Here is a 57671-nt window from a genome sequence, read left to right as displayed (position 1 = left end):
TAAAGGCTACGGCGATAACGAGCAGCGAGAAAAAGACCGAAGGCCCCACCTCCTTCAGCGCATTGAGCCGCACCTCATGGTAGTCGCCGACCCTTCCCGTCGATTGCCAATGTTCCAGCTTTTTGTAGGCATTCTCCACCTCCACGATGGCGCCATCCACCAGAACACCGATGGAAATGGCAATGCCGGCCAGCGACATGATATTCGAGGTCAGGCCCGAATAGTACATCGGAATAAAAGAGAGGATTACCGCAATCGGAATCGTCACGATCGGAATCATGGCGCTGGGGATATGCCAAAGGAAGATCAGAATGACCCCGCTGACAATGAGCAGCTCCTCTGTTAAGGTATGTTTAAGCGTGTCGATTGCCCGTTCGATCAGATCGGATCGATCATAGGTGGGGACAATTTTGACCCCTTCCGGCAACGAGGGTCCGATCGCCTTGATCTTTTCCTTCACCCGGTTGATCACGTTCAGCGCATTTTCGCCGTAACGCATGACGACGACCCCGCCGACCACCTCTCCTTTTCCATCCAACTCCGCCACCCCCCGCCGAATGTCGGGACCAATCGTCACATTCGCGACATCTTCCACTCGGATCGGTGTACCCTTCTCGTCGGTTCCGATCGGGATGATGCGAATATCCTCGGTCGACTGGATATAGCCCTGCCCCCGGATGACATATTCCCGGCCTGCCTGCTCGATAACCCGCCCTCCGACGTCGTTGTTGCTCGCGCGGATCGCCATGACGACATGATTGAGCGGGATAGGGTAGGCCGCCAGCTTATTCGGATCGATATTGACCTGGTACTGCTTAACGAAGCCGCCGACCGAGGCGACCTCCGCGACCCCGGGCACCGATTGAAGCCAGTAGCGCAGAGACCAGTCCTGAAGGGTCCGAAGCTCCGCCAGATCGTGCTTTCCCGATTCATCCACCAAGGCGTACTGATAAACCCATCCGACGCCGGTCGCATCCGGACCGAGCGTGGGGGTCACTCCTTCCGGCAATTTTTGAGAGACCCCTTGCATGTATTCCAGGACCCGGCTTCGAGCCCAGTAGATATCGGTGCCGTCTTCGAATATGACGTAGACGTAGGAGAGCCCCAGCATCGACTGGCCACGGACATACTTTACCTTCGGCGCGGAGATGAGCGAGGTGATCACCGGATAAGTGATCTGATCTTCAATGAGGGTCGGGCTTCGGCCCGGCCATTCTGTGAAGACGATGACCTGCGCATCCGAAAGATCCGGAATGGCGTCGAGGGGAACATTCCGCATCGCCCAGACCGCCCAGGCGACCAGAAAAAAGGTGATTGTGATGATTAAAAATTTATTCCGGGCAGAATAATCGATGATTTTTTCAATCATGTGAAACTCCAATCAGTTTCGTAATCGGGGCGGGTCTACCCCGCCCCGATTAGCATTACATTCCCGGCATTCCTTCCATTCCATCGCCCGCTTCCAAGGTGAATTTTTCCTGAAGTTCCGGTTTGCCAGGTGGGGTAATAAGGGCGGTCACCTCCCACGTTCCTGCCATACCGAATTTGACCTTCCCCTCATACTGACCGTTCTTGAATGAGGCCGGAACTTTCACCGACTTCATTCCAGGCATGGCCATCGTGTAGGAAAAGACGACCTTGGCGTTTTCAACCGGTTTTCCGGAAGCATCGACGATTTTCAGCCGGACGAGGTTCTCGCCGTCTTTCGGGGGCGCCGGCTCCGTTGACAGGGTCAGAGAGAGACCTCCCGCTTTCTTAGTCTGCGGTCCTGCAGGGGTTTTCTTCCCCTCCATCCCTTTCATTCCTTCCATCCCTTTCATATCCATCTCACCCATCTGTGCCTGCTCCATCTTGATGCCGGCCATCCCGAGCGCCCCCATCATGTTGGACGAAGCCATCAACTTGCTCTCGGAGTCGATCAAGAAATTGGCCGAGGTGACGATTTTGTCTCTCACCGAGAGTCCCTCCTGAACGAGGTATTGACCGTCGATCCGGCTCGCTTTAATCTCCTTCGGTTCATACGTCTCCATCCCTTTGTCAATGAAGGCGATTTTACGCAGGCCGGAGTCGAGCACCGCCGACTCCGGAATCAAAAGGCCCTTTCCGAGTAAAGCCTTCAGCTCCACCTGGGCGAACATCTCCGGCTTGAGTTTAAAACCCGGATTGGGAAGCTCCAGCCGGACCCGAACGGTCCGGGTTTGGGGATTGAGAAAGGGATCGATGTAGGCCACCTTCCCGCGAAACATCTCGCCGGGGTAAGCGTCGACGGTGACGGCGGCTTCCTGGCTTTCTTTCACGTATGCAAGATCGGATTCGTAGACCTCCGCAACGACCCAGACGGTGGACAAATCGGCGATCTCGTAAAGGGTCATCTCCGGTGTGACCCGCATCCCTTGGGTTCCCTCCCTTTTGGTGACAACGCCGTTGATTGGCGAGGTGATCACGATGGCCGTCTGCGGCTCGCCTCGCTTCTCCAATTCCTGAATCTGCCTCTCGGTGATTCCGGACAAAAGAAGCCTTCTTCGCGTCGAAGAAAGGAGGACGTCTCCAGTCTCCCGTACTTCGGCGACCGAACTGGCCACAAGTTTTGCCTGGCTTCTTTTCGCCAACAGGTACTCCTGCTGCGTTGTAAGCAGATCGGGAGAATAAAGGGTCAGGAGCGGTTCTCCCTTTTTCACCACTTGTCCAGTGAAATTAATGAAGAGGTCCTGGATCCAACCGTCTACCTTCAAATTAATCCGAGCGAGCTTCCGTTCATCGTAAGCCACGCGGCCTACGGCCCGGATTCCTTTCTCCACCTCTTTCTCCTGAACTTCGGCCACTTTAACGCCGATCCGTTGCTTCTTCTCCGGCGTAAGCATCGTCGACGCCTGGCCGGTTTCATTGACGCCCATCTTCATCCCTTCCATGCTAGGCATCCCATCCATCTCCTTCATTGCCCGCTCTGTTTCCGTCCCTCCGAGCGCTTGATTCTTCGTCATTTGCGAGACCAATAAAGCTGCGATGGCAATAATCGCCAGCAGGAGCACGATCTTTCTGGTTCTACCCAACTTTTGTAATGCTCTCATTTTTGTATCCTCCTTATTTTGTAAAGTTAAAATCCTCTTCCAACCAGCTCTTCCAGCTCGGCTGCGTTTTTATTCACATCGACCAAGGAGCGAAAGTAGGTCAGCTCCAACTCCTTCAGGTTCTTTTGCGCGTCAATGAGAGTGAGGAAATCGTTCTTCTTCGTCTGATATCCGATCGTGGCCGCCTCCAGCGACTGCTCCGCCAGCGGCAGGATGCCGCTCTCGTAAAGCCGGGCCAGACGCCGCGATGATTGGAACCGGACAAGAACTTCTTTGACTCGAAGGGCGGTCTCATTGATCGCCGCTTGATGGGCGGCTTCGGCGCGGGACTGCTCGGCTTCGTTCTCCCGGATGCGGGCGTCGTATTTTTTCTTGTTGATCCAGGGGAGATTGATTTTGACCGAGGCCATCCAGCGGTTCGGACCGTCATGAACGTCCCAATAGGCCACCTCCGCCATCACATCGGGAAAAAGATCGCGGCGGGCCAATTTGATCGATTCTTCTCCGCGGCGAATCGCCAGCGCGTGCATCCGATTCTCAGGGCGGGCTTCCTCCGCTTCGCGCTGCAGCATCTCCACTGAAGGCTCAACCGCCGGGATCGTCGGGGGTTGAGGGAGACCGAGCGGCGCGTCGGAAGGTCGATTCAGGAGGGTGTTGAGCCGCGCCTCCGCCGTCTCCCGCTCCTGTTCTAACGTGACCAGCGCGTTGGAGAGATCGAGCAATTCAACCTGAGCACGCAGGATGTCTTGCTGGCCGACCGCTCCGACGGCAAACTTCTCCTGGGCGATTTGGGAGAACTTTCGGGCCAGCTCAACCTGAGTATGATGAATTTCAAGCGCCTTGTGAGCGAAGAAGAGATCGTAATACGCCTGCTTTGATTCTCGTAGTATTTTAAGGCGGACGCCGCGCGCCTCTTCGCCCGCCATCGTCCGCTCTAGGCCGGCCACGCTGCCGCGAAGCGCCCGTTTTCCGAAGAAGGGAAAACTTTGAGAGAGGGTGTACCAAGTCTCATCGGCCTTCCCGAGATTGAAATTGGAAGGAATCGACCATTGCATCACGCCGATCTGGGGATCGTCAAAAGCGCGCGCTTGTGGAATGCGCTCTTCGGCTGCGCGCTCCCGCTTTTCCGCTGCCAGGATCTCCGGGTTCTTATCGGCCACTTCCCGGAGGATGTCCTCCAAAACCAGCATCGGGGCACTTTCTATGGCAGCGGGAGCGGCGATTGACGGTTCAATGGCGTTAAAGAAAAAGATAAAGAGCAAGAGAAGTCGTTTCATCGGACCACTCCAGTTATTTTATGTGGCTAAGAAATAGAGACGAGCAATCGCCTTCTTAAGATTTTTTAGAAAGGCAATTACCAGCTAATGTGCTTGGAGTGGATCGATTTAAATCAGAAGGGTGCGGTGGAGGATAATGAGATCCCCATGAGGTTGTTGCAAGGGATGATCCGGGTCAAATATTGATGAAAAAATAGGAGGAGGGTCCTTAAGACATTGGACGATTAAAGCAAGCCCATCTTCCACAAGAATGGCCGGCGCGGGAAGTTGCGGCCCGCCATGCAGTGAGCCTTGCAGCGTCGAGAGCTGACAGAAGCTCTTGGCCAGCTCGGGCGAGGAGACATTCCGGCAAGGAATGGTGCAGCAATCTTCCGCTTTCGGAGCCCAATCCGGGACCATACAGGCGTTGGCTAACGAAAGGGTGAGAAAGGAGGCTGCCAGAGTGATGAGAACCAGCAGTTTTATATTTTTTCTATGGAACATAGGTTCACTCAAGTTCTTATGAGAAGCGTACAGGTTCAACAATTCAATGTCAAGTCCATTGCATCTAAGAAACTTCTTACTTTTAGATTTGGTATAGTCCTCGCTATCTGGAAAAATCACCAGACCTACAGATCTATTGGATTGGTACTGAAGAGGGAGTGCATTTAGCTGACAGCCTTTTTATTTCGTGCTTACGCTGAGGAGCCCGGCCGATATTAACAACTATCGGCCGGGCTCAGGATTAACCTATGCACAGCAGCACGAAGGACCTGATCCGGTAGGCGATACTTTCTCGCCCAATCCCTTCCGATGGGATGCGACGGCATAGTCCTCCTCGGCAAGAATTTCCTTCATCCGCTGAATCGTCGCGCACTCTTCATGAGCCGGTTAGTCACCCGAAGCGTCACCTCTTCCCCCTCTCGCCATCGGAGCGCGGGACCGGGAGCCGTGCCGTTGATCGTCATCGCCATCCGCTCCTGGCCGGTGATGTTGACCCGCGTTTCATCGATGACCAAGCGGTACTCCCCGGCCAGCGCCGTCGCCGAGGCGAATAAGAGCGCGATGAATGCAAGGAGTCCTCTTTTAATTCGCACCCCTTTCTTTTTCCTCATGCCGCTCGGCGCATCTGATGCGTTTTCTCGTGGCTCTTTCCTTCAGTCGATACGGCGGACGATTTTCGAATCCCCGCCAGGCGCGTCCACCTCAGCAACATGGCGTTCATCGCCACCAGGACCGTGCTTCCGGACATCGAGAGCGCCGCCGCCTCCGGGCTGATCGTGATCGGATAGAATACTCCCGCCGCCAGCGGAAAGGCAATCACGTTGTAAGCAACCGCCCAAAAGAGGTTCTGCCGCATCTTGCGTAGCGTTGCGCGGGAGAGCTCAATCGCGCCGACCACATCATACGGATCGCTCTTCATCAACACCACATCGGCGCTCTCCATCGCGACATCGGTCCCGGCGCCGATCGCGAATCCGACATCGGCTTGCGTGAGCGCCGGCGCATCGTTGACCCCGTCCCCCACCATTCCCACCTTCTTCCCCTGCGACTGAAGTTCTTTAATCTTCTCCGCCTTCTGCCCCGGCAGTACGTCGGCCAGGACGATCTCGATCCCCAGCTCCGCGGCGATCCGCTCGGCGGTCGCGCGGTTATCGCCGGTCAGCATGGCGACATGAACTCCCCGATCTCTCAATTTCTTCACCGCCTCGGCGGCGGTGGGACGGGAGGCGTCCGCGATCGCGATCAGACCGATTCCCTTTCGATCCTGAGCGACATGGGTCACCGTTCTTCCGGATCCTTGGAACCGATTCGATTCCGCATCGAGGCCGCTCATGTCGACCCCTTCTTCCTCCATCAGTCGGCGATTCCCGAGAAGCACCGACCGGCCGGAGACCTCGGCCCGCGCTCCTTTTCCCTCGATGGCGGTAAAACCTTTTGCCCGCTCCCGCTGGAGCCCTTCCGCCCGGCGGAGAATCGCCTGGGCCAGCGGGTGTTCCGATCCCTCTTCGACCGCGGCCGCCAAGGAGAGAATTTCGTCTGCGCCTCTTCCGGCGACGGTCGCCACCTCCACCACCTCCGGCTGGCCCATCGTCAAAGTTCCGGTCTTATCGAAGACAACGACATTCAGTTTGGTCGCCTCCTCTAACGCCGCGGCGTTCTTGAAGAGAATCCCGTTCATCGCGCCGAGTCCGGTTCCGACCATGACTGCCATCGGGGTGGCCAATCCCAACGCGTCGGGGCAGGCAATGACGAAGACCGTGATCGTGAGGGTCATTGCAAAGAGGAGGGGGCGGTCCGCCCATCCGTACCAAAACGCAAATGTGATCAGACCGATTCCAATCGCGGAAGCGACGAGCCACTGGGCGGCGCGATCGGCGAGAAGCTGCGCCGGGGCCTTCGAGTTCTGCGCCTCCTGGACCAGCTTCACGATCTGGGCGAGCGCGGTGTCGGCTCCGACCTTGGTGGCGCGATAGCGGAAGGTTCCACTCTTATTGATCGTGGCCCCGATCACCGTGTTGCCCGGCGCCTTACTCACCGGCATCGATTCGCCGGTGAGCATCGATTCATCGACGAGCGACGATCCGTCGACGACTTGACCGTCCACCGGGATCTTGTTCCCGGGACGGATCACGATCAAATCACCGACCTCCACCTCCGCTGTTGGGATCTCTACTTCGCGGTCGTTCCTGAAGACGGTGGCCATCGGGGGGGCAAGGTCCATCAGCGCCCGGATCGCGCTGGACGCCCCGGCGCGGGCCCGCATCTCCAGCCAGTGACCGAGCAGGATAAAGACCAGCAGAACGGAGGCCGCCTCGTAGAACTGCTCCCCTTGAAAGAAGAAGGTCGCGCCGATGCTGAAGAGGTAGCCGGTTCCGACGCTCAACACCACCAGGACCGCCATGTTCAACGCGCCGTTTCGAATCGCCCGGACGGCGGCGACCACAAAAGGCCAGCCGGGGTAGAGGATCGCGGCGCTCGCCAGCAGAAAGAGCCAGACGTTGAGATTCAAACCAAACGGGGGCGTCAGCCGGATGAAATCGATTCCCATCGGCGCATAGAGAAAAATCGGAACCGAAAAGAGTAAAGCAATCCAAAAGCGGTTGCGCATGTCGCGCGCCATCTCCGCCAGATCCATCCCGGGGCCATGCCCCATCTCGTGCGCCATCTCCGCCATCGCGGGAGCGGCTTTTGGAGCCGGCGCATGGGCGGCATGCTCCCGGTGTTCCTCCATCGGAGCCGGCATCGCCGCCTCCATCTCCGGATCTTCCGGCGCGCAGATGTGTTTGGGAACCATCTCGCCGCGGCAGTGATGGCCGCACTCCTCCACCCGTTTCTTGATCGTTTTGAGATCCATCACCGCCTCGTCATACGTCACCGTGGCGGTATCCGAGACTGGATTGACCTCCACCCGCTTCATCCCCGGCAGACGCATCAACTGCTTTTCCACGCCGCGGGCGCTCAGCGGCGAGAGGATCTCCCCGACCTCGATAGTGCTCGTCTTCATCGATGCCCTTTCGAAAGCGCTAGGCCGCCTCCGCCTTTTTCTTTTCAATTTGAAGAAATTCTTTTACCACTCCCAGCGCCCTGTCGGTTTTCTCGATCGACTTCATCGCATCTTTCTCGATCCCGGCCAGCGCTCGGATCGCATCAATCGTCTCGGGAATGACGATCGCCTGATTGTCGACCTGGTAGGTATAGTAAACTTCATTCCCCTCGACAGTAAGGACGTCTTCCCAGAGGCCCACCTCATAGAGGTCGGCCCGGGGGCGCCCCAGATCGGACATCAGCTCCTTGGTGCTGTTGATCGCCGTCACGCCATCCCCCATCCGGACAAACGCAATCCGAGGCGCCGCGCGAAACGCGGCGAGGACCTCCTCCTTTGTGGAAGATCGGGTCAGCTCGACCCACCAGGTATGGAGATGGCTGATGTTTTCCGGGGCCTTGACGGCAATGGTGACGACATTCAGATCGGGGTCGACGGTCCGCGCGTCGGGTCCTTGGTGGCTCGGGATCACCTTCTCCGGAACGATCGTGTTCATGATGCCGTCGAGGTGCGACTCCCAGGGATCGGAGGCCCGGCGGATCAGGGTCCCCCGCGCGCGCTTCAGCAGCCCCGCCTTCTTCAGCGCCGTGAGCGTGCGGACGATGGAGGTGGTGTTGCAGGAGACCACGCGGGTGATCTGCCGTCCGAGCGCTGTTTCGTAGTTCGCCTGTGCCACGAACGAATGGCCGGTCAGCGCGTGCGCCTCGCCTCCCTGAAAGATCGCTTTGACGCCTGCCTTTTCGTAACGCGCTTTGTTTCCGGCGGCGATCTTCTTGGGGGTGCAATCGACCGCCACGTCGACCCGGGAGAGAAGCTCGTCCACCGTCCCCGCGACCGGAATCCCGGAGGATCGCATCTCCGCCGCTTTCTCCGGCGCCGCCGCGAAGACGGGAATCCCCAAGATCGCCGCGGTTTTGATCCGGTAGTCGGTCATGATGTCGGCCACGCCGACCAACTCTAAATCGTCTTGTTTCCGAACCGCGTCGGCCACCCGCTTTCCGATCACGCCATAACCATTCACAGCCACCTTTACTCTGCTCATCGTACGCTCCTTATCTAAAGCCTTCACATGCATTAAATTCCGATTTTCTAGAGGACTCACTTTTCTCCATTCTGGACAAAAGAGACAGCGAACACAACCCCTCAGAAGGAGGTCGGTCCTCGATTCAGGCCTCCGGCCCCTTTCTCAGTCGCATCACAAACCAGATGAACAGGACCGCTGACACGACCATGCCGAGGGCGCTGAACGGAATCCCTCCAAGGGACTCCTTCCCCTCCAGGTGAAGCAGGCCGAACGTTGCGAGGACCACTGCCGTCAGAACCATCCCCAATATTCGTAAATCGTTCTGCCGATCAAACTCCCGCTTCATCCCTTGAATTTCCTGGGTGTCGATTTTAACGCCGATCTCTCCCTTCTCGATTTTAGCGAGCGCGTGTCTGATCTCTTCGGGAAGAGAGGCCAGGAAACCGACATGGTCCAGGAGATCGGCCTGAAGTTTTTGGAAGATCTTCGTCGGGCTGAATTGATCTTTCAAGGCGCCCATCACATAAGGTTCGAGCTCCTTGTTGAAAGCAAACTCCGGGTAGAGTTTTACGCCCATCCCCTCCGTGGTGGCGAGCGCCTTGCCGAAGAGGGCGAGATCGGCGGGAAACCGGATCCCGCTTCTCGCCCCCCGGTTGATTACCCGGAAGAAGGCCCAGGTGATGCTCGGCGGATGCTCCGTGAAGAAGAACTCGCTCAAGATGCCGGCGATGTCTCTCTGAAATCCGGCGAGGTCGCTCTCCTGATCGATCGTCGCGAGATGAAGCAGATGCCGCGTGAACCCTTCAATATCTTTATTGACGAAGGAGATCAAACAGCTCAACAGCTCCCGGCGCGACGCTTCGTCCAGATATCCGACCATCCCGAAATCGTGAAGGCAGAGCCGCCCGTCGGGCATGGCGAAGAAATTTCCTGGATGGGGATCGGCATGGAAGAATCCCGCAACGAAAAATTGTTGAAAAAAGGCGCTCACGCCGATCGCGGCGAGCCGCTTTCGATCGCCGCCGAACGTCTCGATCCGGTCGAGATCGGTGACCTTGACCCCGTGGGAGAACGAAGCGGTCAGGACCCGCTCGGTGGTCCGGTCCCAGAAGACCTTCGGAATAGTGATATCGGGATTGTCTCGGAAGATATAGCGGAACCGCTCCGCGTTGCGCCCCTCCGCCCTGAAATCGAGCTCCCTCAAGGTCCAGTCGGCGAACTCATTAATAACCCGCGTCGGCCGGTAGAGCCGCAGTTCCGGGAGGAAGCGCTCGGCCAAGCCAGCGAGGAAGAAGAGAATGTGAATATCCTGGGTAATGATCTTCTGAATCCCGGGCCGCTGGATTTTGACGGCGACCTCGGTTCCATCTTCCAGGAAAGCCCGATGGACCTGGGCCAGCGAGGCGGCGGCGACCGGTTTCTCTTCAAATGACTTGAACCGCTCCTCGGGAGCGCCGCCCAACTCCTCCCGGAGAATTTTTCTCGCCTCCTCATACGAAAAAGGAGGGGCATGGCTCTGCAACTTGGAGAACTCCTGCGAGAGGGTCTCCCCGACCAGGTCGGCGCGCATGCTCAAGATCTGTCCCAGTTTGATGAAAGTCGGTCCCAACCGCTCCAGAAGGGTTCTCAAGGCGGGGGGCGAGAGAATCGGCTGCGGTCCTTCAATTTGAGCCGGGCTCTCCTCGACGGAAGCGCCTCTGAAGAGATGCGCGATCCGATATCGAAGCGGAAGTAGATACCGGAGCCGGAGCCGATCAATGAGCATTCCTCCGCCCGATTCGACGACGATGACGAGAATCTTGCGCAGACGGTTCAGATCGGCAAGTCTCATCTTGTAAGGTCGAAGTGCCATCCGTTTTACCTTCTCAAAATTTTCTATGCGGGCTTCTTATCTGCCATGCTCCCCATAACATCACGGCCGGGCAGACCAATAAAAGCGCGATCAGAAAAGCGCTCCAGAGGGTCAGGCCAAAGAGGACCAAGACCCCCGTCGCCAACCCGATCATCATGTAAGGACAGAGCCAAGCCCAGTTACGCATGGAGACCTCCTGAAAAAATGATCATCCCTCCAGCCGACGATCTCATTTCCCTGCTCTTCGATATCGATCCTTTGACGAGCAATAAGGCTTCATACCGCATCCTTCATCTCGCGCACCCCTCCCGCCAGCAGGTCGCCGAGATCGATCGCATTGGAGGGGTGCGGAATCGTGTTACAGGTCACCACCCTCAATGCCCCCGCTTCCTGAAGATCCTCCTCAGCCCGATCGGCAAAGATCGCATGAATCCCGATACAGACCGGCTTCGAAAGTCCCGCGCGGCGCAGATGTCCGACTGTCTCAATCATGGTTCGGGCCGTAGAGATGATGTCGTCCACCAGCACCGGCGTGCAGCTTTTCCAGCGGTCGATCTCGGGAACCGAGACCTCCACCTCCCGGTCGCCGCGGCGGATCTTCTCCAAAACCAGATAGGGAGCTCCGGCCCGGGCTGCGATCTCGGAGACCCACTGCTTACTCTCGCTGTCAGGCCCGATCAGGACCGGAGAAACAATGTTGGCGCGAATCCAGGTTGAGATCAAAGGGGCGGCGTGAATCACCCGCGTAGGGATAGTGTAGATCTCCGACAGAGAGGCGCGCCGGTGCAGATGGGGATCGACTGTGACCAGCCAATCGACGGAGCCGGATAGGAGCCGAGCAAAGTAGACGGAGGTGATCCCCTCTCCGGGTTGGAACCGCCGATCCTGACGCATATAGGCAAGATAGGGCACGACCAGCCCGACCTGGGTGGCCCCGAGATCCTTTGCGGTTTGCGCCGCGAAAAAAAGCGGGATCGCCTTGGTGTCGGGCCGGTCGAGCGTACAGCAGAGGATCGCCGGGCGCCCTTTAACGGAGGTCTCGATCCGGAAATAAGATTCGCTATCGGGAAACCGTCGGAAGAGAATCTTTCCGACTTCGGCGTCGATCCGATTCGCAAGGGATGTGGCCAGATCGTCATTGCCCGGCAATGCAAACACCAGCGGTTTCATCGCGCCTCCTCGATGCGAAAGATCTCCTTTTGTCCTTCCACATAGGCCAAGGCATAGGCCATCTCGCCCGGAGACTCCGCGTGAATCGTGAAGAGCGGCTGGCCCTTTTCCACCCGGGCGCCCAGGAGGGCATGCAAATATAACCCAGCCGCGGGGGCCTGCGGCGCGCCGGAGAGCTTGGCGACTCGTGCGAGCCGGCGGTTATCGATTTGAACGACCTCGCCCGCGCGTTCGGCTTCAACCGTCCGGGTATATCCGGCGCGCTGAGGCTCCCGCATTCCACCCTGCGCTCTGCAGATCGCCTGAAATTTGCGCCATGCCCGGCCATCGTCGAGGATAGCGCGAGCTGTATGATATCCCTCTTCCGAGGGCACTCGGGAGGAGAGTTCCAAGATCGCCCCCGCGAGAGTGAGCGCCCTCTCCCGAAGGCTCTGGGGCGCCGTGGCCTCGCCGCGGAGGACGGAGAGCACGTCGCGCGCCTCCAACGCGGGACCGATCCCGCAACCGACCGGCTGGGCGCCGTCGGTGAAAACCGCTCGGATGTTCAGGCCGACCGCCCGGCCCACCACCTCCAGACGGTCGCGGAGAATTTCGGCCGCTTCAACGCTTCGCACTTTGGCCGTCTCTCCGATCGGCATGTCGATCACCACATGGGTCGACCCCGCCGCCGCTTTCTTTGAGAGAATCGAGGCGACGATTTGACCGTCGCTGTCGAGGTCCAGCGGCCGTTCCACCCGGATCAAAACGTCGTCCGCGGGGCTCAGGCGAACGGCTCCCCCCCAGATGATGCATCCCCCTTCCCGCTCCACCACGCGGCGCATGGAGGGAATGTCAAGCGCCACCGGCGCCAACGTTTCCATCGTGTCGGCGGTGCCAGCGGGAGAGGTGATCGCTCGCGAGGAGGTCTTCGGTATCGTCAGGCCGAATGCGGAGACAATCGGAACGATCAGCAGCGTCGTCCGGTTTCCGGGAAGGCCACCGATGGAATGCTTGTCCATCACCGGAGTCTGACTCCAGCTGAGGCGCTCGCCGACGCCGATCATCGCCCGGGTCAGGGCGACCATCTCCGAGGTATCGAGGCGATCCCCCGCGGAGGCGGTGATGAATGAGGCGAGATGAATATCGGAGTATCTCCCCGCAACGATGTCTTGAATGATCTCCTTCATGGCGACTTCGTCCAGCTGCTTTCCGTAAGCCTTGGCGCGGACATGGCTCAGCGATTCGAGCGGCGGCGGGTGAGAAAGGTCAATCCGGTCTCCTTCCTTCGCCCCCAAAAGTTTCCAGGCCGACTCGGACAATGCGGCCTCTCCGGGAGTCAAAAGATCGGTGTTTACGATATTGAGGGTTGCGATGATAGTATGCCCGTTATGGGCCACCTGGACGCGGGAGAGCGCTTCAAATCCTTCCGAGCGGCAGACGTGGCAATCGCGCCTCATGTAGATCACCGGCTGCTGGTATGTGTCGATCCCGATTCTCCGAAGCCGAAGCGCATGAGCGTACTTTCCTTCCTTTGAAGACATCCTTCCCTCCGCTATTTCAGGTCGGTCTTTTGCAGATAGTCCGGGATCTGGCAGCGCCAGCCGAGCTTCTCTTCAATCCGATGTCTTAAGTCATCCGCCGCGGCAGGCTCGCCATGAGTGATAAATGTTTCCCGCGGAGGCGCAGCGAAATGGCCCAGCCAGGTCATGATTTCATCGGCGTCTGCATGGCCGGAGAGATTCTCCAGGGTCGCGACTTCCGCCCTCACCGGAATGTAGGCCCCATGAATCTTCACCCCCTTGGCGCCGTTCACCATCGCCTCGCCGCGTGTCCCACCCGCCTGAAAACCGACAAAGAGAATCGCATTCCGCTCGTCGGGAGCGAAGGTTTTGAGGTGGTGGAGCACCCGTCCTCCGGTGGCCATGCCGCTGGCCGAGATCAGAATCATTGGATCTTTTAAGCCATTGACCCGTTTCGATTCCTCCACGCTATTGACCACCTGCGCGGCGCGGCACATCGCCCGGCACTGATCGGATGTTAGCCGATGTTCCTCCCGGTGATCACAGTAGAGATCGGTCGCCTCGGCCGCCATCGGGCTGTTGAGGAAGACCGGAATGTCGGGGATTTCATGCGCCGCTTTGAGAAGATGGATCAGGTAGAGCACCGCCTGGGCGCGGCCCACTGCAAAAGACGGGATCACGACGATTCCGCCGCGGCTCACGGTTCGGTTGATGATTGCCGCAAGCGCTTTCTTCGGATCGGCGGGATCGTGACGCCGGTTGCCGTAGGTCGATTCGATCACCAGGTAGTCTGTTCGGCCGATCTCCGACGGGGCGGCCATGAGGAGATCATTCGGGCGGCCGAGGTCGCCGGAGAAGAGAAGCGAAGTGTCGCCCTCCCGAAGGGAGATCATCGCGGCGCCGAGAAGATGCCCGGCAGGCTTGAACTGAAAACTAAGACCCCCTCCGAGATCGAAATCCCGTCCGAACTCGACGGTCCAAAAATGGCGGAGCGAACGTTCCGCGTCCTCCTGCGTGTAGAGCGGAAGCGCCGGGGCATGTTTGGAGAACTTTTTCTTGTTCGCGTAGGCCGCGTCCTCCTCTTGGAGAAAGCCGCTGTCCGGCAGGAGAATGCGGCAGAGATCGCGGGTGGCCGGAGTGGAATAGATCTTTCCCGAGAAACCCTTCTTGACCAACAGAGGAATGTAGCCGCTGTGGTCGAGATGGGCGTGGGTCAGGATCACCGCGTCGATCTGCCTCGGCGCGATCGGAAGCGGCTCCCAGTTTCTCAGACGCAGTTGCTTGAACCCCTGGAACAGGCCGCAGTCGATTAAAAGTTTCTTAGAGCCGGCCGCAACCAGATATTTCGAGCCGGTCACCGTCCCCGTCGCCCCCAGAAAGGTGATATCCATGTTCGGCTTTCCTCTCCCTTTAAGAGCCTTGGCTAAACCAGCCTACCTATTGGCGGCCTTCAACAGAATGGCATTGGCGGCGGCCAGCAGCACAAGGGCCAGGCCGAGCAGCCTTTTCCCCTCCGCGATTCGGACCGCACCGCTGAGGCCGAAGGCAACCACTGCGATCCACATCAGAACGGTTCCAATCATCGAACTTCTCCCGAAACACCTCTTTTTCATCTTCCAATGGACGGAAATAAAATGTCAATAAAGAGACACTTTCTCGTCCAAAATCAGCCGCGTGACCTGGTCGATGTTCTCCAGCCACCCGTCCGCGATCGCTGTCACCGACCGTTTCAATTCAACGCTGAGGCCTTCACTTGTGCGAACTTCGATCGCCGCGACCTGCGGCTGGTCCGTCGGCTCTCCAATCGCCGACAATAGCTTGACGCTCACCTCCTCGACCTCCTCGTGGATCTCGCGCGCCATCAGGAGGGCGAGAACATTGTAGATCTTCCCGACATGCGAGACGGGGTTCTTCCCCGCGGCCGCCTCCAGCGACATCTCGCGTCCCGGCGTGATCAAGCTGTTCACTCGGTTACCGCGACCGACCTGGCCGTCATCCCCCATCTCGGCGCTCAATCCCGATACGGTCAGATAGACGCCCCGTTCATCCCGCGCCGCGGGATCATCGAGGGTGTTGATTCGGATCACGGCCGGCGCGCCGAGGTGATCGGCGAGGTAGTCGTGGATTGCCTTCTTGATTATGAAGTAGCGTTCGATCCCTTCGACGTATCGGTCGATGAGGGCAAGCGCGATCGTGAAGGAAAGATCGCCGTTCACGCGATGCCCCATGATCTTGTAGTCGTCTCCTGCGGCGCGGAACGATGTCCTGAACGCGGACGATTGGATCAACTGCGACAGTTTTAGGACCCGCTGCTCCAACCGGGAGTAGGGGGCATAGCCGCACCCGAAGGAGGTATCGTTCGCCAGTGGCGCGCCATCACCGCGCCGGAAGACCTCTTTTAAGTTCGCGCTCCCTTCTTTGATTTCGGTCATGATCTCGAAGTATTTCAGGTCGCACCGGATATTTTCCTCCAAATATCCGCGCGCGGCATCCGAGACGATTTTCTTGATATCCAACTTCGGATCGGAATTGGTGGCCCGGCCGCAGATGAAGATCTTGATCGGATCTATCCAATGTCCGCCGCCGAACCGAGGGGCGCTTTGGCCCGCTACGAGCAACCCTTTGTCCAGATTATGATGCAAAACGGCGCCGTAGGTCCGAATATAAGCCGAGGATACCGCGCGGGATGCGGCCTCACAGACTCCGTCGGCGATCGTGTCGGGATGCCCGATCCCCTTACACTCGCACATCTCGACTTCCTCCTCCTCGATCCGTGGACGAGCCATCGGATTGACGACGATCTTCCGATCAATCATCGCTCACCGGGCTCCTCTTTGAGGCTTGTCCGCTTCCTGTTTAGCGCCGCCCTCTGAGAGACGCGGGAAAAAAGCCGGCGTATTCGCCATATAACGGGCATATGCCTCGCCGAACTCCGCCAGGACCTCCCGCTCTTCCCGCCGAGCGAGACGGACATACATGAAGACCAGAATCGGAAACATGACCAGTGTCAAAATCGTCGGCCATTGCAGCAGGAATCCGAACAGGATCAGGACAAACCCTGCGTACTGCGGATGACGAATCTTCGCGTAGGGGCCTGAGGTCGCCAGGGTGTGGCTGCTTTGGGCTTCATAGAGGACCTTCCAGGCGGCGGAGAGGAGAATAAACCCACCGAAGATCAGAAAATTGCTGAGCAGATGAAATGGCCCGAAATGCGGATTGGCGCGCCAGCCGAAAAGGATCTCGAGTAGGTGCCCGGAATCATGCGAGAGCCAGTTCACACCGGGGTAGCGGCTTTGCAGCCAACCGGAAAGGAGATAAATCGTCAAAGGAAAGCCGTACATCTCCGTGAAGAGCGCGACGATGAACGCCGAGAAAGCGCCGAAGGAGCGCCAGTCCCGCTTCGTGCGGGGATGCGTGAAGCTAAAGGCAAAAATGATGAAGATCAGCGAGTTGATAATTACCAGCGGCCAGAGGCCGTATGCGGATGATTCGTTCATGGCTTATCTCCTTTCGTGTGATCGGTTGAAGCGGCTCCGTCATGTCCTCCATGCATAAACAAGTGAAGAAACGGGCAGGCGAGCAACAACAGATAGGGGAGAATCCCAAAGAAGTGGGCTCGGTGCTCCGACAGCAGGAAGAAAGCGGCAATCAGTAGAAAGGCGATCAGCGCCAGATTAAACCGACTGCTCTTACGGTCTTGTGAAGGATGTTGCGTCTCCATTTCTTTCCCCCTGTTTCAAGATTTTAAGTTCTGTTCAATCGACGGAAATCTTTGCCCGCTTCAACATCGCCGAGTTTACAATGACCGAAAGCGAGCTGAGCGCCATCGCCGCCCCGGCGATGATCGGGTTAAGATAGCCAAACGCCGCCACCGGAACACCGATGGTGTTATAGATGAACGCCCAGAAAAGGTTCTGTTTGATCTTCCGCATGGTCGCTCGGGAAAGCCGAATCCCCGCCACGACATCCCGGACATCGTTCTTGACCAGGATGATCCCGCCGGTCTCCTTCGCCACGTCGGAGCCGGAGCCGATGGCGATTCCGATGTCGGCGGCGGCGAGCGCCGGGGCGTCGTTCACGCCGTCTCCGACCATCGCCACCACCTTTCCTTTTTTCTGAAGGTCCTGAACGACCCGCGCTTTATCCCCCGGGAGGACCTCAGCGATCACCTCCTGAATCCCAACCTCCCTTGCAATGGCCCGGGCCGTCTGCTGGTTATCGCCGGTGAGCAGAATCACCTCGACCTTCTCCCGAAGCAGGGCGGCGACTGCCTCCTTCGCTTCCGGCTTCAGTGTGTCGGCAACGGCGACGATCCCTGCAAGGGCTCCATCACACCCCACCAGCATGGCGGTCTTCCCCTCCGATTCCAAGCGGGTCATCGCCTCTTCCGCCCGAGAGGAATCGATTCCCTCCCGTTTGAAGAGACGGCGGGCGCCGAGCAGAATGACCCGGCCCTCGATGACGCCTCGGATCCCATAACCGGGGATCGCCTCAAACTGCGTCACCTTGGAGAGTTCCAAGCTCCGATGCTTCGCCGCGCGGACAATCGCTTCTCCCAGCGGGTGCTCGGAGCCGACCTCGACAGCCGCCGCCATCCGCAAGGTTTCCGTTTCGGTATGAGCGCCGAAGGAGAGGATGTCGGTCACATTCGGCTCCCCGCGCGTGAGGGTGCCGGTCTTGTCAAAGATGACGGCGGTCAGCTTCTCCGCGCGCTCCAAGACCTCTCCGCCGCGGATCAAGATCCCTCCCTCGGCTCCCTTCCCCACGCCGACCATCAGCGCCGCCGGCGTCGCAATCCCCAGGGCGCAAGGGCAGGCGATGATCAGCACCGCGATGAAGGCAAGCAGACCCTGCGGAAAGTTTCCCGAAATCCACCAGAGGGCAAATGAGAGGGTCGCCACGCCGACCACGGCCGGGACAAAGTAGCCGGTGACCTGATCAGCGAGCCGCTGGATCGGCGCGCTGGTCGCCTGCGCCTCTTCGACCATTTTGATGATTTGCGCAAGCGCCGTCTCCGATCCGACCCGTGTCGCCGTGAATCGGAAAAGCCCCGTCCGGTTCAAGGTTCCACCGATGACCGAAGATCCCGGCGTTTTCTCCACCGGCATCGACTCTCCGGTCAGCATCGATTCGTCGACGGCCGAGCGCCCCTCCAGGACGACTCCATCCGTCGGAATCTTCTCGCCGGGCCGGACAATCACGATCTCATCGACCATCACCGTCTCGGCGGGGACCTCCATCTCGACCCTTTCTCGAAGGACATGGGCGGTCGCCGGTTTTAAATCCATCAATTTTCGGACCGCCGCGGAGGAGCGCTTCTTGATCATCTCCTCCATGTACTTCCCAAGCAGAACAAAGGCGATGATGACGGCGGAAACCTCAAAGTAGACCGCCCGCTCTTCGACCGGAACCGGGAGGACCCAGGGAAAGAAAATCACCGCGACGCTGTAGAGATAGGCGACGCTGGTCCCAAGCGCGATCAGGAAGTCCATATTGATGGTTCGACTCTTAATCGCATTCCAAGAGCCGACGTAGAACGACCAGCCGCCGATAAACTGAACCGGCGTCACCAGAATGAAGAGCCACATCCCCCAGGTAAACCAGGGGAGCTGCGGAATCGGCGCCCAGGTAACGATGGTGGCGCCGGCGGCCAGCGCAATGAAAGCGGCGGCGCGAAGAACCGCGAGCGCCAATACGCCGGTGAGCGCAATCGTCACCCGGGTTTTCATCGACTTCAATTCCGCCTCCGGAGATTCAAACGTCCGCTGACAGCCAACGCTGCAGAAATAATAGGTCCGACCGCTCCGCTCCGAATGAAGCGCCGTTGCTTTATCCACCACCATCCCGCAGATCGGGTCTTTCACCATCCCGGACGACTTGGGAGCGCGGGGACCGGACTGCGGCGCCTCTCCCGCGCCCCCTCCCTTGATGTAGTCGGTGGGAGTCGCTTCGAACTTCTGCAGACAGGAAGACGAGCAGAAATAATAGGTCGTCCCTTTGTAGACGGCCTTTCCTACCGCGCTCTTCTCATCCACTTTCATTCCGCAGACCGGATCGGTTGTCATCGTGTCGCCTCGACTCTTCGTTTATGCGCTGAATGGGTCCGCTCATCACCGTCATGAAACAGATTGTTAAGCTGGGTATAGAGCGCTCCAACCAAAAAGCCCCAGACTGCGAAAACAAACAGGGGATAAACGAACATCAGAAAGGTGAAAGGCAAAGGTGGCCCGAGCTTGTTAAAATCAATTCCGTGAAACAGGGCATTCAAGAACGCGATGCCTTGTTCAGGAAACAACGCGTACAAGACCGCGCAGACTGTATATGTAATTGTCACGGTCAGCGCCAGGGTAAACCCGGCTCTCCAAGGATTTGTCTTCATCTCACTTCTCCTTTCTTTTCTTTACTGTATTCCACGCCTCAATGGCCATGAGGATCGGCGCCTTCAGGGGCGGCTTCTTCCGATCCCTTCGGGGTCGTTTTTGGAGCCGCTTTGGTTTCTCCCTCCGTCTTGCCTTTTCCGGCGGGGCCTCCCATCATCCCCATGCCCATCATCGGTCCCATTTCCATCATCATCGATTCCATCTTCTGCCGCTGCTCGGGGGTGAGAATTCCTTTCATCTGCTGCGTCAGAGCAAGATGACTGACCTCCAGATCGGCCATCGCGGTGTATTTTTCCTTCACCTTCGCTTTAACCTTCTCTAAATCAATCGGATCGGAAAGGGTCAGCTCCTTGATTTCGACATTGGCCATCTCGGTTTTCGAGAGGAGCGGGATCGCTTCTTTCTGGTGTTTGAGCTTGAGCGATTCGATTTTCTTTTTTTGATCGGGGGTGAGATCGAGGCGGGACATGGCCTGCATCATCTTCATCATTTCCATCATCCCGGCATCCATGCCATGCATCCCCATCATTTTCTGCATCATCGGCATTCCGCCGCCCATTCCCTCTCCCATCATCCCTCCTTTTCCTTCTCCGCCCCCTTGCATTTCGGCGAAGGAAGTCAGTGGGACCGCGAGAAAAATGAAGAGGGCCAGACAGAAAATTGAGGTGATCGACTTTTTCATTGCTTCCTCCCTATTTTGTTTGTGCCAGTCATGTGAAATCAAATTGAACAGACTCTTTCTACAAACCCATTTTGTGGCAATACGAATGTAAGGGCAATCCCCCAAAAGGGGCGTTCGAGGGGAAAAGAAGCCCCCATCGTCTGAATCCCGGCGGCATTTGTATGCGCCAGCCGGGATTCAGACCGGTATTTATGCGCCGCAGCAAGAACACTCCGCACCGCGTCGGTCTGGACGTTTCTCGCCTGATTCTGTTTGCACCGATGCAACAGGGTAATTTATCCCGGCAAGGGCCTCTCTCATCCGGTCGATCGTAATGCGCGTCTTATCATAATTAACTTCCAACTGCTTGGATGGAATATCGACGGAAACCTGATTCACGCCAACTAATGGATGGAGCGCTTGAGTGATTGTCTCCACGCAGTGGCTGCAAGAGATTTTAGGAATGTTAAAGGTAAGCTGTGCCATGATGTCCTCCGTATTATTGGGATTAAGGTTTGGGGTTCTATAGGTAGAGACGAAAACTTATAGATTTGGTTACACCTCTTTTCATGGGATGTTCTTCTTCTGCGTTAATAGACGGACAATTTTAGGCAAAATTACACTTTTATGATCGGGCTGGGCTTCTGGAGGATTTCAATTAAGAAGGAAAGCGTCTCATGCGTTCAAGCGCATGGGGTTGAGAAAATTAGGTCTTGGCTCTGGCTAGATTTGATCCTTCCGACAAGTACAATCGAGACAGCCGTGTTTGGCGCACGACCGGCAGGTTTCTTCTAATCGTTGGAGGAGGGCCTGACGCGCTCGGTGCCTCCGCACCTTCAGGTTATTGGATGTAATGCCGAGCTTTTTTGCCATCTGTATAGGATTTCCGTGAGCCAGATCCAATGCCTCAATCAACTCGGCATATTCGGGTTTGAGGGTTGGGATCAAATCCCGAAAGCAGGTACAAAGGTTGGCCTCCTCCTCAGGCGTGATAGCCAAATCATGGTCTTCAGTATACGGTTCCAGATGTTGTGCCTCAATGTGCTTGCGACGGTAGGCATCGACAATGGCATTGTTCAGGATCCTGTAGAACCAGGGAAAGAGCTTCTCATCCTCTCTTAGGTCCGGCGCCGCCCGAAGTGCTTTAAGCAAGCTATCCTGGAGCACATCCTCCGCCAACTCCGGATTGGAGAGTTTCTTACGAACGTAACTGAGGAGCCTCTCCCGATTACTCAAGAGCTTGGATAGGACTTCGTCTTTCATCGCTTCATCCATGTGCAGGTGTAAACCTCATCATTAAATAGGACTGACTGATCAACCGGCAGACCGTGCTGGCCTCTGACTACCTTATCAGCCCCGCTGATGCTCATAAAAAACCATCTCAACGCGAATTTTAGACTGACTTGCCGATTATGGACTGATCCATAGAGATATAATACACTCCGTCTGACGGTACGGAGTCAAAGACCGCGTTCTTACTCATCCTCTGGATTCGTGCTGCACTTGGAGCAGCGGTGCATTCCCCCCATGGCCGCTCCCATCAGATCATAGAGATATTCCCGCTCGCCTTCATCGACCCAATGAAAATAAGAGCCTTCCCAATCTTTCAAATAAACGGCTCTCAAGAAGAGATAAACGGACATCTGCTCATCGAGCCCTTCCCTTTTCAACGCCTGCTTAATCCACTTCATGACCGCCCCATGAGAGGGTGCCTGATACGCCTGGAGCGCGTCATCCGCCGCGGTGAGGATGCGATGAAATTTATAAAAGTCGCGCGGATGGCTGTTCAGATATTCGGTTGCGATCCTTTCCAAGCCGAGCATATTTAATTTGCGATCGGTAATGGGAATTTCATTGTAGGCTGGACCAGACCTACAGGAAGTTGATAGAAGCAGTATCATGAGTCACAGGAATAAGATTCCTACTTTTCCTCTATATTCAAGAGAGAATACATCGAATGAACCTTTTCTATTATTAAGTTTTCTCCAAACTGCTAACCGCATGGCCAGAGCGTAAAACATCAATTGTTCAAGTGGATCCTTTACCAAAGCGGAAAAAGAAAGCGACACAGTTTCGGGATGTGAAAGATTGGAAGACATCACTGGTCTTATCCAGGAAATCCGCACTGTTTTGAACCGCTGCACCCTGAGAAGTCTGTGTTTCTGTATCGTTACCGGGAGAGCTGATGCGCTGCCTATCTGGCTGCGAGGCTTGGTCTTTGACCGTGTCCGTTTCATGTTCTTTCCTCTTATAAGATTCATTTATGATGGCAGACGATTACAGTGTCAATCTATCCAATGGGGTAAAACGAAAGTCGCTCGAATCTGGCATTACGATACGCCAGGCTATCTATTAGATCAACTATCTCCATTTAAAGTCACGTCTCGATTAAGCAATGGGAAGGACTACGCCGGAGTTTGTTTTTCATAAGATTGATCGGACCTCTCATTCGAAATTCCCTCAACGGCCGTTTCCCGATGGTCTAAATTTAACTGAACATTCAGTAAGCGGAATGGAAGTCCCATTTTCCTAGATCCTCCTTTTTCTTTCTTCCAATCTCGGGCCGACCCCCTACCTTTCCTTCAATTGCCATCGCCCGGACCAGCCCTTCACGGAATTAACCCATGCGGCTCTCCCTGTCAGCGCCGTTCCCTTCCTAACCGCTCTTCATTCGAGTTTTCGAGATTTTTGAGAGAGTTTTAGCGCGCGCGGAATCCCCGCGCAGGGGCGGCCGGAAAGGAGGGCGGGTTAGGGGTGGGGCGGATCGGCCGACGCCGGCGGGGAGAGCTCGGGGCACGGCTGGAAATCGGAAAACTTGCACGGGGCTTACTGAATGTTCAGTTAATTTGGATCGGGAGGGGGAGAGGCAAGTCGATAAGAAAGGATTTGGTTTTCCCCTCTGATTGGGAATAAACATACGACTTCCATTCCGCTTACTGAACATTCAGCAATAAATAGATCGAAAACCCTGGGATCGTTCGACCGGCGGTGGCGAGTCGTTTATTTTTTTATTGTGTTCTACATAGATTCTATGTATGATCTATGTAGATATGAACGAATACCGATTTGAAGAAATCTGGTCCAAGGGATCCTCGGCTTTGAGGCTGAGCGCAAAGATGCACCGCGGCGAATGGGGCGTCTGGTTAGAAGTATGTCGGGCGATGAAAGGGATGGAACGAAAGATTCCGTCGAAAGGAGAGCGCAAATACAACTGGGAGGAGAAGTTAGTCTTCCGTCTTTCCGAGAAGGACCTCTCCCAGATCGGCAGCCACCTTGAAGCGCCCCAAAAGGGGGTCTTGGTCGACTTATTTCACCACTTTGGCGAAAAGAAAAAGCAGCTTCAGGTCACAATGGACGGCCCTGACCGCTTTTTCCTCAAGGCGCAGGAGACAGCAGTCTCTTCTATACCAAAAGAAATAAAGGGCGATCGCACCGAGTCAATTGTCGTTCTCCTTGATGGCGCGGATCTTTGGGGATTTAAAGAATGTATCAAAATTGCTTATAGGGGATTAATATGCAACAAAGGAAGTGGATTCGTAGAACAGGCGATATGAGACATGTAAAAAAGGTCGACCATCTTCCAAAGGACGGAAGATTCCTTCGACTTCGGCAATTTCTCTTCGCATGTCATGCTCCGCTTGAGGAGATTAAAACCTACAGCAACGCGATTCAATACCTGCTCAGCCGCGGAAAGATCACTGCAATCGCGAAACCCGGCCGGCAGCGTGCTACAGTGCGGTACGATAAAAACGAAACGACGCTTGTTTCTACGATGGTCGCTTTGCATCGAAAGGGGTACGAATGGGATGCGGCTCAGGCGATTGCGGCCAGCCGGCTCAATAAACAGTCCGATCAGCAGGATCGACTCTTTTGAAAATTAAAAAACGACAATATGCTTCGGACGAGAATCTTCCCTTCGTGCGGAAGCAATACTTGCTTCGGAGAGATCAGGCCGAGGCGCTTAAACGCTGGCATGATAAGACACATGATCCGGCCGTTGATTTGGTGCGAAGCGCGATAGATGAGAAGATTGCGGCGGAGGAACGGCGTCTCGGAATCCGCCTGAAGACCGTCAAATAATAAAACGGCCGCAATAGGTTTGCTCAAATTCATTTGAGACCTACACTTACAATTTGATATATATTGTAAAATCCCGAGAATTGATTATTACGGACAGAAAAGGAGAACAATGTGGAAGCCCTACGAAATATCCGCTCAATCGCGGGTTAGCCTGCTTTTTGGCTTGAAAGCGACGCCTTCCAAAGCCATGTTGTGGCGAGTGTTCATTCATTAAACATCTAATTTCCTGGTACCCAGCCATTTCACCATCTCAGGATTACGATGGTCAAAGAAGCTACTTGTTTTTGTGTCTAACGTTGTAATCGCAATCATCTCTTCCGCGCTTAATTCAAAATCAAACACGCTGATATTTTCTATCATCCTCTCTTTGCGAACCGATTTTGAAAGAACAACGATTGCTCTTTGTGTAAGCCAGCGGAGAATGACCTGGGCAACACTCTTGTTATGTTTCGCGGCGATTGAAAGCAGTAATTCATTTTTAAAAATATTATTCTTTCCCTCTGCAAAAGGAGCCCATGCCTCCACCTGAACGCCGTTTTCCTTTAAAAACTTTTGCGTATCAATTTGCTGATTGAAAGGGTTCACTTCAATCTGATCTACCGCGGGTGGTATCTTGTTGTGAATCATCAAATCCATGATTCGGTCAGGAGGAAAGTTTGAAACACCGATAGCTCTGACTTTGCCTTGTTGATACAGTTCTTCCATCGCACGCCATTCACCATATACATCGCCAAAAGGTTGATGAATCAGATACAAGTCAAGGTAATCTAGTTGCAAGCGCTTCAGGGAATTTTCAAAGGCTTTTATTGTGCCTTCATAGCCATTTCTTTGAATCCAAAGTTTTGTAGTGATGAACAATTCCTCTCTTGCTACACCACTTCGTTTGATGCCTCTTCCAACCGCCTCTTCGTTCTGGTAAGAAGCGGCAGTGTCAATATGGCGATATCCAGTTTGAATAGCATCAACCACGCTTCTTTCACATTCGGTCAAATCAGTGATCTGAAAAACGCCGAAGCCAAGAATAGGTATTTCAACACCATTGTTCAATTTAATGTTTTGCATATTCTCTCCTTAAGCTGTGTCGCTGTATTTTGCGCTTGCCACCAGCACATGCTTTCCAAGACACCCGGCTAACCGGTTAGTATCTAATGTCTAGATTATCAGAATTCCCCAAGTCGAAGTAGCCCCCTTTTCGCCGGACACGGGAACTGCTAAAAATCAGCATTAGTCAGAGTCTTGGTCCTGGTTCCTATGACAACACCAGAGGAAAACATGGAACCTATCGAGGTGATCACATCAGTGCAGAGGCGCAGGAAATTTAGTAGTTGGCGATGTCCGCAGAGTTGGGTTGTAATGAAGCGGCATTCTAAAAAGATCAGAAGATTATTCTGTATTACATTGAAATCTTCAATGATGAAGAAGAGGTTTGAGGCGAGGACTTCAGGAAGGAACTTCGTTTTACAATGTCTTTAAAATCATATTTAACTTTGAAACTTCATGTGGCTAACCCACTCCCATCGAATCGATAAAGAAAACCTTGTTTCGTCACTCAAGTTCTATCTTGATAATTCCCTTTTGGATTGCATATCTCATAAGGTCCGCGACAGTTCGAAAAGCAAGTTTATTCATGACATTAGATCGGTGAGTTTCGACAGTTTTGACCGAAATACCCATCTCTCCTGCGATTTCCTTATTTTTATAGCCTTCAGCAACGAGACGGATCACTTCTATTTCTCTTTGAGTCGGGTTACGATAGAAGTTGGCGTCCCGCTCAACCATGGTTCTGGGTTTAGTATTGTTGAGTTTAGGTTTCTTTTTCATTGAAGTCTATAGGCTCCTTTTCAGAGAGGGAGCCGCCTTGAACTTTATCGATTTGGAGGCTTTGATCTTAATAGTCTCACCCGTTTGCGGGTTTCTTCCTTTACGCGCGGCGCGGGCGCGGACGGTAAATGTGCCAAACCCGGGAAAGCTGAATCTCCCATTCTTCTTTATCCCTTTTGCCATCGCGGCGAAAGTCTCGCCTACGATCTCAACCACCGCTCGCTTGCTCGAACCACTTTTCGTCTTGCGGCGACCACCGACTCGACTAACTCCTTCTTATTCATATTCCTCCATAATGGGTGACCGATTCAAATCGCTGAAACATGGAACTAGCTATCGACCGCTGTAAACTTCCGAATGCCTTTTATGGACCTGCCAGTTCGCCGTATATCGGCTGGCTAAAGACTTATCGGGAATCACAAGAAGATTTTCGGCATTCTTTTCCTCTGCAGCCTTTGTGAAGTTAAAAGAACCGGTAACAACCGTCTCTCCGTCAATGATCATTATTTTATTGTGAGCGATCGCATGCCGAGAATCGATAAACGTCGGAATACCGGCTCGAGAAACAAAGTCGGCGGATGAATATTTCTGACTCTTGTTGCTTCTATCGAGGATCATTTCGACATGGACACCTCGCTTGTGGGCGTCAACGAGAGCTCGAGCGATCGGGGCCGACGTGAAAGAATAGGCCTGAACGAGCACAGACGTCCTACTTTGGCTCAATGCTTTGACGATCTTCTCCGTGCAGCTCTCTCCCGGAGTAAAGCAGACCTCCAGTGCCGGGGCACCGGCCCATAGATTCGGTGATGGAAAGAAACAGTTTAGAGAAATCAGGAGCGCGAACGGCAGGATCGCTTTATTGGCTTGGCCCAGCATGATACGCAATCTACCAGAAAGGGATTTCTTCCTCAATAAAAAAGGCAAAAATATTGTTTCCACGCTTCCTCCGTCTACTTAAAGCGTTTAATATTATACGACCTAAAGTCGGGCCTTTTTTCTAACTCTCGTGAGCTTTCGTACCATCCTTGAAGATGAGATCTATTTTCGCTCCGTCCGCCTTATACCAGGGGTTATACAGACCGAGGCTATTGTCGATGTTTTGAATCGTGCTAAAAAGAAACCTATTGGCCACCTTCGCAGTGATGTGACTCTCGACGACCGCTCGTTGAAGCGTTTCCATTCGGTCCGCTGTATGGCATACGATCAATATCCCGACCGGATCTTTTGAATTCACCGGGGCCAGGCGGCGGTTCAACTGCATGAACGCGACCAACTTTTGAACGAACTCAGGAGTATGGGTTGTTCCGGCGTCGACTTCAACAAGGTAACTAAAATAGGCGCCATGCTTGAATTTCAGCGTAAACCTCAAATCGGGGATTCTCTTAATCCTTACCCTTTGAACCTGCTTTGCCAGCATGTCGTGGTCGTAGAGTCGCATGACCTGATACCGCCGCGGGTCCCCTTCGTAAATTCTCCGAATGAATCGTGTGAGCGTGATTTCATGAAAAAGGGTCTGCCGAGTCGGCCGAACCCGGCGGATCCGGTCGATCTGAAGGACGCTCTGCGACGTCAAAACCTCGATTCCGCCCTCTGCGAGGGAATAAACCGGTTTATGCAGGATCGGCCGACGACCACGGATTCTTTGCGGCTCCATTCGCTGAATACAATAACCCTCCATCAATTTCCACATCCTCCTCTCGAACGCCTGCCGACTCACCAATTTACCCTTCCCTATGAAAAACCGCGTATGCAGGTCGTCGGCAAACGCAGGACCGAAGGCGAGGTATTTTAGTAAATCCATGTCGCGATCCGTCAGAATAAGCCCTTCCGATCTCGCCATTTACCCCTCTCCTTCGTTCGCATCACCTTGATCGCACAACCGTTCGATCTCCTTCTGTATCCGGTCGATTTCTGAAAGCCTGGCCGCCGTAAAGATCTGATCGATCTTTTCTACCATCGTCTGCGCTCTCATGGGATCCTTGCGGAGCTGCCGCAGAAGACCGATGTGTCCCTCCGACAACCGATTGACATGCCATAGAAGACCGGCCTTCGCGAGCTCTTTCGTTTGAACCACAAAGGCGCCATAGGCCCGGAGTAGAACCTTGTTCCTTCTCCTGATGTCTTTATTCCCTTCTTTGGAATCCTTGAGCTTCCGCTGAAGCTCAGCCAGGGACGATAGAATAAGAGAACTCCCTTCCTTTTTTATTTCATTTTTATTAGATTCTGCCGCCGCCTGCTTTGGAGCGACGCCGGCGGAGGGCCGCTGCGCGTATTTCTCAATTGTCTTTCGAATATCTTCTTGTGGCATTTCCGATCCATCCGCCAGATATCGAAGCACCTCCTTCCGCTCGACTTCGTCGGAAATAAAACCCCACAACGAGGCGACCTCCTCAAACGCCCGGTCGCGATCGATCGAGTTTTTCATATCATACTGATCGCGCATGGCGAGAACGAGCCAGGGGCCCGCTTTGGCAGGATAGCGAATGACCTTTTTGAGGACCTCGGGTCCCAGCTTGATGATCAATTCGTCCGGATCCTTGATCCTTCGATTCTGGTCCAGCGGATCGACCGCGGTGATTTCAGTTACGTAAAGCGTAAATTTAGGATGCGCCTGAATGAGGTGTCGAATCAACTGCGAGGTACCCTGCTTTCCGGCCTTATCGCTGTCCAATAGAATAATGAGACGGAGGAACCGAGTCATCGCCAATGCCTCGCCAAAACCTTCCTTAAAGGACGTTCCCCCCAAAGCGACCGTATTAAACACGCCGTGCGATAGCATTTGAAGGACGTCGAGGATACCCTCGACGATGACCAAAGTCGCGTCCTCGGGAACTCTTCTTTTTGCATAATAGAGATTATATGGAGAGTCGACCTGAAGGTCGGCCGCATTCTTGTATTTCGGATAGCTATCCTCCTCTTCGGGTTTGACTGTTTTCAGTCGGGCCTTCGTCGCCCCCGCGATGAATCCGGACAATCTGCCGTTGTATGCCCGCCATCCGAACAGAATCTGATAGAAGGTCCCATATCCCTGAGTTAGAATCCCGGACGCTTTGATCTCGTCGTAGGTGAAACCCTTTTTTTTCAAAATTCCGATGAGCCTGGAGCGGTCCCCGAAAAAGCCGACGTCGTGGCCCTTCAAAGTCTCGGGAGAGAGACGGCGCGTGTTAATCAAGTACTCCCAAACGTCTTTCGCCTCGGGAAGGGACCAGTCTTCCTTCGTCTGGGACAGGATTTCTTCCCGGATATCCCGCTTCGCGAAGCGGGAAGTCGGCAGTTCAAAACCCGCTTCTTTCGCGAGCTCCTCCAGGGCAGCGCGTTTGTCGCAACCTCTGAGTTTGCAAAGATAATTGAAGATATCTCCCCCGCTTTTTCCAGGACACTGGAAACAGTTATAAAGTTGTTTCTCCGGAGTAATCGAAAAACATCCATGTCCCTGACAGAAAGGGCATTCCGGCAAGGTGTAGCCCTTTCCCGATCTCCGCGCCCGATGCCCTGTAGATTTCTCGATAAACGCGAGAATATCGACTTTCCTTTTAACCTCCTCGAAAGAATTCACTCCTTGGCGTTTCATAGCTGACCTCCGAATCGTTAATTCACCAATTAATAATCTCTCCTCCACCCTGAGGGATGGACGGCGAAGGGGGTAAGTTCGGGGAGGGGGGGATCGAATCAGGCCCCGGTAAGTCGAGGTCTTTATAGGCAGCGGCGAGAAGGGGGTTGGTGTTAGGACGATACGCTTCGACCGGCAGGCCTCTTTTGCTTTTGAACGCGCGATTTTTATACGAGGAGATTTGCTTAACCCAAATCGGGTGTAATCCTCCGATGTGGAGGAGCGCAGCGCCGATCGCCATGTTATAGATCTCATCTTTGGTCAAAAGGGACCTTTCCAGAAATCCGGTCGTCGTTACCGCCCCACGTCTCGATCGCGCGACCCGTTTATCGCGAATCGCCTTTTTCCCGAATAGATCCGAAAGGCGCTCGCATGTAATCGGGTCACAACCCTGTAAACAGACCTCTGTCTTTGTATTGACCGCAATCGAGACGACCTCGTGGGGTTTATATCGGGTCAGCTGCCCTTCCGCCTGCAGATAGGTTGCAATTCCGACCCGAGCGGACCGGGCGGTATTTGCAAAGTCGGCCATGTCGGGCAGATGGAGCGCGTAAAATTCATCAAGATAGAAAAAAAGAGAGCGTCCGTCGCCCTCCTTCCGAACCGGTCTTTCATAAACTTTCTGCATCAGGGCGCGGAGCAGGATCGACGCCGCAAGTCTGGCTTTTGGATTCGAATGCGGGCTCGCGATAATCAATAAGGTCGGTTCTCTAAAAAGAAGGTCCAGGTCCAAATCCGAGCGCGAGAAGGCCGCCGCAATCTTTGGATCGGCGAAGAGGTCCAATTTATTGAGAATCCCGCTGATCACATCGGGCAATCTGTTTTTGTTTTGGAATTGATGCTCGAATTCGGATTGAAGGACCGGATTCTGGCAATAGGTCACCGCAGCCTCCAAGGCCGGCGCCCCGCGCAGCGCCAGCTGATAGACCATCGAAAGGCTGCACTGCCTTGGATCTTTATACCCCATGACCAATTGGCAGTAGAGGCGAAAGAGTCGACGTTCCTGAAGGTCAAACCAGATCGAGGTATCATTGGCGTCGGTGTTCCTCTTCCCGTATACGGTCTGCTCAATCTGAGAGAGCATTTCAACGGACGCGCCGGCGAGCGGCTCGAACCCGGGACAGCTTTCCGAATAGGGATCGAACAGCACCACCTTCTTCGCCTTCGCATGCCATGCCCCGCCGATCGTTTCAAAGGCTTCCGGCGATTTCACATCGAGAACGACCGCGGAGCAATCGCCCGAGGCGTCCTCGATCAGCTGGGGGAACATGTACCCATCGGTTTTTCCGGTGCCGGCCCGGCCCTGGATGCGAATGTGCTCGAAGCGGTCTTTTTCAGGAAGCGAAATCATGACCGGAAGGAAAAGAATTTTTGTTCCTAAAATGAAGCGATTCTTATCTCGCCTATTGAAATAGACATTCAACAGCATCCCGTAGATCAAAAGAGCGCCGATCAGGGCGCCTGTAAGAATCAGCACGGTCTGATCAGGATGGTCCAGGACCGACCATCCGTCTTGCCGGAATCGCCATGCGAAAACAGATGCCAATAGGCCCGCATAGAGCAGGATCACCGCATACATCGAAAGAGGAAATCGAGCCCAGTTCCCAAGGTGCGATAGGATCTCCCAGGAAGTCGCATATCTGCCGCTCCCACTCCCATGGACGACTCTGGTCGCTCCGACCATTAAGACGATGAGAACGGCGACAATGATAAAAACAAAAAATAAGTTATCTGAGAAAATGGGACTGTTCCGAATCCATTCAACCTGATTCATATGACTCCCTCCTCGTTCCAATCACGGTTCGATTAACTTAGGTCATCAGAAAGCGCTTCCTGAAACCTCCCGAGCGCCCGGCCCCCCATACTACAACGCCATCCGAATGTAAAAAGAGGCGATTTTGCGACATTTCATGTCGCATTTTAGGATGATTTGCAGTCGAACCTATTTGGTATAGTCCGGCTCATCAGGATTTATCGACGAGGCGCACATGAAAAGTGACTTGATTAGAAGGCGATCCATTCGAGAAACGGACATCCGGGCTTTTTCATTCCGCGGTTTCATCGATTCTTACAGGACTGCTCTCGCCTTCACGATTATCGGTTTTGAATTGGCTGTCCTTAAAGCGCCGGCGCTCTCGGCCGAGATTAACAAAATGTCTTACCAGTATTTTTCCGATATGGCTGTCCTCATGCCAGCGGATGACACCTTCGTCCTGTGTGACTGCAAACCCGCAGCGCCTTTATTTGTAAAACCGCAAGAAGTCCCTATCGCGGTCAGGGCGGAGGAGCCTTTCCATTTCAGTCTTCCACCCGCGCTCCAAGAAGAATCGCTTCCGACGAAAATCGTAGCAATCGAAAATATGGATACCGTCAAACTTCACGATCCCGCTGAATCGGGCCACCCTTCACTTAGCGTCAACCCGACCATCATCCAATTCGGATTCAACCAGGTGAACCTCACCCCGATGCAGGAAACGGAGATCTTAAAGGTCGTTGAGCAAGTTAAAAAAACTGGAGGGGGGGTCAGGATCCAAGGGCACACCTGCGATCTCGGAGGGAGTGATCAAAACAATAGGGTCTCTTTTGATCGGGCCGAGCGGGTTGCCACAATTTTCAAAGAGCAAGGTATTGACGTGGCCAATGTCCAGGGAAAGGGAAGTTGCTGCCCCCTCTCCACCGATCGGAGATTGAATCGAAGAGTGGAGATTGTTGTCATAAAAAATGGAGGGGACCATGAGAAATAGGCTTTTTTTATTTATGTTGATCGCGCTGATTTCTTCCTCGTACCGTGTTCACGCGGAAACTGGAAAAGAGCAGACGATCGAGGAATCGATCCGGCAAGAATTCGCAACGTTGAAAATTGAAAGCATTCGAAAAACGGAGATTGAGGGCCTCTATGAAATCTCCTTCGATGAAAAGATCGTTTACTTCCACCCCCAAACCGGATTGACCCTCGTCGGAGAGATCCTGAACAAAGACGGGGTAAGTCTCACGGCTCAAAAGAAGGCGGAGGTTTCGGCGGCGCGGATCAAAGCGCTGCCGCTCGAAAAAGCGATCAAGATCGGCAATGGGAAGAACACGATCGTGGAGGTGGTCGACCCGGACTGCCCGTTTTGTCGAAAAACGGCCGCTTTCTTTAAAAAAAGAAAGGATGTGACGCGATACATCTTTCTTTTCCCGATCAAAGAACTGCATCCGGAGGCGGAACGGCATGCGCAATATATCCTCTGCGCGAAGGACCGGACCGCCGCCTATGACGAAGCGCTGTCGGGACAGCTCGACGATGAGGAGATCACGCTTTGCGACGACCCCAAAACAGCGGAGTTGCTCGCAGAGCACCAACGGATCGGCCAGAGGTTAGGGGTTCGGGGGACTCCCTCTCTTTGGATAAACGGAGAATTCGTCTCGGGGGCCGATATCAAGAAGATCGTCCAAATTTTAGAGCCAAAATCATAACGGAACCCCCTGTAGAACACAGGGTGCTATCAAACGAGGAGGGAACATGAAAACACTGCGCAGGATTTTCGGTGGAAGAGTCTCAAAAAAAGGAGGTGATTCTCATAACAGCATTTTCAATCGGAAGGAGGTTCAATTGGCCTTCTTGGCGCTGCTCCTGGTGCTGGCGATCGCCCCATTCGCGAACGCATTTGTGGCGCCCGTAGCAGGTTCATTTGCCTACGACGCGTATGATATCGGCGTCAATAAGATCTTAAAAGGGCCGATCGGCTTCGTCGGAGGTGTTCTTGCAATCGCGTTTGGGGCCTACATGGGGATCCAAGCCGAGATTTGGTATGCCATCGCGTCCATTCTCGGAGGGGCCATCTTGATGAAAGCCGATACCGTGGTTGCAAGCCTCGGCGCGCTGATTTGAACCCGAGCGTTCTCTCTCCCCTGGGGGTGGACCCCCTTCATCCTCCGGGGGGAGAGGGCGTTACCGACAGGGAAGGTGATCGATGGATAGAAAACGGTTTCCGCAATATCTCTCCCAGCCCTTCCAGGTGCTTTGGCTGGAGACAGACGAACTCATCATCGCGCTGATCTTCTATATTATTGCGCTCCTATTCGGAAGTTATTTTTGGTTCATGATTGTGGGAGGGCCCTATTTTTACTCCTCCCAGAAAAAGCGTTATCCGAGAGGTTTTCTTAAGCATTGTTTTTATTTTATCGGTCTCGTCAGGCTGAAAGGCTATCCGACTTTTTTCGAAGACGAATTTCAGGAGTAGAAAAGAGGTCCCATGAAACTTGAGACATTTTTACAAGATTCGTCGAACAAAGTGGCCGAGAATCGAATCCTAAAACTTGCTGTTCTTGTGATCGGAGGCGCCGTCCTCTTTAATACCGTCCTTCTCTCCCGGGCGATGAATACAGCGCGCACCATCATTATCCCCCCCGCGCTTAACTCGCGATTGGAAGTGACCCAGGAGGGCGCCTCTGAAGAGAGTCTCCGGGCCTACGCCCGGTATGTAATGAGTTTGGCTGGAAACTACACGCAGGCCTCGGCGCGAGGTCAGTTCGAGGAGCTCATTGGTTTATATGCGCCAGAGTCGTATCCGGAGGCGAAAAAGAGCTTCTATGAACTGGCCGACCGTATCGAAATAGCCCATATCACGAGCGCCTTTTATATCCAGCAAATCTTCTTTACCCCTTCCTTGATCGAAGTGCGGGGAGTGCGCAAGCAATTTGTCGAAGTCACTCGAGTGGATGAAACGGTGAAGTCATACTTCCTGAAATATCGAATCATCGATGGCAGGTTCAGTTTATTAAACATCTCCGAAAAGCAGGAGTGATCCTATGTTTTATCTTCTATCTCTTCTAACGGCTATTTTCTATTTTGGGTTTTCCGGACCGGCTTTCTCCCAGGATCCGCCCCCAGGAGATATCGCCATTCTCCCGGAAGTGACCACGCCGGTAGAGATGAGCAACTCGGATGCAAACCGCATCGTCTGCGCATCTACGATCGAGGACGTTATCTTCTCGAAAGAAAAGGGTCTCTCGGTCCATTTTACGAAACGGGACGCTTTTCTAAAATTCCAGATTCTAAAAGAGGACGGTCAGCTCACTTATTCGACTACCCCCGCGGAGGTCTTCGTCGTCTGCGGAGACCACGTCTTCCGCATCATCGCCATCCCAAAACGGGTTCCGTCGAAAACGGTGCGATTGACATCCGGAGGCGCCGATCAGATCAAGTCCAATCTTACATTAATGCGTGGGCTTCCGTATGAGGAGAAATTGCTCACTCTGATTCGAGCGGTCTATACCGATCAAATTCCGGAAAGCTTTACGGTCACCCAGACAAGAAAAGTGATCGATCTCTTTCGCGACATCGAAGTTACCCTCACCCGGACGATCTCGGTCGAGGGAGAAGGTCTTTTGGTAAAGGAATTCGTGGTTCAGCCCAGAGGGTCCCGTGTGGAGCTGCATGAAAAAGACTTTCTGAAGGTCGACCTTGCGCTTCGGCCGGTAGCAATTACGGTCGATCGACTCTCTTTGACCACCGGCCAGTCGGCGCGTGTCTTGATCGTCGAACAACGCGGGGAGGGAAATTAATGAACGGCCTGAAAACATTTTGGAGCGGTTTGACCTCGGAGCAAAAGCGCAGGGGAGTCTTATCCATTCTGATCGTGGTGGTTTTGGCGCTCGGGACCCTCGGATACCGGATGACGCGAGGGAGTTCCACCTCTTCCACTCCGGTAGAACAGAAAAAGGAGATCTCGCTTGAGCCGAATATGCTACAGAAATCCCAGGTGATGGAGTCCCAAAAAGAGCTTAAGAGCCAGAAAGACAGCCTCGACCAAATGCGCCAGGAGCTCGAGGATCTGAAAAAGGAGAGAGAGGAGAAGGCTCCTCCCGTTCCCCCCATCCCTCCCGACAAGACCGGCAGGGCGGTCCCTCAGAAGGGTGGATTCCCCGGCCCGCCGCCCCCTCCTCCGACCGACGTCCGGATCCCTCCGCCTCCCCCGCCTCCGCCAGGAAGGGAAGTCGAGGCCAAAGCGCCGGAGCGGGAGGTGATCGGCGAGATCACCGTTGTTTCAAATCCTTATGCCAAGCGGACCAAGGAGGATGAAGGGACCGAGAAAAAGAAAGAGAAAAAGACGATCTACCTTCCTCCTTCTTTCATGGAGGCGACCCTTTTGACCGGACTGGACGCGGAAACGGTGGAATCGGCAAAAGGGAACCCCGAGCCGGTCTTGCTTCGGATACGGGATCTTGCCGTACTCCCCAACCAGATCAAAACCAATTTGAAGGGCTGTTTCGTGATCGCACACGGGTACGGGAAGCTCTCGAAAGAGCGGGTAGAACTGCGCTTGGTGACCCTCTCCTGTCTTGCGAAAAATGGCCAGGCGGTCATTGATCAGGGGGTCAAAGGATACGTCGTGGATGAAGACGGGAAAAATGGACTGAGGGGCAACGTCGTCTCTCGAATGGGATCGGCGGTGGCGCGCGCCGCCTTGGCGGGGTTCTTCGGAGGGGCTGGAGAGGCCTTCCGGGCCTCAGCCACCACTACATCGGTCAGTCCCCTGGGCGCAACCCAGCTGATCAAACCGGAAGATCTCGGCAAGGCGGCGATCGGCGGGGGACTCTCGGGAGGCTCCCACGAATTGGAACGGCTCTATCTCGATCTGGCCCGCCAGGCGACTCCGATCATCGAGGTGGGGGCCACAAAAACGGTCACACTCGTCGTCACCGAGGGAGTTGATCTCGTTATCAAAGAAATTTGCGTCGGAGGACAACTATGCGACAAGTAACGCTTCTCGGACTTTTGATTCTCTTCCTTTCGGGCTGTTCGATTTTTAATCCCTACAACGGCGCGTTCACCTGTCCAAAGACTTACAACGGAAAGTGCGTTTCTCCTACTTCAGCCTATCAGGAATCGGTGGAAGGGAGTCCGAAAGAGAGGGAGGGCGAAGGTTTAAAACCGTTGACGAATGGCGGAGGGTCAGAAGATAAGAAAAAAGGAACGGCCGCGATGACGGAAGCGAGTTATCAAAACGCTTTGTATGAAAAGCTGACAGGACTCCTAAAAGAGCCGACCACTCCGATGATCGCCCCGCCGCAGGTGATGCGGGTCCTCATCCTCCCCTATAAAGGAGAAGACGCGCGACTCTATATGCCGCGATACGTATACGTCATTGTAGACGCGCCAAAATGGGTGTTGGGAAATCAATGGCTCAACGAAGAGTCCGCCGCACGGGCGACGGCGATGCCGGCGCAGAAATAGGGCGGGTGTAGACTCGCGGTGTAGACATCTATTCGGGTTACTCCCTCTGGGGGATTCATGGTTATTCCAAATATTCTAAACATCTTGGGTAAGAACGGCGGGCTGACCACTGCCGAGCTTCAATCGATGACCCATCGAAATAAATTCTCCGACTATCTTCCTTGGCTCGCCTATGACGAAAAAACAAACCTCTATTACAACAGCGACGAAACGGTCGGAGCAATTTGGGAATGCGCTCCGCTGGCGTTTGCAGGCAGTCGGACCCAGACCACGCTGGAAGCGCTCTTTCGTATCGATTTCCCTGAAGGATCGATCCTTCAATTTATCCTCTATGCCGACGATAATATTCAGCCGTTTCTTTCCGCTTTTCGAGATCATAAAAAAAGAGAAAGCCCCATCATCCAGAATACAACCCGCGCCCTTTGTGAATTCTTCTCGAAAGGAACGACCGGGATGGCTTCTCTTTCCGGAATCCCGATCCGAAATTTCAGGCTCTTTATGTCGGTCAAGATGCCGAAGGCCGAGCGAGGCCTCACCCCCCGGAAATTGGAAGAAATCCAGACCACGATCAAAGAAACCCTTCGAGGAGCGTCGCTATGCCCCGAGGCGGTCGGCCCCGATGTCCTACTCGACTGGATGAGGCGGCTATTTAACGGGACACCCTCCGGCAACAACGATTACTACGCCGACGGGATACCGATCCGAAAACAGGTCATTCTTTCAGAAACGGAAATAAAGAAAGAGCAGTCGACAATCCGAATCGCCGATCGTTCATTCCGTTGCGCCACCCCGAAAGTTTTCCCGAAAGAGGTCGATCTGTTTCAGACCAACCAGCTCTTCGGCGGCTGTTGGGGGCTGGTCTCCGATGGGGACCAGATGAAAACGCCCTTTCTTTATACGCTCAATATCATTTTCACGAATATGAAAGGACCCTTGCACAAAAAGTGCAACATGATCTTGTTTCAAAAGGGGGTCGGGAGTTTTGCCCGTTCGCTTGCCCGAAAGCAAGACGAATTTCAGTGGGCCACCGACGAGCTGGAGAAGGGAACGCGGTTTCTGAGGATACTCCCGGTCTTATGGGTCTGGGATCGAGATGAGAAGAGCGCGGCGGAGGCAATCACCCGCGCAAAGCGGATCTGGGAAGGCCAAGGATACATCATGCAGGAGGATCGGGGCATCCTTCCGGTTTTGTTTATCTCGTCGCTCCCCTTTGGACTCTACGACCGGGGTGGAAACATCAACCTGCTCGACCGCGATTTCATCGCGCCCCTCGATTCGATCTCCTCCATTCTACCCGTCCAGTCGGATTTTGCAGGAGGAGGAAACCCGATCACGGTCTTTGCCGGAAGGAAAGGACAATTTGTCGGGATCGACCTCTTTAGCAAGCGCGCCAGTAACCATAACTGTTTTGTTGCAGGTGGAAGCGGCGGCGGGAAATCGGTCTTCGTATGTCACCTCTGTTTTACCAATTTCGCGAGCGGGACAATTATTCGTTTGATCGATATCGGCGGCTCATACAAAAGATTGACCCGAATGCAAAAAGGACGCTACCTCGACTTTCGAGAAGATTCTCAAATCTGCATCAATCCCTTCACCCATGTTATCGAAATAAAAGAAGAGCTCTCGGTGATCGCATCGATTATCTTGCAGATGATCTATTCGCGTACAGGATCGGCGCCGGCTGATTCCGGAGAAACCGCAATGACGCTGATTAAATCGGCCGTGAAGTGGGCGTGGGACACGGAGGGAACCGATGCGAAGATCGACACCGTCTATCAATACCTGCGAGTCTTTCCGAAATACATGGATGAAGATTTTAAAGAAAATCAGACCTTCAAACAACTTGCTCAAATCCTCGCGTTTAATCTGACCGAATATACCACCGGCAATACCTATGGAAGATGGTTCAATGGACGATCGACTTTTGATATCACGCAGGACGAATGGGTTGTTTTAGAACTGGAATATTTAAAGCCCCAGAAAGAGCTTTTCAAAGTCGTCACACTTCAGGTGATCAACGAGGTCACGCGCGATCTTTATCTGTCGGACCGGGCTCGGCCGCGAATGGCTGTTTTCGATGAGGCGTGGCAGTTCTTGGAAAGCGGTTCCGATAGCATCGCCTTAAAAGAAGTCATTAAGGAGGGCTATCGGCGGGCCAGAAAATATGGTGGAAGTTTTACGATCGTTACCCAGTCTCTCCTGGACTCCAAAATGTTTGGAGCGGTGGGGGACGTGATCCGCGGAAACTCCGCCTTCAAATTCTTCCTGGAGTCGCCTGACTTTGAGAAAGCCAAGGAAGAAAAACTGATCGACTACGATCCGTTCACGATGAGACTTCTAAAAAGCGTGAAAAGCAGTCGCCCGAAGTACTCGGAGATCTTCATGGATACCCCCTTCGGCGTGGGCGTCGTGCGCTTAGCGCTCGATAGTTTCTCATATTACGTCTACACCTCGGATGGAAAAGAAGTCGCAGAGATCGAATCAATGGTGTCCCAGGGAAGGTCCTATGAGGATGCGATCCATGAGATGGTCCGAAAATATCGTAGTTAATGCCGCCGCTCTTTTTCTCATCCTCTCGCTTCTTCACGCGGGATTCGCATTGGCTCAAAGCGATCCGAAAGCGGCGGCCCAAGACTCCGCCAATCAAGCCCTTTCCAAGTTCGGTTCCACGTCGGGAATCAGGGACAACGCCTCGGTCCCGCTGACCTCGGGGAGCAGTCCGATGAAAACAATCGATAATACGAAATCGTTTAACGCCGGCATGAGCTGTCCCTCCTCGACCAAATTCCTCAATGTCCTGGTCGCTCCTTCGGGGACGGGAGACCTGTCCCAGGTCCTCGTCGGTCAAGATACGGACCTGGACGGCGCAGTCGACTATAGCTACCAGCCTCCCTTTCCGGTCTCGGGGGTTTGCGCCAATGGCGTTGTGAGTTGTACGCCAGGTCAGTGGGCCAATTGCCACTATTACCAATGGACCGCCGATTCCACCGGGCGGGCCAACCTCCAGGAGGTTTCTCCCCTGAGTCTCGGGGGCTGCTACTGCGTCAATAACAGTTGCGGCAGTAACCTTGCGATGACGAACCTCCCCTCAGTTTTAAAAAACATAGGAGGCGGCGTAGTCGGCTCCGTTCAGGCGAAGAACCCTAAACTCGCCATCACCGACGTTAAGGTAGATGGGCTTGCGGTTAGTTACTACGGACAGAATGAAGGAGCCTGTATCGCGGGGACTCCGAGCTCCCCGGAGCAATACTATTCCAACCCTGGCGGTATCTCAGGGGCCGTCGGCTCGCAAATCGCGCTTCAGTCGAGTGATCCGGCAAGCTATTACAATCTGATGACCACGACGCCGCCGGCGACCCAGTCGAGCTCGACAAACCGCCTCTGCGCAATTCAAAGAACCGTGGCGATTACCACGCAACAGACCTTCTGTCAGAATCCCGCCCCAGCGGGGGCGATCGCGTCGAGTGAAAATACCGTTTACCTGAAAGTCCTGGCAGGGACCTTTAGGAACCGAAACGATTGTGTTTGTACAAACGTAACGGGCTATTGTTCTCCGCCGTCGGCCGCCGTTTTTGCCACGCCGCCCGTAGGCTCAATCCCACTCGGAACGTCGGCGGAAAATTTCCGGGACCGTGGGAAGAAAAAAGGGAAAGACGATTGTACCTACGACGCCTACGACTACTACTCCCTTTGCACCAGAACGTCCGATATCTTCTCAGAAGCCGTCACCGATCACTGTAGCGCGCTAGATACGGATCCAAACTGCCGGCTCCGGGCGGAAACGGTCGACACGGTGAGTACCTATAATGGCTTTAACCCGACCGGGCTTGGGCCGCTTTCTTCCTGCAGCACATTAATCGGTCAGCTACAGAACTACGACATCTGCCGGAGTTGGTGGAAGAAGGATCGGACTTATCTGTGCCAAAACAATCCGGTGTTCGACTTCACCGACGCCCAAAGACGCGCCGGCGCCGTGCGCTCCGGCGTCGCCGATAATATTACGTCGATGCACTATCAGGACCTGCGTAAAGACCAATACGGCAATTGGATCTCGGAACAGAAGGATACGGCGCTGCCGGGCCGGGATAGTAACCCAAGTTGCGATATGGCGTGCAAAACAAGAGCGCCTGTTTCGGATACGCAAGCGTCGGTGGCCGGAACCACTGAACAGTTCCGGAATACGACAAACGGATATAACTTCTATTATAAAAAATGCGCCAATAACGCCTGTCCGCTCTCGGCAGGAGAAGAAGTCGTCAAGACCTGTCAGTGCGTGTCCGATTTCGCGGAGGCTGCGTCTCTGATGCAGGTGCTCCAGAACGCCGGAAAAGACATGATCTGCAGCAACGGCACAAAACAATAAGTAAAGTGTAGGCGCACGAATGGATCTTGGGACCTCAACAATAGAAGCTCTCTGGGTTGTAGCGGGACTGATCTTCCTGGCCCTTCGCAACCGCTCTCTCACCAACCCGGAATGGGAAGATTTCTATTTCTTCGTGATGCGAATACTCTGCGTTTCGTCAATTACAGCGGCTTTCGCTACCGGGATCTTTGGAGCGTTTTTTTCTCCCTTGGCTTTCTTTTCGACCGCCGTTCTCTCTGCGATCATTTTTGTAAATGCGGCGAAACGGCTAGGCTCCTTCGCGGCCTACTTGCAGTTGATTCAAGAAAAGAGAGAAGTAAATATTTTTCTAAAACTGCTTCTCGTCTATTTATCGAGGAAGGCGAATCCGGACAGAAGTCTTGTTTTGATGGCGGTATTTTTATCGGCGATCATTTCTTCTTTCCTGGTATTGACCGCGGCAGGGCTAGCGGCATTTTTGATGGTGAAATGAATGATGTATAAGGCTCTGTTCGCCGCCATTTTAGCGGTTTTATTGCTGTCCCAGCCCTCTCGCGCCGTCAATTTTGTCTGCGGCCAAGACTTAAACGGGGATGGAACGGCGACCGATACTGGAGAGACCGCCTCCTGCCCCGCAACGCCCCAGGGAACCTTCTGCCCCGTTGGCGCAGTCGCCTGCAGCGCGACCTATACCCCCTCGACCTGCCCCGCGGGGGGCGGCTTAAACCCCGCGACGGATCAATGCGAAGGGCCGACGGTCCCGCTCTGGCGCAACTGGCTTCTCATTCAATTGGTAGGAGCAAGCGGCGTGTGGAATTTTAACCTGTCCGTCGACCTGAACCAAGACGGAGTTTCCGATCAGGCGGTCGCCAGTCCCTCTCAATTTCAGAGCGTTTATGCCTTTGACAATCATGAAGTCGTGGAACGCAAAGCCTGTCAACCCGGTAATTTATTTTCCTCCTGCTCCTATTATTGGGGCCTGACTCTGCAATCTACCCCGTCACCGTCTGGCCCAAAGACTCTTTTAACCTGGACAAAAGCTCTCCCAGCCGCGGACTTATGGCAGGTCAACCGATCGAGCCCATTTCCGACTCGGCAAACTGCGGCCGGCTACCTCCAGGAGATTATACGAGGCGCTCTGGCGATTCCATCCCAAGAGATCCGCCTACAACCTGGGTCGGAGGTATTTTTGGACGGCAGCTGTTTTGGTTTGGGACAAGACCGCTGTTATTCGGCGACCTGGGAGCGATCCTATCCTGGATGTCCCGCAGGCTACACTCTCGTCGGAGGGGTCTGCCAGGCGCCGACCACTTGCGCCTCAGGAACGTACGACGCAGCAAAACACGCCTGCTATCAAGGCAACAGCACATGCCCGCTCGGTCCCCAATCCGCCTGTATGAACAGCAACGGAACCTATCAGTGTTCCCCCAATACCTGCATCGACCTCGATGCGACGCCGCCGGGATCGACCGGCGCAGATCTAACCGGCTATCAGAATAACGGACAGACCAACCCCAACTCCGGCATGTGCATGGGTCCGGTATTCATCTTTAATGGCAAAGGTTCCGAGTGCAGACCTTCCGGCGCCGGCACATCGTTTTTTAATTGCTGCTCCAATAGCTCGGGGTCGGTCGTCGACTTTCTGAAATACTGCGCCACAAACGAGAGAGATACAAATACGGCCCGCGACGCCAGCGCTTGCCACTATGTTGGGGATTACTGCAAAACCTCTTGGCCCTTTGTCGGCTGCGTCCAGAAATCGCAGGTTTACTGCTGCTTTAATTCTAAACTCGGCCGAATGATACAGGAGCAGGGGAGGGGACAACTGAAGAAGTTCTCCCCCGATGGGCAGTGGGGAACGGCTAATAGTCCGAATTGCGTCGGCTTCGCTCCCGAAGAACTGCAGATGCTCGATTTTAGTCAAATGGATTTATCGGAATATTTTGCGAATATTTCCACGAAGTCGCAGTCACAAATCAATACCGATCTGGGGAATAAGATCAATGGATTTTATCAAAATCTTCATCCTTAGCGGGACGCTCCTTTTCGGAGGATCCTATGCGATGGCGCATTCCAGTGAGCCGGGCCGCAACCTCGGCGTGGTCGGCGCCGTTTACAGCATCGCAGAACCGGATTCGATGACAGAAATCGAAAACCGCGCAAAGGAGGTGGACTGGAAAAAACATTTCGATGAAAAAAAGATGAAGAAGGCGATCGCCTCCTACCATCCGACCGGGCTAAAGCATCTCCCGCGGGCGGTCACCAATAAAACCAAAATCATCGATATGGCTTACACCCTCGGGGCCGACATCCCGGACGGTAAGGGAAGGGTCCTCTACCCTCGCGGCTATACCTTCAATCCGCTTCAGTTCGTGGCCTTCCCGAACACGCTCGTGATCATCGACGGACTGGACAAAGAGCAAGTCACCTGGTTTCGAAAATCAGAGTACGCGCTCGATCCGAAAGTATTTCTTCTGATCACAGACGGCTCGTATCAATCGATCATCGAGGAGCTCAAGCGACCGGCTTACTACGCGAACGCCGCTTTGGTCGAGCGGTTGGACGTACAGTTCACCCCGGCCGTCGCCCGGCAAAAAGGGCCCATGATGGAGGTCTTGGAAATTGCAATTCCTGAAAAGAAATAAACCAGGAAGAATGGTTTTCGGCTTTCTACTCTTCGTTCTGATCGTAGCCCAGGAAGATCGCTCTATAGCGGCCGGCTTCGGAGCTCCCATAAATCCCATTTCGGATGTCTGTTGGAATTGCATCTTTCCGATAAAGCTGGGAGGAATCACGCTCGTTCCAGGCGATATTATAGACACGCCCGACGCCGCCCAATTCCCGGTCTGCATCTGTCCCGCTCCGCCCCCTCTTTTCTTCAGGCCCGGCATCCCGGTCAGTTTTTGGGAGCCCGCGCGCTTCATTGAAACCGTCAAGGACCCCTATTATTTTCCCAGCCTGGGGGTCCAGCTGCCGAACCCGACCCCAGGGTTTCTGGGCGGAACACACTCGGAAATCGCCTCTCACAATCAGGTCGACACCTCTACTTTTGCACAGGCCCACTACTTCATCTTTCCCGTCTGGGCCATTCTAGAGCTGTTGGTCGACTATGTCTGCGTCGAACACAGCGGCTTCGATGTCGCCTACATCACCGAGGTGGACCCCCTCTGGAACAACGATATGCTGGCCTTTACGATCAATCCGGAGGCGCTTCTGTTTGCCAATCCCATTTCTCAGATGTCTTGCATCGCCGACAGCGTTGCGGCCAATGCCGGGCTCCCGTTGAGCGCTCTTTTCTGGTGTATGGGTTCCTGGGGTAGCGCCTATCCCTTGACGGGCCATGTAAACGACGATGCGTACGTTCAGGCGAACGCGGCGATCGCGGCTCGGCTGATTTATAAACTCTCCCGGGAGCTTCTGGTCTGCGACACCGGCGTCAACCTTTGTTCCTGCGTCCCAACTCCGATTTGGGTGAAGCAGAACTACCGGATCCAGATTGCCCATCCGGTCCGTGATTTCACCTGTCATCCCATCGGCCGATCGAGCATGATTTGGGGAGGCAGGAAAAACCCTCCTTTTTCGGCCGGAGGGAATTCGAGCGACAACTTCCTTTGGATTATTTTCAGAAAGCGGGTGTGCTGTGCGGGATAAGTCGACGAACGAAACACTAAAAAAAGGACGGGCATCTCGATGCAAAACAAGAACGGCCGTTTTCGTCATTTTTATCTCCATCGTAATCGCCTTCGTCACGGTAAAGGGACACACCGCCTCCGGCAAAAAGAAGGCGGCCGTCCAAAAGCCCACTCCCTGCCATTCATTGGAGAGGGTCGAATCGGAAGCGATATACCTGACGACCCAACCCTCCCCTTGCCCCGACGGAGCGAATCCGATTCCGGTTGAAATCGACGCATCGACTAAGAAGGTCCGCGTCTTCGTCGACGGCGCCTTCTGGCGGGAGCAGCAAATTGTCGATTTAAATTTAATTCAGGACTCGCTTGAGAAGAGTAAGGCGATGGAGAAGACAATCCGGATTCCGGAGGGCGCCGCCAATCAAAAGGGGAGTACCTCGGCCGAGGCAGCCGCCCGTCAGTTTGCCTCTGATGAGTTTCAGGGAAAGATCCAGAAAGAAACGGAGCGAATCAAGAGGGATCTATTCCAGGTCGCTGGAAGAGACAAGAACGTCGATCACCAGGGGAGCGGAGCACCTTCGGATCAAACGGAGATTGCCCTAAAGACCGGATCGCTCTCCTCTTCAGAGAGACTCTACGTCTTTGTCTCCTCCTCCATGCCGCTTGCGACGCTGCGCAACTACGCGGCCGATATCGCTAGGCTCTCGGACGGAAATGTGACCATGGTGATGAGGGGATTCGTAGGCGGCATGCAATACGCCCAACCGACATTAAAACTCGTCTCGGATGTCATTGTAAAAGACTCCGCCTGCAAGAAAACGGAGAAGCAGTGCGACGCCTATAACGTCAATTTTATTGTGGATCCGTTGCTCTTTCGGATGTATCAGATTCGCCAGGTTCCAGCGGTTGTCTATGTCCCTTCGTACCGCTCCGAAGAACCGGGGGGCAGCGAAGGCCTCGGCGAGGCGCCCAAATATTACGCGCTCTATGGAGACGCCTCGCTTGCTTATGTCGTTGAACGGATTCAAAAGGAGACCAAGAGTCTCTCCTTAAAAAGAATTTTGGCAAAACTTCAACAATAAAGAACACAAAAAGGTTCTAAACAAGAGGTGGTCAATGGAAGAAACGGCAAAAGTTTACTCTCACCGCGCCTGGATTCAGGCGACGGTCATTTCGTTGGTGATGTCGGCGATCTCGCTTTTCGTCTATGACCATTTTTATGCTCCAAAGATCGTCGCCCTCGACATGAAGGGCTATATGGCGGAGCAGAGAACGCTCTACCTCTCAGGGAAAATCGATGACGCGATCTTAAAGAAGAACCTGGATAATCTTCAGCTAAAGATTGCCGGAATGCCGAAGAACAAAACCATCATCATGGGAGATGTCATTGTTAGCCAAACAGAAACCCTCAACCCTTAGCTTGACGGTGTTTTTGACTGCGTTGCTCCTGACTTCCGCATCGATCCCCGAAAGGATCACGGTGACGATTTCTCCTTCATTGAAGAATCGAATCTACATTCTGGATCGAGCCCCCTCCAAAGAGCAAATGGGCAATGGCGCCTTCGTGCTATTTGAATTGCACTCGAAATATTTAGAAGGCGCAAAAACCAACAAGGTCTTAAAACAGGTCGCGTGCTCCGGAGGAGACACCCTCAGCGTCCGGGAAAAATATTACTACTGTAACGAAACCTATTTGGGTCAGGCAAAAGATTACTCCCTAAAAGGGGAAACCCTCCAAAACTTTCAGTTCGAGGGACGAGTGCCAGAAGACAGTTTGTTTGTTTTTTCTAATCATATCGATAGTTTTGATTCCAGATATTTCGGATTTGTGAGGAAAACAAATGTTATTGCGATCGCTCATCCTATTTTTTAGCGCGTTACTCGTAACAGCTCTCGGGCACGCCGCGGAGTTTCCCAAAGAAGCACAGGCGGGAATCGAGCCAAAACATGGCTGGTGGTGGTACGAGAAGGAGCCCGAAAAGAAAGAGGAGAAGAAGGAGACGGAGAAGGCGCCCAATCCGGCGCCATCTCTTTCCAGCCATTCACCCGAAGAGCTCTGGAACATGCATCCGGACGAGTTTCAGGCCCTCCTGATCTCTATCCAGAAACAAGCGGTAAGGGCCCCGACGATTGAGAATGTAAAGGAGTACTACGCCATCCAAGACATTGCCCGGCGGAAGGCGCTTGCCTTTGCCAATGTCGCGGCGCTGGTGGTTCAAAAATATCCGGAGCTTTCTCTGGAGGGAGACTTCCCGAATGCGCTCCCCGGGAAGGCGGCAAAAGTAAGGCAGCAGACGGCCGAGGTCAGTCAAAAGATCGATCAATCGAAAGGAGACTTTGCGCTCCTCTATTTTTATTCTCCCACATGCCACTTCTGCGCGGAGCAAAACGAAATATTGGGATACTTTTTGGAAAAATACCGCGGCTGGCAGATCCGAAAGATCGATATCAGCCGAAACGCCGAACTTGCGGAGGAGTTTAAGGTCCGGGCCGTTCCCTTCCTGATGCTGATTCACAAGAACAGCAAGGATTTCATGCCGGTTTCGATCGGGGTCGTCGCGCTGACAGACATGGAAGAGCGCCTCTATCGGGGAATTCGTGTTCTCGGCAAAGAGATCACCCCCGAAGAATTCTCGATGTATGAATTCCAGCGCGGCGGAGGGTTCGATCCCTCAGAACCGCTCAGAGTCAAGGAGGGGAGCCGATAATGGAACCGACCCATCCCGAGATCGAAAACAGTCTTCTGAAAAAGGCCTTATGGCTCACACCGGAATTTGCCTTCAGGAAAATCGAGGTATTCGATCGGGTCCTATTCGAGAAAATGAAGGAGTTCGCTTTTGAGGAATCGTGGCAGCCGAATCAAAGCATCAACATCTCTGACGTCGTCGGAACAACGGACCTCAGCTACGAAGGTAAGACTTGGATGGAGTTGCTCCGGTCCGGCGGCCGAATGCCCGAAAATCTCTCTCTGGCTGAAACGAACCCGGATTACTACCATGGCGTTAAAAAGAAAGCGCCGAAGATGTCGTACATTAAAACGGACGGCAAGCTTTATATCGAAAAAGATGGACATCATCGCAGCTGTATCGCAAAATTTCTCTTTTATTTCGCAATCAGGACTCATCTCCATGGCGTGGAACTCCGGGAGTATCAGATCGCGAAAGATATCTATCGAAGGTACTCGGGGATCAGGGATCTTCTGATAGAAAAGGGATTGGCTCACATCCGAATCAGCCCGGATCGAAAGATTCTCGGAACGGATGAGACGGTGGAGGGAATCAAACAGATTTTTGATGTCGGCCTTCTGGTCATCAACGATCGTTCTTCCGAGGTCGTCCGTCTGGATTCGAATTCGTCGCTCCTCTTTTTAGAGATCGTCCATAGACTGGGTCGGCTCAACAAATATTGGATCGGGGGAAGGCTGGGACGGGTTTTACGACGTTAGGCCTCAAAGGAGGAGAGACATGTTCAAGAAATTCATCATCGCGCTATTTATTTTAACCATTCCGATCCAAAGCTATGCAGGCTGGGTCGACGACTGGATCAACCAGAAGACAGAGACCGCCCCAGGATATTTCGAGGGCCAAAAGAGGGGGTATTTCAATGGCGGCAGTTTCTCCGCACGGTGGTTTAATAGCAACGATTATGTCGCAAGCCTCAACCCGCCGCGGGTTAAGACCGGCTGCGGGGGGATCGACGTTTTCGGAGGGGCCATATCGTTCCTTGATTTTGACCGGCTCGTGCAGAAACTTCAGGCGATGCTCACAAATGCGCCGGCCGTCGCCTTCGATCTTGCATTCAATACCCTCTGCGAGCCGTGCGCCAAATCGATCAAATCGTTCGAGGCGATCACCGATACCCTTAATCAGCTTCAATTCAACGACTGCCAGGCCTCCAAGGTGTTGGTAGCCAAAACGTTCGAAGGATTCGGCCAGGACAATGCGGAGATCCGAGCGATGGCCGAAAGCGATTATTCCCTCAACCGCGGACTACAGACCTTGCGGGCAAAGCTGACGGACACCTGGAAGAGCAACAACAATCAGCAGACGGTCCACGATAGTGACCAGATCGCCGGCTGCCCCACCGGACTCAAGGAGATCTTTGCCACGCCGGGAAAGACGGTGCTTCAAGCGATCGCTGAAAAAAAGGGATATCCCCCGGCCTACATCGATCTTGCCCGGGGATTTACCGGGGATATTGGGATCACGCAGTTGACCTCCGCCAACGGATTTACCCAGATCGAGCCGATCCTTATTCCCCCCTGTGAGCAGAACAAATCAGAAGCGATCGACAACTTCTTCACGGGGCAAGCGTATCTTCGGCCGGCCGACGGAAGCGGCTGCCAGCTGATCACGGATGCGAACGCCAACCTCAATCAGTGGGCAGGAAGCAAGCTTCAGGGGATCGCAACGAAAATGCAGCTGAGCCAAAACCTCAGCGCTGATGAAGAAGGCTTTATCAATACCCTCCCGCTTCCAGCCTACTCCGCCCTAAGAGTCGCGGTGATCTCCAATCAGCCGGGGAGCACGATCGCGATTCTCTCGAACATCACCGCCCGCGCGTACGCCTTTTCCATGATGTCCGATCTCTATCATGTGGCTCTGCAGAGTCTCTATACTGCGCAGTCGGTATTGGCGGCCCAAGGACAGACGGGGCAATCGGATTGCCAAATCGATTTGATGGCGCCGGCAATCGCACAGACGCAGAAGCTGGCGGTGCACATCCATACCTCGGTGGAAGCAATTCAGCGATCGTATGCGGCGATGGCCGGAGAAATCACGACGATCATGGAATTGTCGGCGAGGCTCGAGCAGTTCAACGAAGTTTCTCGCGCTTCGCTCTCCCAAGTTTTCAGGCCCTCTTTGGCCAGCCGCGCCATGGGGAGATAAGAGATGCTCCGACCCCGAACGGCGAAAATTCTTGCTCTCTCTCTTTTACTCCTCATCGTGGCGGAAGCCCCTGCTCATGCGCTCACGATGGAGTATTACACCTATAACGGGTTTAACGCGGTGGTCAGCGCGTTTACCAAGATTGCGCTGATCTTTAGCGACGCCGATTATAAAGGCCTCTTCTTTACCGTTGTCGTACTTGGAATTCTTCTGGGAGGGATGGCGGTCTATTTCATGGCTTTCTCGGGCGTCCGGCTCTCGCCTCTTGCTTGGACCTGGCCGGTCGGCATGGGGATTACGATTTATTTGGCGTTGGTCGTTCCCAAAGGAGATCTGAACATTTACGACCCTGTGAAAAACCAGTTTCAGGTTGTCGGCGGGATCCCGGACGGCCTCGTATTAGTGGTCGGTACGCTCAACATGATCGAGCGAGGTTTGGTCGATATCGTGTCGACCGCGGCCGATCCGGTGGGCTATCAGCAGCAGGCGGGGGGCATCGGCTTCGATATGCTTCTAAACGTCCACTCCAAGGGAATCCTTCTCTCGGACCAGTATATTCATCTGTCGCTCAAAAAATACATCGAAGACTGTCTTTATTTTGAGCTCGCGCGGCCTGGAACAACGCTCAGCATCAACGCATTGGCGAATAATACCGACTTCCTCCCGTTATTTCGGAAGGCGGCCAGTCCGGCGATCTACACAACTTTCTACCAGGACGCGAAACCGGAAGGACAGACCCTGAAGTGCGCTGACGCCATGCCGGCGATCGAGGCGAAAATCACCAATCCCACTCAATTCGACAAAACCTCCCAGGCGCGATGCTCAGACGCGGGCTTCGATCCCTCCATTCCCTCTGAATATAATCAGTGTAGAACGATGTTGGGAAACCTGGTCAGCTGGTTCGAGGGGGCCGCATTCGACACGACACAAATTTACCGTCAACAGGCCATGGCGGAAGCGCTCTCCACGGTGGCGCAATCAGCCAGCCCGGATACGGCGATCGCCGTCCTGGCGGGGAGGGACACCGGAACCTCGCTCCTTTCCACGGCGGTCGTCGCCAACCAATGGATTCCGATCATTCGCGCGGTCACCACGGCGATCGCGATCGGCTTGCTCCCCTTCTTGGTCGTCTTCATCCCTACGCCGCTATTTGGCAAGGCCGTGACTTTGATCGCAGGATTTTTCATCTGGTTGACGGCTTGGGGGGTCACTGACGCCATTGCCCATCAATTTGCAATGGACTTTGCCGTGAAGGCCTTTTCCGAGGTCCGCCAATATCAGCTCGGGCTGACGGCAATTTCTACTTTTGGGACCGCCTCGCTAAAGACGCTCGCGGCATTCGGGGCCATCCGCTGGTCCGGATTGATGCTCGCCACGGTCATCACCACCATGCTCGTTCGGTTCGGGGGACACTCACTCGGTATGCTCGCGGAAGGGATCACCAGCTCTCCCCAGCATGCGGCCCAGGCAGCCGGAAGAGTGGCGACTCCCGAAGGCGCGGCCGGTCTCATCAGCTCTCTTGAGAATTCTCCACCCGTCATGTCCAACGCGTATCGGTGGGATTTTGGGCAAAGGACTCACGCCAAGGCAAACACGATGTCCAAAGGCGTCGGAGAAGGATTGGGACTGCAGGATATGGATTCGTCGTTCGATGTCGGTGTGGTCCAAGGGCAATCTTCGCGCGGTAGCGCAGCCGGAACAAAGCACTTTGCATCCGATGTCGCCGAAGGGAACGTCGTCGCAGCGAGCGAGCAATCACAGCATTTTAGACAGAGCTCGCTATACGGAGAATCAAAGGGACGGTTTGACCAGGCCCACCAGATCTTTGGAATTCAGACACCCTCTGAGGCCGCGGAGTTCGGATCCACCGGACATTTGATTACGCCGGATATGGCCGAGGCCGCTTCCAAGCAAGGCTATAAGGGGATCATCCCGGGAATGCGGCTCACAGACATCGGATCGGATCCGAAGACCGGACGGGCTGCCTCGATGTCGTTTTCAGGTCCGGTCACGGAAGGAAACATCGATGTCGTGAGAGAAGTTTCATCGAATGCCGGACACAATCAGGCGACTTCGATGATCAAGCCGGGGATGATGGCGAGTTACGCCATCGATCCTTCTAGCGGGAAAGGGACGTTTAACGCGTCCGACACGACGTCGGTTAAAAGTGAGGACTTCGCCGAGAAGACCTTCCGAGATGGAAAGGGGCTTACGGTAGACACGCCGTACGGGAGTTATAAGCTCAGTTCAGGAAAGGTTCAGCAGGTCGGCGGCCAAGTCTATATCAATGGCACCTCCGAAGACGGAAAAAAGATTTCGCTTGAGGGATCCTTACGGGACGCTTATCGTGTCATCCCCGGACGGAAAACCGCCGCCGACGGGACATCGCATTATAGCGCTGATTCCGATTCGGCCATGTATGAGCTTCAGATGAAACCGGTCGATCACGGCGGAGATGGAGCTTTAAGATCAAGCGTGGTTAAGGATCGGAATGGGGATATCACAGGCGTTGGATTAAACCTTTCAAAGGCAAATATCGAAGGAGGAGTGCAAGGCTATGAAACGCTCAATTCATGGCAGCTCAAAGGCCTCGCAAAGACGCTCCGATCCGAGGGTGTTTCCAACCAAGCTGTGAATACATTGGAGTACCTTGGGGACAACGGCCGATCGGCCATGGTGCAGTACAGCTATCCTACGCAAGGCGGGGAGATGGGGCAATTGTCGGTGACCAACGAAAAAAGTGGACGGACAATGGATTTTTCAATGAGCCAGAGCGGATGGGAATCGGTTACGAAGGCGCACAGTAGCAGCCTCAGCGGGTCACGGAATACCTCTGAAGATATCAATAAGAACACGATCGATCACGGGACCTCCTTCGGCTCGATGATGCAGATGGCTTTAAGAAAAGATCCCGCCCTCGCCTCTATGATCTCGGATCATACGATGAACAAATATAATCCCGGTCGATTCGAAGCCAATGTCGCCGAAACCGCAAAGGATTTAGCAAACGATGTGGGCGGTTTCATTTCAAGACAAGGACTCCATGCTGGATATATGGATGGCGAAGCCTCGGGCGGCATTAGGCTTGGCGGATCAGGAACCTCGATTGGGATAGGAACATCCTCTCGCGAATCGGAAACAGTAAATCTCTTATCATCAGAATATGATCGGGTTCTGCGGCAATCCGTGGGTGAAGCAAATGAGAAAGGACTGGGACCGAAGGAGACACAGAAGTATGTTGCGGATCAGGTGGGCGACCTCACGAAGCAGATTTATGACCAGGCAAGAACGTCTGCCCCACGCGACTACGGAGCGGACACACTCATCGGCGCCGCGGAACGGCTCACGAAGTAGGACCCTTATCATGCTTTTCTGGTTCGTACCCGACATCTCCAGGTAAAAGGCCGTGGTTATGTGGATTCAGCATATCGAGTGATCCGCGATGACGAAGTCTAGGGGGAGCTTCAAGCGTTTTACCGGTGAGGAAGCGATAGAGGGTCCCTAGAACGGTTATGAAAATTAGAATCGACAAAAAGGCATTCATTGTATCCGTTCCAGAATTAGATAAGTATTTCTCTCATTAAGGGTAGCAAGGGATCGTTCCAATGTCAATCTTGAAACCTCTACTACCGCAAAATGGAGTGATAACAGTTGTTATTACTCTGATTTCTTTAATTTTTTTCGAGCTCACGCTTCCAATGTCGAGTCACGGTTTCTGTTTTGAGGAAGCAGGCGCGCTTTATAAAATCTCGCCTCGATTATTGTGGACCATCGCCAAGGTGGAGTCTAATTTTAATCCAAAAGCAACGAATAAGAATCCCGATGGCAGCTACGATTTTGGGGTGATGCAAATAAACTCAGCGTGGGCGAAGGTCCTGGGACGAGACCAATGGGTCGCTCTTTCGGATCCGTGTCAGAACGTAAAAATCGGCGCGTGGGTGTTATCACAATGCATGAAGCGGTTCGGCTACTCATGGGAGGGGATTGGCTGTTACAACGCTTCGAGCGACGAGAAAAAGGTAGCGTACGCATGGAAGATCTTTCTCTCTCTCCCGAAAGGAGATACTCGATGAACCTTCTACCACAGCAATTAAGTCTTGTCCCGGCAAGAAAATATACTTTTCTCCTCTTTATTTTCTTGTTGGGTCCGGCCCTCGGCCTGTTTGGTTGTGGCTCAAGCTCGGGACCGCAGGAAGCGACGCCGGATTTTGTTCGGTTGGATCAATATAATATTGACACCTCCTCTGTGGCACTAGACAAGAGCTTCATCGTTAACTGGCATGCGGCGTTCTCCTCTCCGAGCTCCATCTACACATTTGAATGGCACGTGAGCCCTCAGTCATCGACGTCATCGGATACGACAGTCTTGACGCTCAACTGCGGCCCCGCAACTCAGCCATGTTCGAACACTGGCGAGGCCTTCTGTGACTACAAAAATAACGCCGGCGGGTTACCCTCTGTCATTTGTTCTCTTTCTGGAAAAGTCGTGGGACAAAAGATCATCCCAAGCCCAGGTAAATACGTCGCTACCGGACGAGCCTGCATATTCAATAGCAAGCTCGAAACAATCTGCGACGGCAAGGATGTTGATTTGACGTTTGATTGAAAAGAGAACTGATCCTGATGGAGGTAGTACGATGGATCGGATTTGCATCCGGAACGAGAAGGAGGAAACATTATGGGTACAACCATCATTGTCGGAATGGTTATCGTTATTGTCGCACTCATTGCATCACAGGGCTTTCGGATTATTCAACAGTCCGAAACGATGGTAATCGAGCGGCTAGGGACTTATAAGCGGACATTGAAAAGCGGGGTAAACTTCATCTCTCCGATGATTGAAAAAGCGCGCGAGATCGAATGGAAATATGTAAAAACGGACGGGGACGGGAAAACATTCATCCGAAAAGAAAGCATCAGCAGAATCGATCTAAGAGAAACCGTTTATGATTTCCCTCGGCAGAATGTCATAACAAAAGATAACGTCGTTATCGAGATCAACGCGATCCTGTATTTCCAAATTACCGATCCGGTAAAAGCCGTCTATTCGATTATAAATCTTCCGGATGCCATCGAGAAATTGTCTCAGACGACCCTAAGAAATGTCATCGGCGATATGGACCTCGATTCCACCCTCGCCTCCCGGGACAAGATCAATAGCAAGCTGAAGGAAATCCTCGATGGCGCCACAGAAAAATGGGGCGTCCAGGTCAATCGGGTGGAGCTGCAGGATATCCATCCGCCCCGTGACATCATCGGCGCCATGGAAAAACAGATGCGCGCAGAGCGAGACAAGCGCGCGGCCATACTGGATGCGGAGGGACTGAAGAAATCGAAAATCCTGGAATCGGAAGGGTTCAAAGAGTCTGAAATTAATAGGGCAGAGGGAGAAAAGAGAGCCAAGATTTTAATGGCAGAAGGAGAATCTGAGGCAAAAATAAAAGTGGCTCAAGCGGAGGCCGAGGCCTTCGTGAAAATCAAGGATGTCCTCGCAAATGATCCTGGGAATTATCTCATTGCACTTAGGTATATTGAGGCATTCAAGGGGATGGTTTCAGGAAATGAAAATAAGGTGGTCTATTTGCCTTACGAGGCCACAGGACTTTTAAGCTCTATCGGTGGGATTAAGGAATTGTTGATTAGAAATCAGAAAAATTCAAAATAATGAGGAGGCATGCAATGGCAGAGATTACAGAGACGAAAAAACGGACGTCGAGGAGGGGCAGGGGGGCGAGTCAACTTTCATTTGATGATTTCGATCCGCATGAGCAAGCATTACTGACGCTCACGGCCCGAGAGAAGGGTCTCTCGATTCCGGACTTGATGGCTGAGGCCATTCGAGAATATCTCAGCCAGAATGTGAAGATTCAAATCAACAAGAACGGTACGAAAACATGATATGAGCCCATAAGCAGACTCAAGTTTTTGCGAGTTTACTCATTCAGGCTCACCGTTTGACGAAGGTTCATTGGATTGCCTAACCGTTGTTGAGTACTTCACTCTTGCTAACGCAGATTTTCATGTCATATCCAGGGAAGGGAGAGGTCTTTCCCTCACAACGGAAGAGACCAACGACGGAGTTGATAGAGCGAGAGCGTGCGGAGTTTCCAAAAAAAAGGCTCGCTGGTGGAACGACTAAAAATGGATACTCTCATCAGAAACCATTCACAACCTCAGTCTCTAAAACGCCTCTATACGATCTCGGAAGCCGCCATCTATCTTGGCCGTTCGATCTGGAGCGTCAGAGAATTGATCTGGAAAGGAGAGCTTCCCTCCATCAAGGTCGGCCGTCGGGTACACCTGGATATAAAGGATCTTGATGGCTTTATTGAGCAACATAAGGTGCGCGAAATCTTGTAACATTCTGATACTTGTGTTAACATCGCGCCAGACGGGTCAGTACCTGGATGGGTGTGCTATGGGGAGTATTTACAAGAGAGGGAAAATCCATTGGATCAAATACTACCGGAATGGGAAACCCTGTTTTGAAAGCACACATTCAGACAAGAAATCTATAGCCAAACGGATGCTGAAACTCCGGGAGGGACGGGTTGCTGAAGGGCGGCTCCCGGAAGGGCGGATTCTAAAAACCCGAATTGATGACCTTGTGGATCTTTATCTGAAGGATTATGAAATCAATGATCGCAAATCGGTGGTCCGGGCTCGCCAATTCGCTGCATTGATAAAAGCGCGCTTCGGAGGGATGCGGGCCGCTCATATAACGACCGAGCAGGTTATGGATTATCGGGCCAAGCGGAGGACAGAGGGTGTTAAAGACAGCACCATCAATCGAGAGCTTGCGGCCCTCCGACGGATGTTCCGTTTGGGGCAAAAGCACACGCCTACCCTGGTCGGCCAGATCCCCAATATCGAGCTTGTAAGAGAAAATAATGTCCGCAAGGGATTCTTCGAGTTGGAAGAGTTTTACGCTTTGCGAGGCGCGCTGCCCGATCACCTGAAGGTGGCGGCAACGATCGCTTATTTTACTGGGATGCGTCAGGGAGAAATCTTGAACCTCCGGTGGGATCATATCGATTGGGACTTGGGGACGATACGCTTGGACCCCGGTACTACCAAAAATGGCGAGGGTCGGCTGTTACCGATGATGCCTGATGTTCGAGAGACGCTTGAGGCGTGGCGGTTGAACACCCTGAAAGACTGGCCAGGGTGTCCTTGGATTTGTCATTACCAGGGCGAGAGGTTCAGCCGGATCTACAGGGCTTGGAGAACCGCCTGCAAGCGGGTTGGGCTGGAAGGGCGATTGTTCCATGACCTTCGCCGCTCGGCGATTCGCAACCTCGTTCGGGCAGGGGTGCCCCAGGCTGTCGCGAAGAAGATCTCAGGGCATAAGACTGATTCTGTGTTCAACAGGTATAATATCGTATCTCAAGGGGATCTCCTAGAAGCGACGAAGCAGATTTCAAAATACATTCATGAGAAACGAAATTTGATCAAAAATGGTTACAATTTGGTTACAATCCTCCATCCCAAAGATCAACTTAAATCACAAGTTATTGAAAAATAACAAAGCCCCCGTAGCTCAGGTGGATAGAGCAGCGGTTTCCTAAACCGAAATAAAGCTCTTCCAACGATCATCATAAATACTTGTAAAACGAATAAAGTT

The 57671-nt window shown here is 53.8% G+C and carries 59 protein-coding genes (1 of these 59 running past the window's edge); 30 read left to right on the top strand and 29 right to left on the bottom strand.

Annotation, left to right across the window (positions count from 1 at the left end; translation table 11 throughout):
* The 22 genes from HY282_07205 to HY282_07100 form a co-directional block, all read right to left on the bottom strand.
* Positions 1-1369: the start of an efflux RND transporter permease subunit gene (locus HY282_07205; GenBank protein MBI3803535.1), read on the bottom strand. 1904 nt of this gene lie to the left of the window's left edge; 1369 of the gene's 3273 nt are visible here — the first part of the coding sequence; it begins with the start codon at positions 1367-1369; its stop codon lies beyond the left edge, outside the window.
* Between the two features lie 55 nt (positions 1370-1424).
* Positions 1425-3068 (bottom strand): efflux RND transporter periplasmic adaptor subunit, encoded by a 1644-nt coding sequence (locus HY282_07200; GenBank protein ID MBI3803534.1) that lies wholly within the window; start codon positions 3066-3068, stop codon positions 1425-1427.
* A 26-nt stretch (positions 3069-3094) separates the two neighbouring features.
* Positions 3095-4345 carry a TolC family protein gene (locus HY282_07195; protein MBI3803533.1) on the bottom strand — a complete coding sequence of 417 codons (1251 nt, stop codon included), beginning with the start codon at positions 4343-4345 and terminating at the stop codon, positions 3095-3097.
* 108 nt (positions 4346-4453) lie between these two features.
* Positions 4454-4948: a hypothetical protein gene (locus tag HY282_07190; GenBank protein MBI3803532.1), complete on the bottom strand. Its 495-nt coding sequence runs from the start codon at positions 4946-4948 to the stop codon at positions 4454-4456.
* Between the two features lie 230 nt (positions 4949-5178).
* Positions 5179-5439 (bottom strand): multicopper oxidase domain-containing protein, encoded by a 261-nt coding sequence (locus HY282_07185; protein ID MBI3803531.1) that lies wholly within the window; start codon positions 5437-5439, stop codon positions 5179-5181.
* Entirely contained in the window at positions 5436-7832 is a 2397-nt protein-coding gene (locus HY282_07180; protein ID MBI3803530.1) for a copper-translocating P-type ATPase, read from the bottom strand. Before HY282_07180 ends, HY282_07185 begins: the two co-directional genes overlap by 4 nt.
* A gap of 19 nt (positions 7833-7851) precedes the next feature.
* Positions 7852-8913: a type II glyceraldehyde-3-phosphate dehydrogenase gene (locus HY282_07175; protein ID MBI3803529.1), complete on the bottom strand. Its 1062-nt coding sequence runs from the start codon at positions 8911-8913 to the stop codon at positions 7852-7854.
* A gap of 124 nt (positions 8914-9037) precedes the next feature.
* Positions 9038-10747, bottom strand: coding sequence for an AarF/ABC1/UbiB kinase family protein (locus HY282_07170; GenBank protein ID MBI3803528.1), 1710 nt, complete (start codon positions 10745-10747; stop codon positions 9038-9040).
* A 13-nt stretch (positions 10748-10760) separates the two neighbouring features.
* Complete coding sequence (locus tag HY282_07165; GenBank protein MBI3803527.1) at positions 10761-10934, bottom strand: hypothetical protein; 174 nt, start codon at positions 10932-10934, stop codon at positions 10761-10763.
* 89 nt (positions 10935-11023) lie between these two features.
* Positions 11024-11917, bottom strand: a complete 894-nt coding sequence (locus tag HY282_07160) for a ribose-phosphate pyrophosphokinase (GenBank protein MBI3803526.1) — start codon at positions 11915-11917, stop codon at positions 11024-11026.
* Positions 11914-13437 carry a thymidine phosphorylase family protein gene (locus tag HY282_07155; GenBank protein MBI3803525.1) on the bottom strand — a complete coding sequence of 508 codons (1524 nt, stop codon included), beginning with the start codon at positions 13435-13437 and terminating at the stop codon, positions 11914-11916. The genes HY282_07160 and HY282_07155 overlap by 4 nt, the downstream gene beginning before the upstream one ends.
* Positions 13438-13448: 11 nt before the next feature.
* On the bottom strand, positions 13449-14807 hold the full coding sequence (locus tag HY282_07150) for an MBL fold metallo-hydrolase (protein ID MBI3803524.1): 1359 nt from the start codon (positions 14805-14807) through the stop codon (positions 13449-13451).
* A gap of 42 nt (positions 14808-14849) precedes the next feature.
* The gene (locus tag HY282_07145) at positions 14850-14999 is read right to left on the bottom strand and encodes a hypothetical protein (protein ID MBI3803523.1); all 150 of its coding nucleotides are present in this window, start codon (positions 14997-14999) and stop codon (positions 14850-14852) included.
* A 54-nt stretch (positions 15000-15053) separates the two neighbouring features.
* Positions 15054-16232, bottom strand: coding sequence for a methionine adenosyltransferase (locus HY282_07140; GenBank protein MBI3803522.1), 1179 nt, complete (start codon positions 16230-16232; stop codon positions 15054-15056).
* A 3-nt stretch (positions 16233-16235) separates the two neighbouring features.
* Positions 16236-16913: an isoprenylcysteine carboxylmethyltransferase family protein gene (locus HY282_07135; protein ID MBI3803521.1), complete on the bottom strand. Its 678-nt coding sequence runs from the start codon at positions 16911-16913 to the stop codon at positions 16236-16238.
* Positions 16910-17137, bottom strand: a complete 228-nt coding sequence (locus HY282_07130) for a DUF2933 domain-containing protein (protein ID MBI3803520.1) — start codon at positions 17135-17137, stop codon at positions 16910-16912. The genes HY282_07135 and HY282_07130 overlap by 4 nt, the downstream gene beginning before the upstream one ends.
* Positions 17138-17171: 34 nt before the next feature.
* Positions 17172-19481: a heavy metal translocating P-type ATPase gene (locus HY282_07125; protein ID MBI3803519.1), complete on the bottom strand. Its 2310-nt coding sequence runs from the start codon at positions 19479-19481 to the stop codon at positions 17172-17174.
* Entirely contained in the window at positions 19478-19795 is a 318-nt protein-coding gene (locus HY282_07120; GenBank protein ID MBI3803518.1) for a hypothetical protein, read from the bottom strand. The genes HY282_07125 and HY282_07120 overlap by 4 nt, the downstream gene beginning before the upstream one ends.
* A 38-nt stretch (positions 19796-19833) precedes the next feature.
* Positions 19834-20478, bottom strand: coding sequence for a Spy/CpxP family protein refolding chaperone (locus tag HY282_07115; protein MBI3803517.1), 645 nt, complete (start codon positions 20476-20478; stop codon positions 19834-19836).
* 189 nt (positions 20479-20667) lie between these two features.
* Complete coding sequence (locus HY282_07110; GenBank protein ID MBI3803516.1) at positions 20668-20943, bottom strand: heavy-metal-associated domain-containing protein; 276 nt, start codon at positions 20941-20943, stop codon at positions 20668-20670.
* A 237-nt stretch (positions 20944-21180) separates the two neighbouring features.
* Positions 21181-21720 (bottom strand): sigma-70 family RNA polymerase sigma factor, encoded by a 540-nt coding sequence (locus tag HY282_07105; GenBank protein MBI3803515.1) that lies wholly within the window; start codon positions 21718-21720, stop codon positions 21181-21183.
* Positions 21721-21932: 212 nt separating this feature from the next.
* Entirely contained in the window at positions 21933-22280 is a 348-nt protein-coding gene (locus tag HY282_07100) for a hypothetical protein (GenBank protein MBI3803514.1), read from the bottom strand.
* 1212 nt (positions 22281-23492) lie between these two features.
* Between HY282_07100 and HY282_07095 the strand changes: the two genes are divergently transcribed.
* The 3 genes from HY282_07095 to HY282_07085 are packed head-to-tail and all read left to right on the top strand — an operon-like array spanning position 23493 to position 24537.
* A complete protein-coding gene (locus HY282_07095; protein ID MBI3803513.1) occupies positions 23493-24011 on the top strand; it encodes a hypothetical protein in 519 nt (172 codons plus the stop codon).
* A complete protein-coding gene (locus tag HY282_07090) occupies positions 24008-24331 on the top strand; it encodes a hypothetical protein (GenBank protein MBI3803512.1) in 324 nt (107 codons plus the stop codon). Before HY282_07095 ends, HY282_07090 begins: the two co-directional genes overlap by 4 nt.
* Entirely contained in the window at positions 24328-24537 is a 210-nt protein-coding gene (locus HY282_07085; GenBank protein ID MBI3803511.1) for a hypothetical protein, read from the top strand. Before HY282_07090 ends, HY282_07085 begins: the two co-directional genes overlap by 4 nt.
* Positions 24538-24747: 210 nt before the next feature.
* Here HY282_07085 and HY282_07080 read toward each other — a convergent pair whose 3' ends face one another.
* From HY282_07080 to HY282_07050, 7 genes are all read right to left on the bottom strand, one after another.
* Complete coding sequence (locus HY282_07080) at positions 24748-25599, bottom strand: aldo/keto reductase (GenBank protein ID MBI3803510.1); 852 nt, start codon at positions 25597-25599, stop codon at positions 24748-24750.
* Positions 25600-26082: 483 nt separating this feature from the next.
* Positions 26083-26358 (bottom strand): response regulator transcription factor, encoded by a 276-nt coding sequence (locus HY282_07075; GenBank protein ID MBI3803509.1) that lies wholly within the window; start codon positions 26356-26358, stop codon positions 26083-26085.
* A gap of 6 nt (positions 26359-26364) precedes the next feature.
* Complete coding sequence (locus HY282_07070; protein ID MBI3803508.1) at positions 26365-26541, bottom strand: HU family DNA-binding protein; 177 nt, start codon at positions 26539-26541, stop codon at positions 26365-26367.
* A 150-nt stretch (positions 26542-26691) separates the two neighbouring features.
* Positions 26692-27234: a phospholipase D family protein gene (locus HY282_07065; GenBank protein ID MBI3803507.1), complete on the bottom strand. Its 543-nt coding sequence runs from the start codon at positions 27232-27234 to the stop codon at positions 26692-26694.
* A 121-nt stretch (positions 27235-27355) separates the two neighbouring features.
* Complete coding sequence (locus tag HY282_07060) at positions 27356-28198, bottom strand: hypothetical protein (protein ID MBI3803506.1); 843 nt, start codon at positions 28196-28198, stop codon at positions 27356-27358.
* The gene (locus tag HY282_07055; GenBank protein ID MBI3803505.1) at positions 28199-29929 is read right to left on the bottom strand and encodes a toprim domain-containing protein; all 1731 of its coding nucleotides are present in this window, start codon (positions 29927-29929) and stop codon (positions 28199-28201) included.
* A 22-nt stretch (positions 29930-29951) separates the two neighbouring features.
* Positions 29952-31742: a type IV secretory system conjugative DNA transfer family protein gene (locus HY282_07050; GenBank protein MBI3803504.1), complete on the bottom strand. Its 1791-nt coding sequence runs from the start codon at positions 31740-31742 to the stop codon at positions 29952-29954.
* Between the two features lie 214 nt (positions 31743-31956).
* On the opposite strand from HY282_07050, the gene HY282_07045 reads away from it, so the two are divergent.
* The 27 genes from HY282_07045 (at position 31957) to HY282_06915 (ending at position 57572) form a co-directional block, all read left to right on the top strand.
* Entirely contained in the window at positions 31957-32712 is a 756-nt protein-coding gene (locus HY282_07045) for an OmpA family protein (protein ID MBI3803503.1), read from the top strand.
* Entirely contained in the window at positions 32702-33424 is a 723-nt protein-coding gene (locus tag HY282_07040) for a DsbC family protein (protein MBI3803502.1), read from the top strand. Before HY282_07045 ends, HY282_07040 begins: the two co-directional genes overlap by 11 nt.
* A 112-nt stretch (positions 33425-33536) precedes the next feature.
* Positions 33537-33839 carry a hypothetical protein gene (locus HY282_07035; GenBank protein ID MBI3803501.1) on the top strand — a complete coding sequence of 101 codons (303 nt, stop codon included), beginning with the start codon at positions 33537-33539 and terminating at the stop codon, positions 33837-33839.
* 82 nt (positions 33840-33921) lie between these two features.
* Positions 33922-34191 carry a type IV conjugative transfer system protein TraL gene (traL, locus tag HY282_07030; protein MBI3803500.1) on the top strand — a complete coding sequence of 90 codons (270 nt, stop codon included), beginning with the start codon at positions 33922-33924 and terminating at the stop codon, positions 34189-34191.
* 12 nt (positions 34192-34203) lie between these two features.
* Complete coding sequence (locus HY282_07025) at positions 34204-34755, top strand: type IV conjugative transfer system protein TraE (protein ID MBI3803499.1); 552 nt, start codon at positions 34204-34206, stop codon at positions 34753-34755.
* 4 nt (positions 34756-34759) lie between these two features.
* A complete protein-coding gene (locus HY282_07020) occupies positions 34760-35515 on the top strand; it encodes a type-F conjugative transfer system secretin TraK (protein MBI3803498.1) in 756 nt (251 codons plus the stop codon).
* Positions 35515-36714 carry a conjugal transfer protein TraB gene (locus tag HY282_07015; protein MBI3803497.1) on the top strand — a complete coding sequence of 400 codons (1200 nt, stop codon included), beginning with the start codon at positions 35515-35517 and terminating at the stop codon, positions 36712-36714. The genes HY282_07020 and HY282_07015 overlap by 1 nt, the downstream gene beginning before the upstream one ends.
* Positions 36702-37187, top strand: a complete 486-nt coding sequence (traV, locus tag HY282_07010) for a type IV conjugative transfer system lipoprotein TraV (protein MBI3803496.1) — start codon at positions 36702-36704, stop codon at positions 37185-37187. The genes HY282_07015 and traV overlap by 13 nt, the downstream gene beginning before the upstream one ends.
* 57 nt (positions 37188-37244) lie before the next feature.
* The gene (locus HY282_07005; protein MBI3803495.1) at positions 37245-39737 is read left to right on the top strand and encodes a TraC family protein; all 2493 of its coding nucleotides are present in this window, start codon (positions 37245-37247) and stop codon (positions 39735-39737) included.
* Positions 39709-41550, top strand: a complete 1842-nt coding sequence (locus HY282_07000; GenBank protein ID MBI3803494.1) for a hypothetical protein — start codon at positions 39709-39711, stop codon at positions 41548-41550. The genes HY282_07005 and HY282_07000 overlap by 29 nt, the downstream gene beginning before the upstream one ends.
* Positions 41551-41569: 19 nt before the next feature.
* Entirely contained in the window at positions 41570-42022 is a 453-nt protein-coding gene (locus tag HY282_06995) for a hypothetical protein (protein ID MBI3803493.1), read from the top strand.
* A 696-nt stretch (positions 42023-42718) separates the two neighbouring features.
* Entirely contained in the window at positions 42719-43561 is an 843-nt protein-coding gene (traN, locus tag HY282_06990; GenBank protein MBI3803492.1) for a conjugal transfer protein TraN, read from the top strand.
* 31 nt (positions 43562-43592) lie between these two features.
* Positions 43593-44174 (top strand): hypothetical protein, encoded by a 582-nt coding sequence (locus HY282_06985; protein MBI3803491.1) that lies wholly within the window; start codon positions 43593-43595, stop codon positions 44172-44174.
* 10 nt (positions 44175-44184) lie between these two features.
* On the top strand, positions 44185-45180 hold the full coding sequence (locus HY282_06980; protein MBI3803490.1) for a TraU family protein: 996 nt from the start codon (positions 44185-44187) through the stop codon (positions 45178-45180).
* The gene (locus HY282_06975; protein MBI3803489.1) at positions 45170-46240 is read left to right on the top strand and encodes a hypothetical protein; all 1071 of its coding nucleotides are present in this window, start codon (positions 45170-45172) and stop codon (positions 46238-46240) included. The genes HY282_06980 and HY282_06975 overlap by 11 nt, the downstream gene beginning before the upstream one ends.
* A gap of 34 nt (positions 46241-46274) precedes the next feature.
* Complete coding sequence (locus HY282_06970; GenBank protein MBI3803488.1) at positions 46275-46577, top strand: hypothetical protein; 303 nt, start codon at positions 46275-46277, stop codon at positions 46575-46577.
* Positions 46546-47031 carry a S26 family signal peptidase gene (locus HY282_06965; protein ID MBI3803487.1) on the top strand — a complete coding sequence of 162 codons (486 nt, stop codon included), beginning with the start codon at positions 46546-46548 and terminating at the stop codon, positions 47029-47031. Before HY282_06970 ends, HY282_06965 begins: the two co-directional genes overlap by 32 nt.
* Positions 47000-47866 (top strand): conjugal transfer protein TraF, encoded by an 867-nt coding sequence (locus tag HY282_06960; protein ID MBI3803486.1) that lies wholly within the window; start codon positions 47000-47002, stop codon positions 47864-47866. Before HY282_06965 ends, HY282_06960 begins: the two co-directional genes overlap by 32 nt.
* Positions 47866-48603, top strand: a complete 738-nt coding sequence (locus HY282_06955; protein ID MBI3803485.1) for a hypothetical protein — start codon at positions 47866-47868, stop codon at positions 48601-48603. Before HY282_06960 ends, HY282_06955 begins: the two co-directional genes overlap by 1 nt.
* A 19-nt stretch (positions 48604-48622) precedes the next feature.
* Positions 48623-50047 carry a conjugal transfer protein TraH gene (locus HY282_06950; protein ID MBI3803484.1) on the top strand — a complete coding sequence of 475 codons (1425 nt, stop codon included), beginning with the start codon at positions 48623-48625 and terminating at the stop codon, positions 50045-50047.
* A gap of 3 nt (positions 50048-50050) precedes the next feature.
* On the top strand, positions 50051-53401 hold the full coding sequence (locus HY282_06945; protein MBI3803483.1) for a conjugal transfer protein TraG N-terminal domain-containing protein: 3351 nt from the start codon (positions 50051-50053) through the stop codon (positions 53399-53401).
* 344 nt (positions 53402-53745) lie between these two features.
* Positions 53746-54120 carry a lytic transglycosylase domain-containing protein gene (locus HY282_06940; protein ID MBI3803482.1) on the top strand — a complete coding sequence of 125 codons (375 nt, stop codon included), beginning with the start codon at positions 53746-53748 and terminating at the stop codon, positions 54118-54120.
* A complete protein-coding gene (locus HY282_06935) occupies positions 54117-54653 on the top strand; it encodes a hypothetical protein (protein ID MBI3803481.1) in 537 nt (178 codons plus the stop codon). The genes HY282_06940 and HY282_06935 overlap by 4 nt, the downstream gene beginning before the upstream one ends.
* 72 nt (positions 54654-54725) lie before the next feature.
* Positions 54726-55712 carry an SPFH/Band 7/PHB domain protein gene (locus tag HY282_06930; GenBank protein MBI3803480.1) on the top strand — a complete coding sequence of 329 codons (987 nt, stop codon included), beginning with the start codon at positions 54726-54728 and terminating at the stop codon, positions 55710-55712.
* Between the two features lie 14 nt (positions 55713-55726).
* A complete protein-coding gene (locus tag HY282_06925; GenBank protein ID MBI3803479.1) occupies positions 55727-55945 on the top strand; it encodes a hypothetical protein in 219 nt (72 codons plus the stop codon).
* Between the two features lie 228 nt (positions 55946-56173).
* A complete protein-coding gene (locus tag HY282_06920; protein ID MBI3803478.1) occupies positions 56174-56407 on the top strand; it encodes an excisionase family DNA-binding protein in 234 nt (77 codons plus the stop codon).
* A 58-nt stretch (positions 56408-56465) separates the two neighbouring features.
* On the top strand, positions 56466-57572 hold the full coding sequence (locus tag HY282_06915) for a site-specific integrase (GenBank protein ID MBI3803477.1): 1107 nt from the start codon (positions 56466-56468) through the stop codon (positions 57570-57572).
* Positions 57573-57671: the final 99 nt, after the last annotated feature.

Source organism: Candidatus Manganitrophaceae bacterium, assembly GCA_016200325.1.
GTDB lineage: Bacteria > Nitrospirota > Nitrospiria > SBBL01 > Manganitrophaceae > Manganitrophus.
Note: the sequence above shows the minus strand (reverse complement) of the source record. Positions and strands in the feature narration are given on the sequence as shown.

Excerpts from the sequence above, each read along its gene's own strand:
- HY282_07015 (MBI3803497.1), top strand. The coding sequence starts at position 35,515 with ATGAACGGCCTGAAAACATTTTGGAGCGGTTTGACCTCGGAGCAAAAG.
- HY282_06960 (MBI3803486.1), top strand. The coding sequence starts at position 47,000 with ATGTTATTGCGATCGCTCATCCTATTTTTTAGCGCGTTACTCGTAACA.
- HY282_06925 (MBI3803479.1), top strand. The coding sequence starts at position 55,727 with ATGGCAGAGATTACAGAGACGAAAAAACGGACGTCGAGGAGGGGCAGG.
- HY282_07170 (MBI3803528.1), bottom strand. The coding sequence starts at position 10,747 with ATGGCACTTCGACCTTACAAGATGAGACTTGCCGATCTGAACCGTCTG.
- HY282_07110 (MBI3803516.1), bottom strand. The coding sequence starts at position 20,943 with ATGGCACAGCTTACCTTTAACATTCCTAAAATCTCTTGCAGCCACTGC.
- HY282_06945 (MBI3803483.1), top strand. The coding sequence starts at position 50,051 with ATGCTCCGACCCCGAACGGCGAAAATTCTTGCTCTCTCTCTTTTACTC.
- HY282_07070 (MBI3803508.1), bottom strand. The coding sequence starts at position 26,541 with ATGGCAAAAGGGATAAAGAAGAATGGGAGATTCAGCTTTCCCGGGTTT.
- HY282_07165 (MBI3803527.1), bottom strand. The coding sequence starts at position 10,934 with ATGCGTAACTGGGCTTGGCTCTGTCCTTACATGATGATCGGGTTGGCG.
- HY282_07105 (MBI3803515.1), bottom strand. The coding sequence starts at position 21,720 with ATGAAAGACGAAGTCCTATCCAAGCTCTTGAGTAATCGGGAGAGGCTC.
- HY282_06985 (MBI3803491.1), top strand. The coding sequence starts at position 43,593 with ATGGCGCATTCCAGTGAGCCGGGCCGCAACCTCGGCGTGGTCGGCGCC.
- HY282_07195 (MBI3803533.1), bottom strand. The coding sequence starts at position 4,345 with ATGAAACGACTTCTCTTGCTCTTTATCTTTTTCTTTAACGCCATTGAA.
- HY282_07145 (MBI3803523.1), bottom strand. The coding sequence starts at position 14,999 with ATGATTGGAACCGTTCTGATGTGGATCGCAGTGGTTGCCTTCGGCCTC.
- HY282_07175 (MBI3803529.1), bottom strand. The coding sequence starts at position 8,913 with ATGAGCAGAGTAAAGGTGGCTGTGAATGGTTATGGCGTGATCGGAAAG.
- HY282_07125 (MBI3803519.1), bottom strand. The coding sequence starts at position 19,481 with ATGACAACCGATCCGGTCTGCGGAATGAAAGTGGATGAGAAGAGCGCG.
- traV (MBI3803496.1), top strand. The coding sequence starts at position 36,702 with ATGCGACAAGTAACGCTTCTCGGACTTTTGATTCTCTTCCTTTCGGGC.
- HY282_07060 (MBI3803506.1), bottom strand. The coding sequence starts at position 28,198 with ATGGCGAGATCGGAAGGGCTTATTCTGACGGATCGCGACATGGATTTA.
- HY282_07150 (MBI3803524.1), bottom strand. The coding sequence starts at position 14,807 with ATGGATATCACCTTTCTGGGGGCGACGGGGACGGTGACCGGCTCGAAA.
- HY282_07130 (MBI3803520.1), bottom strand. The coding sequence starts at position 17,137 with ATGGAGACGCAACATCCTTCACAAGACCGTAAGAGCAGTCGGTTTAAT.
- HY282_06940 (MBI3803482.1), top strand. The coding sequence starts at position 53,746 with ATGTCGAGTCACGGTTTCTGTTTTGAGGAAGCAGGCGCGCTTTATAAA.
- traL (MBI3803500.1), top strand. The coding sequence starts at position 33,922 with ATGGATAGAAAACGGTTTCCGCAATATCTCTCCCAGCCCTTCCAGGTG.
- HY282_07095 (MBI3803513.1), top strand. The coding sequence starts at position 23,493 with ATGATCTATGTAGATATGAACGAATACCGATTTGAAGAAATCTGGTCC.
- HY282_06950 (MBI3803484.1), top strand. The coding sequence starts at position 48,623 with ATGTTCAAGAAATTCATCATCGCGCTATTTATTTTAACCATTCCGATC.
- HY282_06935 (MBI3803481.1), top strand. The coding sequence starts at position 54,117 with ATGAACCTTCTACCACAGCAATTAAGTCTTGTCCCGGCAAGAAAATAT.
- HY282_07050 (MBI3803504.1), bottom strand. The coding sequence starts at position 31,742 with ATGAATCAGGTTGAATGGATTCGGAACAGTCCCATTTTCTCAGATAAC.
- HY282_07040 (MBI3803502.1), top strand. The coding sequence starts at position 32,702 with ATGAGAAATAGGCTTTTTTTATTTATGTTGATCGCGCTGATTTCTTCC.
- HY282_07090 (MBI3803512.1), top strand. The coding sequence starts at position 24,008 with ATGAGACATGTAAAAAAGGTCGACCATCTTCCAAAGGACGGAAGATTC.
- HY282_07115 (MBI3803517.1), bottom strand. The coding sequence starts at position 20,478 with ATGAAAAAGTCGATCACCTCAATTTTCTGTCTGGCCCTCTTCATTTTT.
- HY282_07200 (MBI3803534.1), bottom strand. The coding sequence starts at position 3,068 with ATGAGAGCATTACAAAAGTTGGGTAGAACCAGAAAGATCGTGCTCCTG.
- HY282_07020 (MBI3803498.1), top strand. The coding sequence starts at position 34,760 with ATGTTTTATCTTCTATCTCTTCTAACGGCTATTTTCTATTTTGGGTTT.
- HY282_07185 (MBI3803531.1), bottom strand. The coding sequence starts at position 5,439 with ATGAGGAAAAAGAAAGGGGTGCGAATTAAAAGAGGACTCCTTGCATTC.
- HY282_07160 (MBI3803526.1), bottom strand. The coding sequence starts at position 11,917 with ATGAAACCGCTGGTGTTTGCATTGCCGGGCAATGACGATCTGGCCACA.
- HY282_07065 (MBI3803507.1), bottom strand. The coding sequence starts at position 27,234 with ATGCTGGGCCAAGCCAATAAAGCGATCCTGCCGTTCGCGCTCCTGATT.
- HY282_07180 (MBI3803530.1), bottom strand. The coding sequence starts at position 7,832 with ATGAAGACGAGCACTATCGAGGTCGGGGAGATCCTCTCGCCGCTGAGC.
- HY282_07025 (MBI3803499.1), top strand. The coding sequence starts at position 34,204 with ATGAAACTTGAGACATTTTTACAAGATTCGTCGAACAAAGTGGCCGAG.
- HY282_07120 (MBI3803518.1), bottom strand. The coding sequence starts at position 19,795 with ATGAAGACAAATCCTTGGAGAGCCGGGTTTACCCTGGCGCTGACCGTG.
- HY282_06970 (MBI3803488.1), top strand. The coding sequence starts at position 46,275 with ATGGAAGAAACGGCAAAAGTTTACTCTCACCGCGCCTGGATTCAGGCG.
- HY282_07100 (MBI3803514.1), bottom strand. The coding sequence starts at position 22,280 with ATGCTCGGCTTGGAAAGGATCGCAACCGAATATCTGAACAGCCATCCG.
- HY282_07155 (MBI3803525.1), bottom strand. The coding sequence starts at position 13,437 with ATGTCTTCAAAGGAAGGAAAGTACGCTCATGCGCTTCGGCTTCGGAGA.
- HY282_07080 (MBI3803510.1), bottom strand. The coding sequence starts at position 25,599 with ATGCAAAACATTAAATTGAACAATGGTGTTGAAATACCTATTCTTGGC.
- HY282_06980 (MBI3803490.1), top strand. The coding sequence starts at position 44,185 with ATGGTTTTCGGCTTTCTACTCTTCGTTCTGATCGTAGCCCAGGAAGAT.
- HY282_06995 (MBI3803493.1), top strand. The coding sequence starts at position 41,570 with ATGGATCTTGGGACCTCAACAATAGAAGCTCTCTGGGTTGTAGCGGGA.
- HY282_07135 (MBI3803521.1), bottom strand. The coding sequence starts at position 16,913 with ATGAACGAATCATCCGCATACGGCCTCTGGCCGCTGGTAATTATCAAC.
- HY282_07055 (MBI3803505.1), bottom strand. The coding sequence starts at position 29,929 with ATGAAACGCCAAGGAGTGAATTCTTTCGAGGAGGTTAAAAGGAAAGTC.
- HY282_07000 (MBI3803494.1), top strand. The coding sequence starts at position 39,709 with ATGAGATGGTCCGAAAATATCGTAGTTAATGCCGCCGCTCTTTTTCTC.
- HY282_07005 (MBI3803495.1), top strand. The coding sequence starts at position 37,245 with ATGGTTATTCCAAATATTCTAAACATCTTGGGTAAGAACGGCGGGCTG.
- HY282_07045 (MBI3803503.1), top strand. The coding sequence starts at position 31,957 with ATGAAAAGTGACTTGATTAGAAGGCGATCCATTCGAGAAACGGACATC.
- HY282_07075 (MBI3803509.1), bottom strand. The coding sequence starts at position 26,358 with ATGAAAAAGAAACCTAAACTCAACAATACTAAACCCAGAACCATGGTT.
- HY282_06955 (MBI3803485.1), top strand. The coding sequence starts at position 47,866 with ATGGAACCGACCCATCCCGAGATCGAAAACAGTCTTCTGAAAAAGGCC.
- HY282_07140 (MBI3803522.1), bottom strand. The coding sequence starts at position 16,232 with ATGATTGATCGGAAGATCGTCGTCAATCCGATGGCTCGTCCACGGATC.
- HY282_06915 (MBI3803477.1), top strand. The coding sequence starts at position 56,466 with ATGGGGAGTATTTACAAGAGAGGGAAAATCCATTGGATCAAATACTAC.
- HY282_06930 (MBI3803480.1), top strand. The coding sequence starts at position 54,726 with ATGGGTACAACCATCATTGTCGGAATGGTTATCGTTATTGTCGCACTC.